The organism is Campylobacter sp. 10_1_50 (assembly GCF_000238755.1).
GTDB classification, from domain to species: Bacteria; Campylobacterota; Campylobacteria; order Campylobacterales; family Campylobacteraceae; genus Campylobacter_A; species Campylobacter_A concisus_R.
In genome coordinates this window covers 533,617-590,027 of record NZ_JH414887.1, presented here as the reverse complement: position 1 = coordinate 590,027, position 56,411 = coordinate 533,617, and the positions used below count along the sequence as shown (strand labels likewise).

Below are 56,411 nucleotides of genomic sequence, written 5' to 3'. Positions count from 1 at the left end.
CCCCTTATCTCACGCCAGAACCAAATCGTGGCAAGAGAAATGAGCCGGCGTTTACGACATTTGTTGCTAAAAAGATAGCTGAAATTTTAAACCTTGAATTTGAAGTAGTTTGTAAAACGACTTCAAATAATGCCAAAAGGTTATTTAAGTGCTTTGCCTAAATTTTGGGCATTGTGCTTGCTTAAGATGCTAGCATCATTAAGCTTTGACACGAAAAAGGATAGAAATGAAAGCAATGCTTAAGATATTTTTATTATTTGCATGTAGCACCTTGCTACTAGCAAACGCCCCTGAGAAGAGCTCATACGACACTCAGGTTAAAATTTTAAAAGAGCTAGACATCGATGCTAGCTTTATGAAAACTTCTCACTATGCAAAGATGAGACAAGGCATACAAAACTCACAGGTAAGAACATTTACAGATGCCTTGAAAAATGGCTATATGTATATACCAATGATTAAAGAGCAGATCAAAAAGTCAGGTGTGCCTGAGTCATTTTTCTATCTAGCGATGATAGAGTCAGGCTTTTCTAATCACACTGTCTCAAACGCTAAAGCTACTGGTATGTGGCAGTTTATGGAGCAAACAGCAAAAATTCATGGCCTAAAAGTAGGGCAATACACCGACGAGAGAAAAGATCCGGTTGAATCAACTGTCGCAGCTACAAACTATCTAAGATCACTTAAAAATCAATTTGGCAAATGGTATCTTGCGGCATTAGCTTATAATTGTGGTGATGGAACGCTTAGAAGAGCAATACAAAAAGCTGGCACAGATGATTTGGTAACACTGATTGATTCAGAAAAGAAGTATCTTCCACCTGAAACTAGAAATTTTATCATTAAAATTTTAAGAGCGGCATATATAGCAAAAGATGCGGACTTTTTGATATCTAAAGAATCATCTTTGCTAAACATAAATGGTGGATTAAGACTTACGAAAGTAAAAGTGCCAGGCGGTACAAATTTAGCTCAGATAGGCGACAGCATCGGTCTTAGCACAAAAAAGATGAAAAGTAACAACCCACATTTAAAATTTGTATTTACTCCTCCAACTTTAAAAGATTATTACGTTTATATCCCTGAAAATAAAAAGCAACTTTTCTCGGATAATTTCAAACCATTTAATGGCAAAAATAACTTCTACGTATACACTGTAAAAAAAGGCGAGACCTTGCTCTCTATCTCTAAAAAAACAGGCGTTAGCCACAGAGCGATCAAGGACTACAACGAGCTTAGCACAAACGCAGTAAGCTATAATCAAAAACTAATAATCCCTTTTTCTACTCAAAACAAATCTCACAACTACGTAGTTCAAACAGGCGATACAATCGCATCTTTATCAAAGAAATTTAATGTAAGTGAAAAAGATATAAAAGAAGCAAATTCTTTGGCTAGTTCAAATTTAAATGTCGGAGCAAATATTGTCATACCGTAAGAGCCTAAATTTCTACTTAGGACTAAGTTTTACACTTCTAATCACTGGTTGTTCTTGGAGCGGGGCTCCATTTACTCCAAGTGGCCCAACTAATGTAAGAGGCAACAACTCTGCCTCAGTTCAAAAAGCAACAATGAGACCATACACCATAAATGGCAAAACCTACTATCCAACCGTCGTAAGTGTCGGTGATAAAGCCAGCGGAACGGCAAGCTGGTATGGTCCAAATTTTCACGGCAAAACGACCTCAAATGGCGAAGTTTATAATATGTACAATATGACTGCGGCGCATAAGACTTTGCCGATGAATACAATACTTAAAGTAACAAATTTAAGAAATCAAAAAAGTGTTATCGTGCGTGTAAATGACAGAGGGCCTTTTGTGGCTGATAGGGTGCTTGACCTTTCAAAAGCAGCTGCGATGAAGCTTGATGTTATCGGCACTGGTACAGCTCCAGTTAGTATGGAGGTTATCGGCTTTAATGAAGACATTAACGCTGTTACAACTGCTAGTGCGCAACCAACAAAACCAACAAGCACTGGCATAAAAGTGCCAAATCCAGTCTCTCCAACGGCCCCAGTTGGCGGCATCGTGATCTCATCAGAGCAACGCGTTGTGGGTGGAGATTTTATGGTACAAATTGGCTCGTTTAAAAACCTTGAAGGCGCAAACAGATACCAAAGAGAGCATAAAAGCATAGATGGTTATAGATCAGTCGTTAAGACATTTACGATAGATGGCTCAACCATTTATAGGGTATTTTTAAATGGCTTTAGAAGCGAGGACGAGGCTAGGGATTACGCAAGAAGCGGTAAATTCCAAGGCGCATTTATAGTAAGAGGTTAGGGCGTGAGAGAGGAAATTTTAGAACTAACTAGAAACACAAAAGAGACGCAAATTTCAATGAAGCTCAAAATTTACGGCTCTGGGGTTGCAAAGATAAGCACAGGCATTGGCTTTTTTGACCACATGCTTGAAGCTTTTACAAAGCACTCTTTGCTCGATCTTGAAATTTCATGTAAGGGCGACACGCATGTGGATTTTCACCACAGCGTCGAGGATGTAGGCATAGTTTTGGGACAGCTTTTAAAAGAGGCTTTATATCCATTAAGTGGTGTTGAGAGGTTTGGCGAGGCGAGCGTTGTTATGGATGAGTCGGCTGTTTTTTGCGCGCTAGATCTTAGCAACAGAGCTTACCTCGTATATGAAAATTTTAATGAAAATGCCAAAGTTGGTGAGTTTGACACTGAGCTTGTGGAGGAGTTTTTTAGAGCAGTTGCTATAAATTCAGCCATAACTCTTCATCTAAATCAAATTCGTGGCAAAAATACTCATCACATCATCGAAGCAACGTTTAAATCATTTGCCGTAGCACTCCGCAGAGCGCTTGCCAAAAACGCAAGGATCGGCACTCCAAGCACTAAGGGTGTTTTATGATAGAGATTATTTTTTTAGACGTTGATGGGTGTCTCACTGATGGCAAGATCATCTACAATGCAAATGGCGAAGAGCTTAAATTTTTTGACGTAAAAGATGGCTACGCGATAGAGAGCTGGCTAAAGCTTGGCAAAAAGGTGGCTATTATCACTGGCAGAAAGTCGGCTATCGTTGAGCGAAGGGCTGAGGATCTAAAGATAAATCACGTCTATCAAGGCGTTGGCGATAAATTTGAAGTGGCAAGCGAGATACTAAAATTTGAAGGGCTTAGCTTTAAAAATGCAGCGGCTATCGGCGATGATTATAATGACTATAAAATTTTAGACGCAGTTGCTTGGAGCTTTAAGCCAAAAGATGCCATTAAAGAGCTTGATGTAAAGACAAAGTTAAAGCACAAAGGCGGCAATGGCGCTGTTAGAGAGATGATCGAGATGATCATAAAATCAGAAAATTTATATGACGAGTGGTCTAAGCGTTGGTTGTAAAAATTTTCTACTTCGTCGTGGCTATTTTTAGTGCTGTGATGATATTTTTAGCGGTTCAAGACCCATACCTAGCAAACGTTCTAAAGGTTGATACCAAGATATCAAATATGCAGGTAAATGACGTGGTTGATTATGAGATAAACTCGACCAAGATAAGCGGAGTTTATGAGAGTGATGAGCTAAACAGATACAGTGATAGGGATGAGTTTTTAGACTTTAAAGCGAGAATTTTAAGGGGAAATTTAAGACATTTTCTAAGCTCAGACAAGGCTATCTCGAAAAATGATGAGATAATCTTTCAAAAAAATGCAAACTATGAGAACAACGATAGTTTGAAATTTAAAAGCGATGAAGTTATATATAACACAAAGACAAAAATAGTAAGATCAGAGGCAAATTTCACCATCACTAGAAATGGCGATAAAGTACTGGGAGATAGTGGAAGCTACGATCTTGGTAAAAAACAAACGCAGATAAAAAGGTTAAGGGCATGGGTAGAAGAAAATCAGCGATTTTAGCGATGATTTTGGGCTTTACATTTTTAAATGCAGAGCAAGTTGAGATCACATCAAATGATTTTTTCGCAGATGAAAACAAGCAGATCAGCGAGTTTGTAGGCAATGTAAATATCAAAAAAGGCTCATACGATGAGCTAAAAGCAAACAAAGTCGTTGTGCATTTTGACAAAAAGCGCCAGCCAGTAAAATATGTAGCCACTGGCAACGCTAGAGTTAAAATTTTTATGAAAGATAAGCACTATGACGGCAAGGGCGATACGCTCACATACGAGCCAGCAAAGCAGACATACACAGTAACTGGCAATGGCTATTTGCACGAGGTAGAGACTGATAAAAATGTCTACGGCGAAAAGATCGTGGTCAATCAAAAAGATGGCACATATAGCGTAAATAGCGACGAGAAAAAGCCGGTTAAATTTATCTTTCAGATTGAGGATAAAACCAAGTGATAAGAGCCTTGAGCGCTAAATTTATCACTTCAAGCCCAAGCATAAAAGAGGCTCCAAGCTTTGTGACAAGCGAGGTGGTCTTTTTGGGTAGGTCAAATGTGGGTAAAAGTAGCCTCATAAATGCACTTGTAAATCAAAAAAATTTAGCCAAAAGCTCATCAACTCCTGGCAAAACGCAGCTCATAAATTTCTTTGAGGCTGAGTTTTGTGAGGAAAAAGAAGAGAGTGAAAAAGAGAAATTTAAGCTCATCTTGGTTGATTTACCAGGTTTTGGCTACGCAAAAGTGGCAAAGTCAAAACACGACGAGTGGCGCAAAAATTTAGATGAGTTTTTGAAATTTAGAAGCGATATCAGACTTTTTATACATCTAATCGATGCTAGACATTTTGACCTAGACATCGACGTAAACGTGGATTCTTACCTAAAAAGTTTTTTAAGGGCTGATCAAAAAATCTTAAATTTATACACAAAAAGCGACAAGCTAAATCAAAGCCAAAAGAGTGCGATAATGAAATTTGACCCAAGTGGCATTTTGGTCTCGACACTCAACAAAAGCGGCATCGACAAGGCACGGGAAGCTATCATAAACCACGCTCTTGGTAGGTAAAATGCAAACCATAAGCAGCTTAGATATTAAAATTTTTAAAGGCTTTTGGTGGGCTATTTTTTTGCTCTCTTACGAGATCGCAACTACGCAGTTTGGCTTCTTGCCGCCACTTATTGGCATTTTTTTTACATATATGATTTTGGAGTATTCAAGAAAGCAAAAGCAGTATGATGAGTTTAAGCCATCATGGTATTTTTCGCTCGTTTTCTTAGTCTTTGCTGAGCAAATTCATGGCTTTTATCTCTTTTCAACGATCATTGCATTTTTGCTATTTTACAACTTCGTGCTAGACTGGCTCTATACGACGATGAAGTGGCGAAACTGCCTGCTTATCATCTTTGTCGCCTCTGGTTATGTGCTAACTTTTCTTGTAAATAACCTTTTTGCCTACGTTTTAAACGAGCCAAATTTGACTTTTAGCGCGGAGTATCTCTTTTTTATAGCGCTTGAAAGTGTGCTTGCTATTGTGCTATTTAGGGACAAAGTGCTATGAGGATGCGTATCGTTTTTGGTGTGATCGCTCTTTTTTGGATCATGCTTTTGGGGCGGATTTACCACCTAAGTGTCAATTCAAACACCTACTACAACGAGATCGCCGAGCAAAATGCGATAAAAACTATCTACATCCCGCCAGTTAGAGGCATCATCTTTGATGCGCACGACAAGCCTATGGCGGTTAATCGCCTTGGTTTTTCGATCTACGTAAAGCCGCACCTTAGCGCAAACAAAAAGGTGAAAATTTTAGACGATGAGCTAGCCTACATCGGCTCGCTATTTGGCGATCTAAATGTCACCAAGCTTAAAAACGAATATATCAAAAACGACTCAGCCTACAACCAAGACTTTATAAACGTGGTCGAATTTGTTGATTATGATAAATTTTTGCCATTTTTTGCACCCCTTTCTCTGCGTGAAAATTTAGAGATAAGACCCGCATCAAAACGCCACTATCCATACAATGACCTGGCTTCGCACATCATCGGCTATGTCGGCAGGGCAAACCAAAAAGATATGGAAAATGACCCATTGACAAAGCTTACAAACTATATCGGCAGAAGCGGCGTAGAGCGCTTTTACAACCCGATCTTGCAAGGAATTCAAGGCTTTAAAAAGATCAAGGTAAATGCACTAAATGAGGAGATCGAGCAGGTGAGCTATCAAGCGCCACAAAGTCAAAACATAAAGCTTGCCGTCGATCTTGAGCTTCAGCAGTTCGTCGCTGACGTCTTTGGTAAGGATGCAGGAAGCGTCATAGTTATGAGCCTAAAAGATGGCGCTATCATCGCAGCAGGAAGCTTTCCTGAGTATGATCTAAATCCATTTGTGCTTGGAATTTCTCAGGCTGAGTGGGAGGAACTTGTAAAAAACGTCGATCACCCATTTACAAATAAGCTGATAAACGGCCTTTACCCGCCAGGATCTGTCGTAAAAATGGGTATGGCTCTTGCCTTTTTAGACAATGGCATGAGCAAATATGATAGCTTTTTTTGCAGTGGATCGTATGAGCTTGGAGGGCGTAAATTTCGCTGCTGGAACTCGCATGGTCATGGCACGGTTAATATGAACACGGCAATTAGAGAGAGCTGCGATGACTATTTTTACAAGGGTAGCCAAAAGATCGGTATAGATGCCATTGTGCCGATACTTGAGCGTATGGGCTTTGGTAGAAAAACAGAGGTTGATTTGCCAAACGAGTTTGTGGGGACTTTGCCAAGTAGAGAGTGGAAGATGAGGAAGTATGGTAAGGCTTGGTTTCAAGGCGAGACGCTCATCACCTCTATCGGACAGGGAAATTTTCTAGTCACGCCTATGCAGGTAGCTAAATATACAGCGGGCCTTGCAACTGGGCTAAATGTGACGCCACATTTTTTAAAGAGCATCGATGGTAAGGATGTTGATTTTACGCCAACAGATGATGCTTTTACGCCGTTTGAGAAGTCGCAGCTACCTGCCATTAGACATGCGATGTATGAGGTGGCAAATCACCCAAGGGGTACGGCAAATAGGCACTTTGTGGGAAGTCTTGTAAAGGTTGCTGCAAAGACTGGAACAGCTCAGGTCGTTGGCATATCGCAAACTGAAAAGAAACGTATGAAAGAAGAAGATATGGCGTATCTGCAAAGATCTCACGCGTGGATGACAACCTATGCGCCTTTTGAGGATCCACAATACGTCATAACGATGGTTGTCGAGCACGGCGGCCACGGCGGTAGCGCTGCTGGACCAAAAATCTCTCAAATTTATAATAAGCTAGTTGAAATGGGATATATAAAGCTAGATAAAGTTGCTGAGAAAGAGAAGAAATAGAATTTTTAAGTATATATTTGAAGCTTATATGTAAATTTTAGAGCCAAAATAAATTCTAAATTTACGAGGAATTTGCTGAGTATATTCTTTTTTTGTATTTTGCTTTGCAAGCTACAAACAGAATATAATTCAAGTTTTTTGTTTTTTGCAAAAAAATATAAAGCTTACAAAATTTTAAACTTTCATTCATCTCTAAGAATTGACTACTAAAATTTGGCTTCACTTGTAGCTTAGGTTAAATTATAGAGCAAAAATACCATTTAAAATTTGCTCAAATTTAACCAAAAACGTATATAGAGTTTTTGCACAGTTGCATGTCATCTTGAACGCGCCAGGGAAGAAGGATTGTTAAGGGAAGAAGGGAGCTTTTTTGTTCCATGAGCTCGCAACTGCAAGTAGAGTGTAATTTAAGCCTTTTTTGTCCCTTTTTTGATAAATTTATATCGCAAGTCAAATTTTAAAATCGTGCTCACTCGCCTTAGCAACTTAGTAAATTTAGGGCTCATAGTCATTCGCCACTAAATTTAGAAGCGTGATATGCTCACTCATAAATTTTAAAATTTACCTGGCTTTCTTTGGTGTGATGCATGTGCTTATATTGTTTTAAATTATTAATTGTCTTTATACGTTATATGGCTTTTTTGGATTTGATGATCGTCAAAATTTATAAATTTTCTAGCCCTAAGTGAGATGTAGGGCTAGAGTAGGGATTATTTTTTAGCTACAAGAGCGTTTTTTAAGACGTCATCGATCGTATCAACGGCGATGATCTTCATGTCGCCTTTTACCTCGGCTGGGATATCGACAAGGTCGCGGTCATAGTTTTTACGAGGTATCAGAGCTGTTTTGATGCCAGCTTTGTGAGCGGCGATGAGCTTCTCTTTTAGTCCGCCGATAGGTAAAACTCTGCCAGTTAGCGTGATCTCACCTGTCATTGCGATGTCGTGTTTGACTTTTGTGTCAGTTAGTATCGATGCGATCGCAGTTGCCATCGTGATGCCAGCGCTTGGACCATCTTTTGGCACTGCACCTTCTGGCACGTGTAAGTGAAGATCGTAGCGTCTATAAACATCGCTGGCTTCGAGCTTGTGCTTGTCGTCGTCAAATTTTGGCACGATAGCCATAGGCACTTTTAGCTTTTTGTTGTCTATCAGCACTTTTACCACGCTAAATGCGATATGAGCGCTCTCTTTCATCACGTCGCCTAGCTGGCCGGTGATCTGCATATTGCCTTTGCCTTGGATCCTGATAGCCTCGATCCTTAGCACGTCGCCACCGACACTCGTCCACGCTAGGCCATTTACTAAGCCGATCTGGTCTTTTTTATCCGCTGGCTCGATCTCATAGACCTTTTTTTCTAAAAACTCTTTTAAATTTTTAGCCGTGACGCTGATCTTGCCTTCATTCTTTTTGGTGAGGATATTTTTGGCGACTTTTCTTAGTATATCAGCGATCCTGCGGCGTAAATTTCGCACGCCACTCTCTCTTGTGTAGTCGCTAATTATTAGCTCAAGCGCCTCTTTACTGATGCTCACATCGCTTGGTTTTAGGCCATGCTTTTTAAGCTCTTGAGGCAAGAGATATTTTTTAGCGATCTCAAATTTCTCTTGTGGGGTGTATGAGCTAAGCTCGATAAACTCCATCCTGTCGCGAAGCGCAGCTGGTATCATGCTCACGTCATTTGCTGTGGCGATGAAGATGATTTTGCTAAGATCGATGTTGAAATTTAGGTAGTAGTCTCTAAATTTATTATTTTGCTCTGGGTCTAAAATTTCAAGTAAAACCGCGGTCGGATCGCCTCTGTAGCTTCTGCCAACCTTGTCGATCTCGTCTAAAACAACCACTGGGTTCATCTGCTTGGCTTCTATGAGCCCTTGCACGATGCGACCTGGCATAGCGCCTATGTAGGTGCGGCGGTGGCCTCTTAGTTCGTTTACATCCTCAAGTCCGCCAAGAGCGATCCTGACTAGCTCGCGCTTTAGCGCCTTTGCGATCGAGTTTGCAAGGCTTGTTTTACCCACACCTGGAGGGCCTGCAAAACATAAAATGGCGCCGTTATTTACCTTTTCGCCAACTCCTCTAAGCTCCAAAAGCTCACGCAATGCAAAATACTCCTCTATGCGCTCTTTTGGCTTTTCTAAGCTGTAGTGGTCGGCATTTAGGTGCTTGCTCACTTCGGCGATAGATGACTTTTTCTTAGCTACATTCTCAAATGGAATTTCAAGTACCCAGTCGAGGTAGCTTTGCAAGGTATTTGCGTCTGCTGAGTCTGGGTGCATGCGAGAGAGTTTGTCTATTTGTTTTTTGATCTCTTTATAGGCGTCCTCAGCCATAAATTTCTTCTTCGCATCAAGCTTTTTGCGGTACTCTTCAAGCTCCTCTTCACGGCTCGTATCCGCTCCAAGCTCAGCTTGAATTTGCTTTAGCTGCTCTTTTAAAAAGTACTCTTTGTTCGTCTTGTCGATCTTTGAATGAACCTTATTTTTGATCTCTTTTTGAAGCTTGTTTGCCTCGATCTCTTCGATGACGTAGTCGATGAGCTTTAGTAGGCGCTGCTCTAAATTTTCTTCGACAAAAAAGCTATAAGCGATCTGTTTTTTTAGGCGAAGCGCGCTTGAAACTAGGTCGCAAACTCTGATCGCTTCAGCGCTCTCTTCGATCGTTTTTAAAAGATCAGGCGGGAAAAAGTGGCTAAACTGCGAAAGCTCTCTTACTTTTTCTCTTAAAACTACTATAAGAGCGTCAGTTTTGACCTGTGATGGGCGCTTTACGTGGAGCATATCGACGATGCCGCGGAGTGGGTTTATGCCTGATTGCTTTAAAATTTTACCTTTGTCGATGCCCTGAAATAGCACTTTTACACGTCCGTCAGGTAGAGGCACACGGCGCATTATCGTGCCGATAACGCCTGCGTCATAGATGCCGTCAAAGTCTCTAGCGCCGTCTTGCTGGGGCTTTGTAGGCACGACAAGGATCGGCGTTTCTCCTTGTATGGCAAGCTCAAGCGCTTTTAAATTTTCTTCGTCGCTTAAAAAAAGCGGTGTTATCATAAATGGATATAAAAATAGCTCGTCCTCAACTATGATAGGGATCTCAGTTGGGAAGCCTTTGTTTTCGTTTATTTGCAAAATTTCTCCTATTCAAACAGTTTTCTATACCATGCCACGTCAGGTTTGATAAGGTCTGAGTTTTTAAACGGTGACTCTTCAAGCTTTTGCTCGTAAATTTTAGCCGAAACGTCACGGCCAGTTCTCTTGTAAAGATCTGCTATTTGCATATCTAAGAAGTAAAGAGCGAGCTTAAATTTGATAAGCATGGTCTCGATAAGCGGCTTATACTCGGTATTTGGATACATATAAAGAAATTTTTCGATCTCAGTTACGCTATCCTCCATTAGCTTTTGGTTGCGGTTTGGCTGGGTAAATGAGTCAAAATTTGCTTTTATCTTTAGATATTGAGCAAATTCTGTTTTTGGGCCGTTATCGCCGTATCTTTTGATGTATTCATCAAGATAGTGATTTGCCATGAGATACTCTTCATCATTTGCGTGAGCTTGGGCAAGGATGAGTAAAATTTGCTCCAAAAGCGGGCTTGCAACGTGCTCGCTAGCCATTGAAACGTAGTGTTTATCAGCTGACTCCAGATCGCCATCTTTTATGTCAGCGATGACCTGAGCGTACCACTCATCTGGTGTTAGATTGTAAAGTTCGGTGTATTTTTCAGCACAACCACTAAAAAGCCCTAAAAGAGCTACGACTGCTAGAAATTTAGAAAATCTTTTCATGCTTTTCCTTAAAAATTTTAAATTCGCTTATTTTACATTTTTTGGCATTATTTTTGTATAAATTTTTTAAAACTATGCTAAAATAAGGCAATTTTACAAAACAGGAGTTAGTATGATTTTTAGTGTTAAAAGCCCTATTTTAGGCTTTGAGCATATCAAGACGATGGAACTGATTGAGCTCGATAAATTTTTTGTTAAGTTAGCAAGTAAAGATGACGAAACATCTTTTACAATGATAAATCCTTTCGCGTTAAGAAGTTATGAATTTGACATCCCAAGCTACTATGAAGAGCTTATGGACATTAAAGAGAGTTCGCAACTTAGAATTTACAACATCATCGTAGTTGCCCTCCCTCTTGAGAAATCAACCGTAAATTTCGTGGCTCCTATCGTTTGCAATATGGACAATATGACTTTATCTCAAGTAGTGCTTGACGTTACAAAATATCCACAATACGGACAAGCCGAGATGATAGAAAATTTTATACAGAAAGCAACAAGCAAGGACATTTAGAAATTTTGAGTCTAATTACATTGAAGTTATTGTAATTTGAAATTTTTTGTTTTATTTTTTTTATCTTGTATTTATATCTTTGGTGATGAAGTATATCCAATAGATTATTTATTTATACCACATAGTGATGTATGCTCTTTTGCTGATGTTTGTAATGCTGGTTATGAATGCTCGATAGACAAAGATGGTTATAAGCATTGCATAAAAAAGGATACTTCTACTACTGAATCTATGTATTATGTTGCTAATGACGATTATGGCAATCCAGTAAGAGCACGTATATATAGATATAATGATGATAGTGAAAGTATTGTACTGAAAAAGAGAGAAGAAGCTAGTTTTAAAAGAATTATAGGCGATATGGATGTCATTGGGGCTAGTGTAATTATACCAAAGATAGATGGTTATAATTTTTTGCCTCAAAAAAACATAGGCGGCAAAAATAAATTCTCGCAAACTTCTCAAATTGTAGAGAAAAGATTTGTTAATGAAGAACCTAGTTTGGGAACAACTAAATTCCCAAACTCATCTAGTGCAAAATTTAAATTTGAAGAAAAAAGTCAATATGAAAAGGAACACATAGATGGGAGCAAAATAAAATATGCGAGATTATATTGGGGAGGTAGCTTATATAAAGAATGGAATATAAAAACAAACTATGCTGCAACTATCTTTGAAGACACATATGGTTATTCAAGAGTAAATTTTAAGACCCCAAAAGGAACATTTGTAGTACAAGCAGATAAAGATGATGTCAAATGGATTGGGTCTTTTTCTCAAGGTGATCCAACTATAATGACGCATGATAGCTGGACAAAAGATGTAAGTCCTAATATAAGTGGAAGAGGCGGATATTACTATATTTATCAAGCAAGTGCCGACGTAACAAAAGAGGTGAGGGATAGCCTTGGTACTTCAAGCCAAAATAGAACATTTAGTGTTGGTAGTATAGCGGCTAGTATTATAAAGTTAGAAAAAGAAACAAATAAATCCATAACATTTCCTGTTTTTACTACACCTATTGAAATGGTAACTAAAAAATTTAACTCACCTTATGGTGCTATACTTTACGGAGATGGCAAATGGAATTCGTCTTTTAGTGCTTCTCAGTTTGGTGGTTGGAGTTTAGTTATAGTTTATGATATGGGTGAAGATGGTGAAGCAAAAGGAGTCGAGCCAAGAGCAGTAAATATATATGATGGTATGGCAAATATCTATCCTGGCGGTATTGGAGTTAGCCAAGTAAATTTAAAATTTGATGGTTTTTACACTCCACCAAGCGGAGATATTAGATCAACCTTGGCTCTTTTTAGCTTTGGAGGTAGACAAGAAGTGAAAGGTGATGATATAGCAATAAAGCAGGATGGTACTTTTAAAAGTGTTTGGTCTCCGCTAAATTTACAAAACACAAAAGATAATCAGTTTAACTCTTCTATTGCCAGATTTAATAATCCAGCAGATAGTAGTAAAATTTATAATGGACAGATGGATCTTGATTTATTTGACATTTCAGACAATATGTCGCATAGACAAAAAGATGTAGAGGTGCAGTTTCAAGTTACCAGTGAACGTGATCAGGATGGTAACTTCCAGGGAGAGAGACAAAACATTGGTATGGTTGCCTTTTCTACCTTGCTCTATAATCCTAAAGTGTGCTACACAGAAAAGCTTGAGGTTAGTAGAGATAAAGGTGCTAGCTGGATACCTGTAAAGTTAAAGGGCAGTTCTGGAGAAGCAACTATCGTAAAAAAAGGCTCCTTGGTAAGGACTACCTTAACAGTTGAAAATGGAGGTAGCGAGGATGCTTATGGCTCTATCTTAAGAGTAAATTTAAAACCTGAATTTATGAGCTATAAGGATACTTCTACTAATTTAAGAACTAGTAAGGTGATAATATCTGATGCGAGATCAAATTCAGAAAACTGGACCACGCTTACTAGCGATACTAATGAAAATCTAAACAGAATTGATAGTCATACTTTAGAATATAAAATAGGAAAAAACGCAAGCCATGCAGTAGGCGGAGAGCTAACGCATGGTTGTCAAAACTATGCAAGAGTTCAGTTCATAGGCGTGATAGAAAAAGAGTATAAAAAGACAAGATATGAGGCTAAATTTCAAAATAGTGACGCAGGCTTAAAGTTTGATGATAGGATAAGCGAATGCACTCCAACATCGCCTAATCTAAAGATCGTAGAGGAAGAAGAAAATGACTTCTATCCACGAAGTAAAAAAGATGATAATTCAAATGGGGACTATAAAAACAGGCTTTTTACAAAGATAGCAAAAAAACCTTTTAGTATATACATCACAAATTATAGTAAGATAGATGGAAAGGCAAAAGCACCCGACTCGCCTACTGATGTAGATCTTAAACTTGTAGAGAACTGTAGTAGTGAAAATTCTGTATTAGGGCATCCTGTAACACTTCATTTTGCAAGTAAAGACACTGAAGAAGTAAAAGTAACTGTGCCAAGACCTTACAGAAAACTTCATGTTAAGCTAAAGTATCATAGCAAACCAAAAAATCAAGATGTGGTAAAGTGTGAAGTCTTTGATGCATTTGCTGTAAGACCAGCTATGTTTCAGCTCTATGATAAGTCAGGCAGTGGTGGTGTATATAATGGTAGTAGCGTACTTGTGGGAGGTAAAGACTATAAGGACATAACTTTAGCTGCTTATAATATAGATAAGACAACTCTTGCAAATGGATATACAAATACCTTAATCGCAGGTAGCTCCGTAACTGGAGTAAATCGTTATACAGAAAATAATGTATCAATCTTGCCTGTGGATAAGGCAGGGTGCATAATCACCGAAGATACAAAAAAGAGACTAAGTGAAGACAATAAACTAAAGATAGCCTTTGATAATCCAGCAAAAGCAGTAGGCACTATAACTAACTTAAAAACAAATAAAGAGGGATTTTCTTTCTCTGATATCGGAAATGCTAAATTTTATGTGGTGGATAAAAGCTATACAAGTATAGATAAAAAAACTCCACCACAAGATAGTGACTGTGTGCTTGACAAGAGTGATAATAATGAAAATACCGATGGCAAGGTTGGTTGCGATATAGAATTTGGTGAGAAAAAATTTGGTTTTGAGCCAAATGATCTTGAAGTAAGCGAGTTTAAAATTTTGCCAAGAGGCATTAGCTACGTCGCAAATGAAAGCAATGCAAGCTTTACTCCTATCTTGAGTTTTAAAGTAAAAGCTAGACTTTTTGATGATAATCCTGCACTTTTATATAAAGACGGTTGTTACTCAAACAATACACGCTTTAAGATAAAAGTAGGAGAAATGATAAATGGCTATACTGATAATAATGGCACTTTACTAAAAAACGACATAGATGGGCTAGCTAAGCTAAATAGTGAAATTTTATTTTTTGGCAATCTTGATGCTAGTAAAGTCGAAAAAGTAGATCCAACTTCTTTACACGAAGGGCTCTTTGAAGTCAAAAAAGAAGCGTTTAAAGGCGGCTATGCTGATGTAAATTTAAAATTTAATTTCAAACGCGAGAAAAATATGGCTAAAAACCCTTTCGAGGTAACAAGTGATACTTTCACGTTTGAAAGTTTAGTCGATGCAAATAAAACAAAAAATAATGGCAACTACAAAAAGCCAACCACAAAAACATCGGCAAAATTTTACTACGCTAGGACATACGCGCCTTACTATGAGGGGCCAAACACTGGCTTTAAGGCAAAAATTTACTACGGAGTGTATTGCAATGGTTGCGACGAGAGTAAATTTATGTTGCAAAAGCCTGGATCAAGCGCTCGCTGGGAGGAGTTCGCGGGTACGCACTCATGGTATGTAAATCCTCTGCACGATGCTAGTTATGGCAATGTAGATAGTTACAGCTTTTCAAATCACACTACGCGAGATATAGCCAAAGAGACAGCACTTAGTGACGGCATCAGCTACATTTATGTAAAAAATAACCGAGCAGTTACGGATATAGCTAAGATGAATACAGAAAACTGGCTCATATATAATGAATTTGATAAAGATGCAACGACAAATGATTTTACAGTGAGATTTCTCGTGCCAAATGGTGACTGGGCTGGCAAGACCCTAAAAAGTGGCTCTAGTAAAGGTGACGTGGGAAATGTTATAGGCGGCGAAAATAACTTTAATGATCTAAGCGATAAGACAAATAGGAGAATTTCTTGGTAAAAAGAGGCTTTTCTCTTATAGAGCTTATCCTCTCGATAGTCGTTGTAGCGATCATCAGCACGTCGATACCGCTTGTGCTAAAGACCACATCTGAGCTAAATCAAAAGGCAGTTACACAAGAGAGCTTGATGAATGCTAAGACCTACATGGGGCTTATCTTGAAAGCTCCTTTTAGCGACAAGGTCATCAAGGTCTCGACAAACATTGGCGGCAGTAGCGCTGAGACGGCTTACTTTTTTCCTATCATCTTAAAGCCAGGTGATAAAAGAAACGAATTTTATAAGATAAATAAAATAACAGGCGATGGGCATAGAGTTTTTGCCTATACAAACTCATCAGATCTAGCACCTGATACGGCAGTGAGATCTGTGGATTACTATGGCAGAATATTGGATAAAAATTTAAACACAACAAATCAAAATAGAGACTATATAGTTGGCTCAGACTATGAGGTAAGTGTTGGCGAGGATAAGGGCTGGTTTAAGCCAAATTTAGGGCTAGATAATAGCGACGTAAAAGAGATAATTGTAACTGCTACCTCATATAAAAATGACACAAAACAAGAGACGACATCGGTGCTAAGAGCTTACGCTTTTAACCTAGGTGAGGGCGGCTCGCTAAATACGAAAGCGTGGAAATGAAAAGAGCCTTTACTCTTCTTGAGCTTGTAGTCGTCATCGTCGTACTTGGTATCATCGCTATGATGAGCTTTAATGCCATAATGAACATCTACTCAAACTACTTTCAAACAAGGACAGTAAATGAGCTCGAGACGCAAACGGAGATCGCCCTGGAGCAAATTTCAAAGAGGCTAGAGCACCGCATAAAGCCAAGCGTGATCGCTAGAAAACCTAGTGGAGAGTTTTTGGCACTAAATGATAGTGGGGTAAATTTAGATGCTAAGTATGAAATTTTAGAATTTATCCCTTATGCGTATGAAATTTTTAATGACGTTATATCTCTTGATGCTAATGACCATGTCATAGAGCAGGGCGGAAAGGCAGGCAGATATAGTGGCTATGCGGATCTTGCTAAGAGCTCACCAGTAACTGGCATGATAAGTCCTGGAAGTAATTTCACTACTGGAGTGGTCGAGACCATAAAAGATCTAACTTGCAAAGATGATGCAAGAAATAGTAAATGCGTGGATTTTGAAAATAAAGATGGCGGCGTTGTAGCGATATTTTCTGATGTTTATTACAATGTGCAAAGCTCTTTTGGCTATAGCAACGGAAGTGTGCCTGTCAGTCTAGACATAGCAAAAGTTGGTGTAAAGGATGGTCAAAGAGGTATAAACGGCAACACGCTAGAAATTTCAGGATTTGATGGCAAACAAATTTCAGAGCAATATCATCTAGCCTACACAGCAAATGCCATAGTGCCAGAGCAAAGCGCTGATCCAAAAGATATAGCAAACGGCGTCTTTGATCTAAATTTATACTACGACTATCGTCCATGGATGGGAGAAAAATATAAACCAAATGGCGAAAAAGCAACCCTTGCCAAAAACGTTACGAGGTTTGTCTTTACTGAAAAAAATGGCGTCATCGTGCTAAAGCTTTGCATGAGGGCAAAAAACTCAGAGATAACCATCTGTAAGTCAAAGGCGGTTTATTGATGAGGCGAGGATTTACACTCATTGCAGCGATATTTTTTGTGGTGATCGCAAGCTCTATTTGTATGCTAGCTCTTTCGATCGCTAGCACTTCAGTTAAGCAAAATAGTGAAATTTATCTAAGAGAGCAAAGCGAGCTGGTAGCCCGTGCAGCGACAGAATACGCCATGCTAGCTATCATAAGCAATGACTTTTATAAAACTGGAGCAGTTTGCCTTGGCGACGAGCACAATCCGATAGCTGGCGAATTTGGCGATCTTTTTACCTTTAAAGTATTTGTAAAATACTTTGGCGATATGGGCATTTGTTCTGGTGACGCAGTGGCTGCTACTGGAGCAAATCAAGGCACGATAATGCTCGATGTCTTTGTCAGCTCAAAGCCAGGAAAAGCCTCAAATCCTATAAATTTTCACAAACGAACTCTTCAGAAACTTTAAAATTTTATAAAGATTTTACTTTAATTTGCTTTTAGTTTCGTCGTGTTATAATGATCTTACTTTCTATAAAGGAGATTGCGATGAACATAAGCATTGTAGGAAAACAATTTGAGCTAACAGAGCCCATCAAAAACTACATCCAAGACGCTTTTGACACTCTTGGCAAGTACAACCTTGACATCATCTCAGCAAGATGCGTAGTAGGAGCAGACGAAAAGCAAGGTAAAAAGGGTTTTAATGCAGAATTTTCTCTAAATATGGCACATAAAGACACGATAGTCGTTCGCCAAAAAGATAAAGATCTCTATGCGGCGATCGATCTTGCTATCGAAAAGGCTTCAAAAGTTTTAAGAAGAGAGCACGATAAGAAATTTACAGTAAAAGGCAAGGCTGATGATAAAGAATTTCGCTCTAGAATAGGCGAAGAAAAGATCGAAGGTGTCGAAGAGATCGTGCCTATGGAGCTTGAAATTTACAAACCTCTTGAGGTAGAAGAAGCGCTTGATAAACTAAAATCAAGCGATAAACAATTTTACGTATTTAACGATGTCGATGCCAAAATGCGCGTCATTTACAAAAGAACAGACGGAACTTTTGGTCTATACTAAAACTAGGGGCGCTTTGCCCCTAAATTTATTATCCACTTTTAACTCTTGTTTTAAATTTCAAATTTTATTTTGTGTTCTCTAGTGTTCTGTGTCGTTTGGTAGTATTTTTATGGGCAAAATAGCTCTAAATTTAACCATTAAACAAATATAAAACTGAATAGCTAAATTTAAAGCCTTCGTGGAATATTTTGTTATTGTAAAAATGGTGCATAAATTTAAGAATTTATCGAGTGAAATTTATAAAAGACTTTCAAAAACTTGATGAAATTTAATATGTAAATTTAAAAAATAGACAACATCTAGAGAAATCTGGCTACTTTGGCGACTTTAAAATGCTTATAAAATTTAAAAATTGGCTAGTAAATTTATAAAAAAGTTTTCAAAAAGCGTGAAAAATTTAAGAGGCAAATTTAAAAATTAGACAGTATTTAGATAAATTTGGCTAGCTTAGTATTTTTAAAAAGCTTATAAATTTAAGAATTTGATGTGGAATTTTGTAGAAGATTGGAAATAGTAAAAATTAAGAGATAAATTTAAAAAATTTTAGCCCCAAAACAGGGCTAAAATTTATGGATTATAGACCTTCAAAAGGGTTTGAAACTACGTCTTTGCGATCAACTATATAAGGTATGATAGCTGCGTGGCGAGCTCTCTTGATCGCTTTTTCTACCATCTCTTGGTATCTTTTTGATGTGCCAGTTAGGCGTCTTGGCATGATTTTAAATCTCTCTGACAAGCAATACTTCAAAAGTGAAGTGTCTTTGTAGTCTATAAAATCAATTTTTGCTTCTGTAAATTTGCAATATTTGCGTGAATATTTTCTTTTTTCTGCCATTTTTTATCCTTTAAAATTAAAACGGTATTTCTTCGTTGTTGAAGCTATCAGCATCAACGTCTATATCAGGAACTTCTGAATAACTCTCTTGCTTTCTTTGCGGTGCAGCTTGTGGCCTAATTTCTTGTTGGCGGTTATATTGGTTATTTTGATATCCGCCTTGTTGTCCGTAGCTACCGCTATTTTGGCTATTCATAGAGTATCCGCCTTGTTGCGTTTGGTTATTTGAGCCAAGCATCTCCATGCTCTCAACGGCGATAGAGTGTTTTGAACGATTTTGTCCGTTATTGTCGGTCCACTGATCAAATTTAAGTCTTCCTTCGATAAGCAGCTTTGATCCCTTGTTGAGATATTGGTTTGCTATCTCTGCACTCTTGCCAAAAAATGATATATCAATAAAGCAAGTCTCATCTCTTCTTTCCCCATTTGAGGTGATTTTGCGTGTCACAGCTATACTAGAATTTCCTATGGCAACGCCGCTAGTAGTATATCTAAGCTCTATATCTCTGGTTAAATTTCCAACTAATACTACTTTATTGAACATTTTTTATCCTTGATTATTCTTCTGTAAATGTTTGCTCGTCTACTTTTTCAGCTCTTGGCTCGCGTGGTGCTCTTGGCTCGCGAGGTTCTTTTTTTATAGTTTGCTTGATACCTTTGCAAAGTCTTTCCCAAGCTGCGATTTCGCGTTTGTTTTCATATTTAACGCTTAAAAATCTTATGATATCTTCTGTAATCCTTACGTTTCTTGTAAGCTCTGCAAGAAGTGCTGGTGGAGCTTTGTAATAGATAACAAAATATGTTCCACGCTCATATTTTTTGATGGTATAAGCTAGCTTTCTAGTGCCCATCTCAACGACAGTAGCGATCTCGCCGCCGTTTTTTGTTATGACTTCTTTTACGAAATCAACCTTAGCTTTAACTTCCTCTTCCGTCAATGTCGGCTTAAGAATAAATAAAAGCTCGTAATGTTTCATTTTTTCTCCTTATGGATATTTAGCTCACTTTGTGAGCAAGGATTTTGCATTAAGCAAGGGTGGATTTTAGCTTAAATTTACTTAATATTTGCTGTTGATATGAGGTGCTGGAGGTTTAAAATGGTCGATAATACGAAAATTTCTTTATCCATTTTCGTATTTATTTTTAGCTCTAGCTCGGCTAAATTTAGCGCTTTAAATATCTCCAAATAGGCATTTAAACTTAGCTTTAAGCTATTTGCTTTTAGTAAATTTGCCACATTTACTGGTGGCTGATAGCCGATCGCTTCGTCTAAATTTAAGCGGCCATTTATCTTGATGTAAGAGTAAATTTTAAACAGCCTAAAAAAAGCTTTGTAAAGTGAGTTTAGAAGTAAAATTTCATTAAAATTTGGATCTTCCAAGTAGGTAAAAAAGTCGTTTTTTATATCTTTTAGAGCCATAAATTTATTGAAAAAGTCATCAAAATTTATCCCGCCAAGTCCAAAAACAAGCCTTTTTACATCGTCTTGTTCGATGTGTGTGTTTAGGCTCTTTAGTTTTGTAAGCTCACTTGCTGCAAGGTATAAATTTTCATTATGCGTAAAATAAAGCTCATAAAGTGCGTTTTTGGTTATGTTTAAGCCTATTTTAGCTGAGCTTTTGGCTAGTAAATTTATCGCTTCATCTGGGTTTGAGGGCTTGAAAAATCTAGCAAAATTTGCCCCAAAAGCCTTTTGCGTATCAAAAACTAGCTTCATATCGGCCTCATAAAGCTCAAATAAAAAGTAGTTGTCCTGGCTCTTTGAACAAAGTGAGATGAGCTCTTTTAGCTCTTTTGCCGGGATCTTTTTGTCGCTTTTTACATAGAGGATATTTTTGCCGCCAAAAAGCGACTGCTCGCTTAGGTGAGAGCTTGCTTGCGCGTAGTTGTACTCGTCAAAATAAAGGCTTAATAAATTTGCATCTTCGCTTGAGTAAAAGCTCAAAATTTCCTTGCCAAAAAGCTCGATCTGAAACTCGTCCGCGCCAAAAAGCAAGAAGTAGTTGCTTAAATTTGCATTTGCTAAATTTAGCTCCAAATCTTTTCTATACATCGATCTTTCTTACCACTTTTGCAAAAATTTTAGCACTCGCGATGTCGGCCTCTGTGATCTTTACGACAAGCTTTTGAAGTAAATTTGCGCTGTATCCAGTGATGAAAATCCTAGCTCCAACAAAATGATCATCAAGCTTAGCGACCAAGACATTTTGGTTTTCGCTCACGTAGCAGCGCACCTCTTTGCCGATATTTGCGGCTGCCCAGCGCGCAAATTTCCTATCCATAAAGTCGTAGGCTACCTTGTCGGCCTCTCTTTCAAGCTCGCTTAATGTTGCACATGTACTTTGGATGTTTAAAAGTAAGAAGTTGTAAAGCTTCTCATCTTTTGAAATTTTGGCCTTTAAAAGTCTGTGTAAAATAAGGTCAGAATAGCGTCTAATAGGGCTTGTAAAGTGCGTGTATCTATCAAATCCAAGCCCAAAGTGGCCTAAATTTTCACTTGAGTACTCAGCTTTTTTTTGAGACTTGATGATGAGCTTGTCTATCTCCTCGCGGTTGCCTAGTTCATCGGCCTTTGCTTGGATCTTTCTTATCAAATTTGCAAGGTCGCTCTCGTAGGTAAAGTCAAGTCCCAAAAGCTGCAGGTCCTCAAGTAAGGTATCTATCTTTTTAAAATCAGGCGAAGCGTGGTTTCTAAAAACGCCCTTTGTGATGAGCTTAGCAGCAGCCTTGTTTGCTAAAAGCATGCAGTCCTCGACTAGTCTATGCGAGTCGGAGTCACTTTCAAACCTAGTTTGTGAAATTTGACCCTCTTCGTCAAGGCTCATTCTAAGCTCTTTTGTCCTAAAGTCAAACGCGTGCAAAAGCCTTTTTTTGCGAAGCTTCGTGGTGAGTTTAAAAAGTGGCTTGATCCATGAAATTTCACACTCTCTTTTACCTTCTAAAATTTCATCGATCTCATCGTAGTTAAAGCGCCTTTTTGAAAGGATGATCGCCTCAAAAAGCTCCTCTTTTTTTACCTCGTTGTTTGCATCAAGTGAAATTTTAAAACAAAATGCAAGGCGCGGCACGTCTGACTTTAGCGAGCAGATATTTTCACTAAGCGCGCGCGGCAACATCGGCACTGAAATGTGCGGAAAGTAGATAGAAAAGCCTCTTTTTTTAGCCTCGCTATCAATGGCGCTATACGCGGTCACATACTCGCTTACATCGGCGATTGCTACGTAAATTTCGCGCTTTTTCTCATCAAAATATATGGCATCGTCAAAGTCTTTGGCATCGACTGGATCGATCGTGCAAAACTCTAAATTTCTTAGATCAACCCTGTTTGGATACATGCTAGCATCGACTTCGTCGCCAAATGCCTTTGCTTCAAGCTCGCAAGCCTCGCTAAATTTATCATTTTTATTATAAATAGCAAGCGAAATTTTCTCATCGCTTAACGGATCTTCTAAATTTCCTAAAACCTCGACTATTTCGTTATTTAGGTTGTTTATCTTTAGTAGCGTCCCAAGTGGGAGCATCTTTAGGCTTTTTTGCGTTGCCTTTAAGGTTGTGCTTAGCCCAGTTTTTAAATTTACCCCTAAAATGGCCGCCCCAAAGCGTTTTGTATAGACCACGCTTGTCTCATTTGCAAGCTTTAGGCTCATCACTATCTTAGCGCTTTGGCGTTTTTTCTTAAGTGGCAAAAGCTTTGCTAGCACGATATCGCCAAGGTGAGAGTTGTTTAAATTTTTATTTTCGACGATGATATCTTGTTTGAAGCGCTTGTCAAATGGCATGATAAAGCCAGTTGCGTTTTGGCTGATGTCTAGCTTGCCGCAGACATAGCCGTTGTTTAAGTAAAATTTATCTTTATGGGAGCTTACGGCACTAAGGTTTAGGAGATTACGTAAGATCTCTTTATCTTCGTTTGATATCTCTTTTTCTTTGATGCCAACTAGAAGTGATGTTAAAAATTCTTTCACAAATTGTCTTTGACTTTGCTAACAGCCATTAAAAATGTATCTCTATCAAAGCCATATTCGTTTATAAGAAGTGTTGCATTATTTATGCTTACATCGTCAAGCTGGTTAAAGATATTAACCGCTGTTTTTACTACTTTTAACGCTCTTGCGTACTCTTTTATGTGATCAGGTGCCTCTTCAGGATTATTTGAATAAAGTATTGAATTAATAAGTTCTGTCTCAAGGTTCCATTGTTCAAAAATTTTAGCAGTAACCTCTTCATTTGTCATATCAAAAATCTCTGTTTCTAATAAAGCTAGATCAACAGAGCCTGTTATTTTTTTTATTTTTTCTTTAAATTCTATATCCTGGTTGTTTTCAACTAATTCATGAGCAAGCACTATCTTTCCAACTTCTAGCATAAATGAGGCTGGAGAGAGGACTTCTAGTTTTTTAGGATTAATTTTGGAATACCAATGATACATTAATGTATTTTGCATTATAGATATATTTAAGAAGTCTTGTCCTGTGATACTATAAGGTTCTAAATTAATAGAAAAACTTTTTCTGATAGCACTTGATAATGCAAAGCCGCGGATAGTAGCCATACCAAAAAGTGAAATGGCTCTCGCGATAGTCGTGATCTCTTGAGAGAAACCGTAAAGCGGTGAGTTTGCAGAACGTAAGATGTTTGCTGTTAACATCGGATCCTTTTCGACCACTTTTGTAAGGTCGTTTATCGAGCTGTTTTCGTCAGCGTGTATACGTTGAATTTGTATAACAGTGTCATCTAGCGGAGGTAATGCCTTGATTTTTTTTAGAATAGATTCATTCATTGAGTCGTCTCTTTTGGTTAAATTTCTGTGTATTTTAGCAAAATAAATTATCATAAAACTTAAAATTAGTTTCTGCCTGTTTCAGCCGAATTTTTGCTGGCTAGAGTTATAATTTTGCCAAATTTTAACAACAGGAGAAACAATGGCTATAAATGTTTATTATGATAAAGACTGCGATTTAAGCCTTATTCAGAGTAGAAAAGTAGCAATCATTGGCTTTGGCTCACAAGGTCACGCACACGCTGAAAATTTAAGAGACAATGGCGTAAGTGTCGTAATCGGTCTTGCAAAAGGTGGCAGAAGCTGGGCAAAAGCTGAGGCTAAGGGCTTTGAAGTAAAAACTGTAAGCGAAGCTACAAAAGGCGCTGATGTAGTTATGATCCTAACACCAGATGAGCTTCAAGCTGAAATTTATAAAAATGAGATCGAGCCAAATTTAAAAGATCACGCTGCTATCGCATTTGGACATGGTTTTAATGTTCATTTTGGACAGATCAAAGCTCCTGCAAACATAGACGTCATCATGATCGCTCCAAAAGCCCCAGGACACACAGTTAGAAGCGAATTTTTAAGAGGTGGTGGCATACCTGATCTTATCGCTGTTGAGCAAAATGCAAGTGGAAAGGCTAAAGAAATCGCTCTAAGCTATGCTTGCGGTATAGGTGGCGGTAGAACCGGCATCATTGAGACAACATTTAAAGATGAAACTGAAACAGATTTATTTGGCGAGCAAGCTGTGCTTTGCGGTGGTCTTTGCGCACTTGTAAATGCTGGATTTGATACGCTTGTAGAGGCTGGATATGAGCCTGAGATGGCGTATTTTGAGTGCTTACATGAGCTAAAACTAATCGTTGATCTAATGTATCAAGGTGGCATGGCTGATATGCGCTACTCTATCTCAAACACAGCTGAATATGGCGATTACGTAAGTGGCGTAAGAGTAGTTGGCGAAGAGAGCAGAAAAGCTATGAAAGAAGTTTTAAGAGAAATTCAAAATGGTAAATTTGCAAAAGACTTCATCCTAGAGAGAAAAGCAGGATATGTTAGAATGAATGCTGAGCGCGGTATAGCCGAGAGAAGCTTGCTAAATAAAACTGGCAAAAAACTTCGCGCAATGATGCCTTGGATAACTAACGGCAAACTTATAGATCAAAGCAAAAACTAAGCCTTGAGCGAAAAAAAGACTACAAAGAAGCGTCCTGCAAAAAAGAGTGCGGGTCGCTCTCATAATAAAATTTTCCTTGGTATCGGCGTCATTGCTGCCATTTTGATAGTGGCACTTATCGCAGCTCTTAGCATCAAAAACAAAGATGTTGAGCAGATAAGCAAAGTAAATGAGCCAAAGAGCGAGAAGCAAATTTCAAAAAAAGCTGAGCAAAAAGTTGCTAGCAAAGATAAAAAACAAGAGTACGAGAAGAGAAAATACCCTCTAAAATTTGATGAAGATGAAAATTTAAGTAAAATTTTTACCGATCCTAAACATAAAAGCGAGCTTGCTCTAAAGCCAAAAACTGAGCCAAAAGAGCAAAAAAAGATAACTCCTGAGATAAAAACTGAAGTAAGAGTAGAAACTAAAAAAGAAGAGCCAAAAAAAGAGCAAAACGATACGAAAAATCTACTTGCAAATTTATATAAAAATATGCAAAGCAGCGTAGATGCAAGCCATGAAGCAAAGAGTGAAGAAAAGCCAGAATCAAAGGTCGAGCAAGTAATCGAGCCATTTTATGCAGGCAAAAATGAGACAAAAACAGAGACAAAGATAGAGCAAAACAAAAGCGTTGAAGCAAATTTAAGCATAAAAGAAAATTTAAAGCATAGTGAAATTTTAAAACCAGAACCAGCTAAAAAAAGTGAGGTTGAGCCTAGCAACAAAGCCAAGAAGCAAATTTACAGCGAAAAACCGCAAAAAGAGAGCACGAAAAAAGATGACTTTGCAGTTGTGCCATTTACTCCAAATAGCAGCGTAAAAGGGCGTGCAAAGCTGGTGCTAATAATCGATGATGTGGCGACATTTGAGCACGCTAGCATGGTAAAGTCAATCGGTCTAAAGATAACGCCGTCCATTTTCCCAGCGACAAAAACTCATCCAGATACGCCAAACATCGCTAGAACGTTTGAGTTTTACATGATACATCTGCCGATGCAAGCAAAGCACTTTGATAGCCCAGAGATAGGCACTCTAACGATCAATGAGAGCTTTGAGAGCATGCTTGAAAAGATAAAAAAGATACGCAAAGACTTCCCGCGCGCAAAATATACAAACAACCACACAGGATCGCGATTTACCAGTGATTATGATGCGATGGACAAGGCTTATAGAGCGCTGATAGAGCAAGGCTTTATCTTTGTTGATAGTAAGACGATCGCTCAAACAGCCGTGGCAAGGGCTGCTAAAAAGTATAATCAGCCTTACATTTCAAGAGATATATTTTTAGATGATGATCCATCGGCTAGTGCAGTTAGGCGAGAGCTTGTGGCTGCTGTAAATTTAGCCAAAAAAAGGGGCTACGCGATCGCCATTGGGCATCCAAAGAAAAACACGATCGCAGTGATAAAAGCTAGCAAAAACAACATCTTAAAAGATGTAGAAGTTGTTTATCTAAAAGATATTTTATGAAGCTTGAAATCATCCCAGAAGCGCTAAATAGGCTAAAAAATCCCCCAAAAGAGCTAAATTTCATAGGCGACACCTCACTTCTTAGCATGCCAAAAGTAGCAGTCGTTGGCTCAAGAAAGGCAAGTGTCTATACAAAAGAGTGTGTCACGGCACTTTGCGCAGCACTAAAAAGCGCAAATGTCTGCGTGGTAAGTGGTGGAGCTATCGGCGTGGATATCACAGCGCACAAGGCTGCCATGCCACGAACTATCGGTGTTTTTGCAAATGGACTTGACATCATCTATCCAGCTCAAAATAAAGTAGCGATAAGAGAAATTTATGAAAACGGCTTGGCTCTAAGTGAGTATGGTGAGGGCGAGCCGCCGATCGCGTATAGATTTTTAGAGCGAAACCGCATAGTTGTGGGGCTTGCGCAAGCTCTTGTGGTCGCACAGGCTGATCTAAGAAGTGGCTCGATGCAAAGTGCAAGGCTTGCAAATGAGCTTAAAATCCCTCTCTTTGTCCTGCCTCAGCGCATAAATGAGAGCAATGGGACAAATGCCTTGCTGGCTAGCAAAAAAGCCGAGCTTATCGATGATTACGTTAAATTTGCTTCGCTTTTTGGCGAGGTAAAAGAGCAAGAAAAAACAAACGATGAGATCTTGAAATTTTGCAAAAATGGCGTTAGCCTTGATGAAGCATTGGCTAAATTTGGCGAGATCATCTATGAGTACGAGCTTGACGGGCTAGTTGAAATTTCAAATTTAAGAGTAAAAAGCGCACTATGAGAGAGAAATTTATGGCGATCGATGTTGGACTAAAGCGCATAGGGCTTGCTTTTGGCTTTGGAGATGTCGTGACGCCCCTTGAGCCAGTTCTTAGAAAAAATAGAAATCAAGCCGCAAGAGATGTAAGCCAAAAAGTAAATGAATACGCTCCAAACACGCTAGTAGTTGGCGTGCCAATCGGTGGCAGTAGTGAGGACGAGATGAGAAGGCGCATAGAGCACTTTGTATCGCTTCTTGACGTGCAGGCTAATATCGTCTATCAAGATGAAGCCTTTAGCAGCAGTGAGGCAAGTGAAATTTACACAAACACAAAGCGAGATGGCAGGCTTGATAGCGTCTCAGCCACCATCATCTTAAAGAGATATCTAAAAATTTTATAAATTTCTAGCTACTATCCCCAAAGTTTCGTGCAAACTATCGCTAGTAAATGGCTGCCTAAGTGTAATCATCTTCTCGCTTTTGATGCTTTTGGCTTCATCCTTGCTGATGATGACGATGTAGAAATTCTTAAGCTTTTGATAAGTTAGCATCTCGTCAAGCCTTGCTTTGTCGCTTAGATACTCCTTTTGCACAAAGATGATGTCTGGCTTGAAAATGGCATCTTTTATATGTAAATTTAAACTCTCAAAGCTCTTTTGCTTATTGAGCTTTAGTCCATGAAAGCTTAGTTCATGGCTTATAATTGAAAATATATCTTTATCTTCACAAGCTATTATTGCATTTTTACCAGACAAGTTAGATATTTTTGAATTGCGTTTTTTGAAAGTGCCACTTTTTGGCAATGGAATATTTATATTTATACAAAAGCCATCGACTATTTGATTTATATGAGCGTTTAGTTCACTTAATAAAACATCTGCTTCATTTATGAGTTTTTTATTTTGTTTTAATGGCACTGTTGTGCATTTTATATATATGTCAAAATGCACTGAAGTTAAACTATAATTAACTATATTAAAAATTATTGAAAGTTTTGAGTTGGTGACTTCTTTTAAATAATATCTGCTTAAATTTTTGATCGCGCCTATTAGCTTATGCGCTTCAAAGCTTAGGTAGCGTGGGTAGTTTGGGTTGTAGTTAAAGACGATGGCGTTGTTTCTAGCTGTTGCGTCCTTAAAAAGTGCCTCTAAAAAAAGCTCCATTTGTGCGACAAAATCAACGTTTTTCATATCACAAGCATCCCATCGCCATAAGAGTAAAATCTATACTTTTCGCTAACTGCCGTTTCGTAAATCCTCATCGTCTCTTCAAGCCCTATGAAGCTAGTAACTAGCATTATAAGCGTTGATTTTGGCAGATGAAAATTTGTTAAAAGGTAGTTTTGTCTGATAGGTTTATTATTTAAGTTTAAAAATAGCTTGCAAAAGCCACTTGGCTGCTTGCTTCTAGCAAACTCTTCAACGCATCTAGTAACTGTCGTACCAACGCCAAGGATGGGTTTGTTTGAGCTTATGATCTCTTGAGCTTTTTTGCTTAGCTCGTAGAATTCTGAGTGCATTTTGTGGTCATTTATGTTTTGGCACTCCACGCCCTTAAATGTCCCAGCACCCACGTGAAGCGTTATGTAGGCGACCTCGTGCTTTGCCTTTATTCTCTCTAACATCTGCTCGCTAAAGTGCAGACTGGCTGTCGGAGCCGCAACTGCGCCGCTATTTTTAGCAAATATGCTTTGATACCAGCTCTCATCGTCCTTTGTATCAGCTCTTTTTATATATGGCGGAAGTGGGACATGACCGATCTTTTCTAGCTCGCTAAAAAGTCGCGCCGTATCTAAAATGACGCCATCTTTGGTGAAATTTACCACCCTTGAGCCATCATCATTTAGCTCAAGCACATTTACCTTTATGCTATCAGCGAAATTTAAAACGCTACCAACACTTACTCTGCCCCTTATATAGACGCTAAATTTATTATCATTAAGCGGTTGATTTAGCATCACTTCGCAAGCTCCGCCACTTTGTTTGTGTCCTAAAATGCGGGCCTTAACTACCTTTGTATTGTTAAAAATGACCGCCGCATCATCTGGGATGAGACTGGCTAGATCTTTAAATTTATAGTGCTTTATCTCTTTTGTCTTTTTAAGATAAACAAGCAGTCTTGCCTCTTCTTTGGGCAAAACTGGCTCTTTTGCGATGAGCTCACTAGGCAGAAAATAATCATAACTTGAGATATCGTTTATGTCACTCATCGTCTGCGTCGCTGTTAGTGTCGCTATCTTCTTCATCGTCATCGCTTTTGCCAGCTCTTTTGGCAACAACTATTGAAATTCCATAAAGTCCGATGAGCGGTACTGCCATTAAAATTTGGCTTATCACATCAGGAGGTGTCACTATGGCTGCAAAAATAAAGATGACGACTACCGCATATCTAAAGTACTCTTTTAACATCTTGTCGTCGACTAGGCCGATCTTTGCTAGAAAAAATGTAATGACTGGAAGCTCAAATGAAATTCCAAAGCCAATCAGCAGCTTTGTAAAAAAACCCACATACTCGCCGATGCTTGGTAGTGCTGTAAATAGCTGGCCACCAAAATTTACCAAAAATGTAAAGCCAAGTGGGATGACAACATAGTAGCAAAATGCCGCTCCACACGCAAACATAAATGAAGCTGAAACAACAAATGGAATCACATATTTTTTTTCATTATCATAAAGTCCTGGTGCGACAAATAGCCAAAATTGCCAAAATATGATAGGTAAAGCGACGATAAGGCCAGCAAAAAATGCAACCTTCATCGCAGTAAAAAATGGCTCTTGGATTTGAGTAAAGATGATGTTTGAGCCAGCAGGAAGCACTTGTTTTAGTGGTTCGCTCATCCAGGCAAGTATTGGGTTCCAAAAAGTAAAGCAGATGCCAAAGCAGATAAAAACACTCACTATACTTACAAAAAGTCTTTTTCTAAGCTCGATTAAATGGGGTCTTAACTCTTCAAACATTATGCCTCTTTTTTATCGTTTAAGATTGTATCTTTAACTAAATTTGTTGGATTTTTTATATTTTCTACCGTTTTTTTGGTGTCATTTACGACATTTTGTATATCATTTGTGATATCAGTAGCGCTTTTTTTGATCTCGTCAAGCTCTTCAAAAGTGAGTTTTTTACGCACACTTTGAGCGCTTTGAGTTATGCTCTCTTTGTATTTTTGAGCGTCCTCTTTTAGCTCGGCTATCTTCATCTCTTGATCAAATGTTGATTTTGCGTCGTTTATGCCTTTTTTAAACATCTTTAGAAATTTGGCGATCTGCACCATAGCGCTTGGCAGCTTGTCAGGGCCCAAAACTAGCACGGCGATCACGGCGATGACCAAGATCTCAGAAAAACTCATTCCAAACATTTTTGCCTCTGTTAAATTTTATTTAAGCTTTGTATTTTATCTTGACTTTGCTCAAATTTTTATAAATTTAGCCCTCGATAAAGAGTGCGATCTCGTCGCTGAGTAAGAAATTTGGGTTGTAAAATTTGCCATTTTTAAAGAGCAGTTTTTCATTTTCTACAAGTAAATTTGCTCTTTTTTTCTGAGCTTCATTTAAGCGCCCAGCCTCCACACCCACGATGCTTCTAAGCCCTAAAAATATGTGCTCTCTTGCTAGCTCGCTTGGGCTTAAAATTTCTCTTTCTCTATGCGTTGGCTGCGTGATGTAGGCGTCTATGCTATTTTTGGCGTAGTATCTGGTGTCATCCACAAAGCCCACACTAAAAGCCCCCACGCCAAGGTAGTTTTTGCCCTGCCAGTAGCCAAGATTGTGCCTACAAATTTCTCCAAAATTTGAAATTTCATACTGCTTAAAGCCAGCACTCTGGGTCTGCTCTATCATAAATTTAGCCAAAGTGTCGCTATCCTTTTTATAGCTTTTTTTGCCAGCAAACGGAGTGTTTTCTTCAAGTGTGAGCGAGTAGGCGCTTAGATGCGTGATAGCAAGACTTTTTAGATTTTCAACCTCAGCTAAAAGGCGCTTTTTGGTATCAAATTTAGTGTCATAGATGAGGTCTAAATTTATGCTCTTAAAGCCAGCTGTATGGGCATTTTCAACTGCTTTAAAAATTTGCTCACTGCTGTGGATGCGTCCTAGAAATTTAAGCTTATCTTCAAAAAAGCTTTGAGCGCCAAAGCTTATGCGGTTTGCGCCTAAATTTTTTACATGCTTTAGCCAGGCTAAATTTGCAGAATTTGGATTTGCTTCAAATGTGATCTCGGTTTTAGGCGTGCAAAGTGGAGCTAAAATGCTAAAAATTTCATCATAAAACTTAGCATTTACCGCGCTTGGTGTGCCGCCGCCAAAAAATATGGTTGAAATTTCTTTTACATTTTGGCTTTTTAGCTGAAAATCTAGATCAAGGCAAAGTGCCTTAAAGTAGGCGCTAACCTTCTTAAATTCGTCATCGCTTGAGCCAAAGGCGCAGTAAGGACACTTGCTCTCGCAAAATGGCACGTGGATATAAACTTGCAAATTTCTCTCTTTTTTAAATTTTGGCGATTATAAGAAATTTGGCATTTAGAGCAGTTTAAAAGTAGCTTTCATTTATCTATCTCTTAACTCTTTTTCGTTATCATCTCAAATAAAATTTTTTTGGAAAAAACATGCAAAAAAAATATAGACCAAATGTAGCAGCTGTCATTTTGTCTAGCTCTTACCCTTTTAAATGCGAAATTTTAGTCGCAAAAAGGGTTGATATGGACGATATCTGGCAGTTTCCTCAAGGTGGCATAGATGAAGGCGAAAGTCCAAAACAAGCGCTAAAAAGGGAGCTTAAAGAGGAGATCGGAACTGATAAATTTGACTTCTTAGAAGAGTATCCTGAGTGGCTTAGCTATGACTTTCCAGCAAATGCATCAAAGAGGTTTTATCCATTTGATGGGCAGACGCAAAAGTACTTTTTAGTTAGGCTTAAAAATGGTGCGAGCATAAATTTAAAGACCGAGCATCCAGAGTTTAGCGAGTATAAATTTGTAGATATCAACAAGGCTTTAGAGGGGATAAATCACTTCAAAAAGCCTATTTATGACAAAGTTTTGAGTTATTTTAAAGAGAAAGGATATTTTTGATGTTAATCGTTCAAAAATTTGGCGGAACTAGCGTAGGCACGCTTGAGCGCATCGAAGCTGTGGCAAACAGGGTCATCGAGACTAAAAATAGCGGCGCTGACGTGGTTGTGGTTGTTTCTGCGATGAGTGGAGTTACAAATCAATTGGTTGAATATAGTGAGTATTTCTCAAAGCATCCAGACGGCGTTGCTACTGATATGCTTTTAAGCTCTGGAGAGCAAGTAACCACCGCACTTTTGACGATTGCACTTAATGCAAAAGGCTATGCGTGCGTAGGACTAACTGGCGCAATGGCTGGGATAATAACAGATGAAATTCACACAAAAGCTAGGATAGAAAAGATAGGTACCACTAGGCTAAAAGCTGAGCTAAAAGCTGGCAGGATTGTCGTCGTAGCAGGCTTTCAAGGCATAGATGACAAAGGCGATATCACGACACTTGGTAGAGGCGGAAGCGACCTTAGTGCGGTTGCATTAGCAGGTGCGCTTGAAGCTGATCTGTGTGAAATTTTTACCGATGTTGATGGCGTTTATACGACTGATCCAAGGATAGAAAAAAAGGCAAAAAAGCTAGAAAAGATAAGCTATGACGAGATGCTTGAGCTTGCCTCTGCTGGGGCAAAAGTGCTTCAAAATCGCTCAGTCGAGCTAGCAAAAAAACTAAATGTCAAACTAATCACAAGAAGCAGTTTTAACCACAATGAAGGTACATTAATAGCAAAGGAAGATAATATGGAAGCGGTTTTAGTAAGCGGTATAGCACTAGATAAAAATCAAGCAAGAGTAACTTTAAGAGGCGTAGTCGATAAGCCTGGCATCGCAGCTGAAATTTTCACAGCTCTAGCTCATCAAAATATAAATGTAGATATGATCATCCAAAACGTAGGACACGATGGCACGACAAATTTAGGCTTTACAGTGCCACAAAACGAGCTTGACCTAGCAAAAGAGACTATGCAAAAGCTCTCAGCTGCAAAACATGTCGAGTATGACGATGCGATCGTGAAAGTCTCAGTCATCGGCGTAGGCATGAAGAGCCACAGCGGCGTAGCATGTCTAGCATTTGAGACGCTTGCAAAAGAGGGGATAAATATCCAGATGATCTCAACAAGCGAGATAAAAATTTCAATGATCGTCGATCAAAAATATGGCGAGCTCGCAGTTCGCGTGCTTCATGATGCGTATAAGTTAGATAAATAATGCAAGATTTTATCCAATGGACGCTTGAGACTATAAGAAGCGAAAGATATATGAGCTGGATGGAGGAAAAGCGCGTCGAATGGACGCCTTTACTTGCATCTAGGCTTAAATTTTTGCTTGATAGCAAGGCTTTTATAGTCATCTGCGACGATGAGCGAGAGTGGTTTGAAAACTATCTTTTAAGAAATATTAACCGCACAAAAAGCGAGCGTCCGTTTTTGCCATTTTTTAGCCTAAGATCGCTCTATCCAGCCTTTGACAGTATCGAGACAAACGAGCAAAAACAGCTTTTAAAAGATATGCTAAGTCTTGCCTTTCCAAATGGCTACATATTTTTTTACATCGGCAAGAGCATAGATAAGCGCGCAAATTTAGCCAAGACTGACGAAAACAGCTATATGTGGCTCTTTGACGAGCAGGCGCAAAACAGCTTCACGCTAAGCTCTAGCGATGAAAACTTAGACATCAAACTTCTAAATTTATATAAACTTTTTGACAAGAGCATAGACGCCGTGCTCTTTGCAAAGGTGATGCTCTAAATGCTTAATAAAATCGTCATAACAAGCGATTTTGAAAATTTAAAAGCCAAGCTTGAAGCCGAGTTTGGCGTAAATAATCTAAGATTTTTTATAAGCGATGATTTTTTGTTAGAAAATGCAAAAGAGGTCATCGCCGAAGCCTACATCGCTGAAAAAGATGAGAAAATTTTAGTTATAGAAGCAAAGTCTTTTCGCACCGAGGCTCAAAACGCACTTTTAAAGATCATCGAGGAGCCACCAAGAAACATCAAATTTATAATAGTAACGCAGAGCAAAAATTTGCTTCTACCAACGATCAGATCGAGGATGCTCATAGAAAATAAACTCACAAAAAAGCCAAAAATGAGTGTTGAGCTAAATTTAAAATCGCTCAGCCTAAAAGAGCTAACAAGCTTTATCGATCAAAAGATAGCCGAGGAGCAGGCGCAAAAATTTGGCAAAAACGAGCTAAAAGAGCTTGTCGGAGCCATCGTGACAAAGGCGGTTGATAGCGGGTATAAATTTAGCGGCGAGGAGATGGAGTATTTTTTCTCACTCATAAAGCTTGCCGATCTAAACGCCAAGTCTCACGCCGTTTTGACGCCACTCTTGCTTACTATCTTTGAGAAAGGACGACGTTGAAATTTTATAAGATAAATAACAAAAGCGACTTTAATGAAATTTGCCAGGCCGTCTCGCCAAGCCCTGCTGGCGCGAAGCTCATGCACGAAAAGAGCGAGATAAATTTTATCTTCATTGACGAGATAAAGACCCCAGCGGCAAATATCCTAAAACAAGACGCCCTAAGTGTCGGCGCCGAGCTTGTGACGCATAATGATACGATTTTAGGCAAAGAGAGTCTAAACAAAGCCTTGTTAATGGCGACAAATGCACAGCTTAAACAACTAGCTAAAAAAGAGAAGCTGCAAGACTTTGGGCTTAAAAAGCTTGCCGTCTTTTTAGAGACTAAATTTACAAAGCCCACAAAGCCTCTTATAATGGGCGTGGCAAATATAAATTCGGATAGTTTTAACGAGCAAAGCCGCATAAATACGCAAAATGGCATAGCAAAAATAGAAGCGATGATCGAAGCAGGTGCTGACTACATCGACCTTGGCGGCGTTAGCTCAAGGCCAGGGAGCGAGTATTGCGGCCGCGAGGAGGAGTTTAGGCGTATAAAAGATATCATTGAAGAAATTTATAGGTTAAATTTATACGAAAAGGCGAAATTTAGCCTTGATAGCTTTGATGAGTATTGCTTAGAATTTGCTCTAAACCACGGCTTTAAGATGATAAATGACATCACGGCAAATGCAAATTTAGCCTCGCTTGCTGCAAGATATGACGCGCAGTTTTGCATGATGCACATGCAAGGCGATCCTGCTACCATGCAGATCGCGCCAAAGTATAACGACTTAATCGGCGAAATTTCAGACTTTTTTGAGCAAAAGATTGTCCTTGCTAGGGAGCTTGGCGCTAAAAAGATAGTGCTTGATGTTGGCATCGGTTTTGGCAAGACGGCTGAGCAAAATTTACTGCTTATTAAGCATTTGGAGCATTTTTTGAAATTTGACTGCCCGCTGCTAGTCGGCGCTAGCCGCAAATCAGTCATAAATCACTACTATAAAAGCGAGGTCAAAGATCGCTTGCCAGGCTCACTTTATCTGCACTTAAAAGCCTTCGAAAATGGCGCGCAGATCATAAGGACGCACGATGTGGCCGAGCACAGACAGCTTTTTAATATGCACGAGGCGATGAGCCAAGCCACGCTTTGGTAGGACGCTTGGTTAAAAAGAGGCTAGATGAGAAATTTATTGCCACCACCTTGGATCAAATTTCCACAGATTGCTCCCTTTTCTATCGGCTGGAGGATGGGTTACGGCGAGGATTATAAGTTTAAATTTAATGAGTGGCTAAAAACGCTAAGCCAAGATGAAAAACGTCAATACGAGCAGCTCTTTGCCGAGCCTGCGACGTGGCGTGGATACTGGGACGAGAGGCTAGGCAAGGATGAGAGCGCGCTTTTTGTAAATGGTGACTTTGTCATAGATCTTTGGGAGCGCGAGCCTAGATATGAGTTAAAATGGCTTAAAAAGCGCTACAACGCTGGCAAGTCGGATAAATTTCTTCTATTTTGGGGTTATCAAAAGAGCGTAAATTTAAGTGCAAGCTGCCTTAGTCAGTGGTACGCTTCTAGTTTTTGGCAAGACGAGGTTCATTATGTTTGTGCTGAGCAATATATGATGGCGAAAAAGGCTCAGTGTTTTGGCGATAAAGAGGCTTTGAAACAAATTTTATCCGCCAAAGATCCAGCGCAGATGAAGGCGCTTGGCAGGCAGGTGCGAGGCTTTGATGCTAGGGTCTGGGACGAGGTCAAATTTGGCGTCGTGCTAAATGCGAGCTATCTAAAATTTAGCCAAAATGCTCCTTTGCGTGACTTTTTGCTACAAACTGGGAGCAAAATTTTAGTCGAGGCAAGCCCAGTAGATAAAATTTGGGGCATAGGTATGAGTGCAAGCGATGAAAATGCGCAAAATCCTATGAAGTGGCGAGGGCAAAATTTACTTGGCTTTGCGCTGATGAGAGTCAGAGACGAGATAGCAAAGGTCTATAAAAATATCCACCTTTGTGACGCGAGAGAGCTAAATTTGGATCATTTATAAAGTATGTTTAAGATAAAATGCGGTGTAAATTTGGAGCAAAAATGACAAAACAAGAGTACGAAAAAGCGGTAGATACGCTAAATGCGTGGGCAAAGGCCTACTACGACGAGGACGAGCCACTTGCAAGCGACGAGGAGTATGACGCGCTATATCACGCGGTGCTTGAATATGAGAGGGCAAATCCCAGTGAAATTTCGCTATTTTCGCCGACTAAGCGAGTGGGTGGGGGCGTAAAAGAGGGCTTTAGCAAGGCAAGCCACATAAAGCGCATGTGGAGCATGGAGGATATCTTTAGCCTTGGCGAGCTTGATGCGTGGCTAAAGCGTGGTGAGAAGGAGAATTTGACCTTTGTCGCTGAGCCAAAATTTGACGGAGCGAGCCTAAATTTACTCTACGAAAATGGCGTTTTAGTTAGGGCGATAACCAGAGGCGACGGCGTTACCGGCGAAGATGTGACGCAAAATGCAAAGACGATAAATTCTGTTTTAAAGAGTATTAGCTACAAAGGGCTCATTGAAATCCGTGGCGAAGTCGTCATAAGAAAAGATGACTTTGAGCTACTAAACGCAGAGCGCGCAAAAGAGGGTGAGGCGCCACTTTCAAACCCTAGAAATGCAGCCGCTGGAAGCCTTAGACAGCTTGATAGCGCGGTAACTGCAAAAAGAAAGCTACTTTTCATACCTTGGGGCGTGGGCGAGCAGAGCCTTGGGCTAAAAGATCACAGCGAGGTGATGAAATTTGTGCGAGATCTTGGCTTTGAGAGGGATGAATTTTTTAAAATTTTAAAAAAAGATGAGCTTGAGGCTGCCTATAACGAGCTACTAGCGAGCCGTGAGGCAAAGAGCGTGATGATGGATGGCATGGTGATACGAGTAAATGACCTTGCACGCTGTGAAGAGCTGGGCTACACGGTCAAATTTCCAAAATTTATGGTGGCGTTTAAATTTCCAGCCATTGAAAAGGTGACTAGGCTAAGAGATGTCGCACTTCAAGTTGGCAGAAGCGGCGTAGTAACGCCTGTTGGCGTGCTTGATGAGGTAAATATAGACGGAGCCAATGTAAAATCCGCCACCCTTCATAACTTTGACGAGATCGAGCGCCTTGGCGTTATGAAAAACGACTACATCGGCATCATCCGCTCAGGAGATGTGATACCAAAGATCACAAAGGTCTTTAAGGATAGGCGAAATGGCAGCGAGCAAGCGATTGAGAGGCCTAAATTTTGCCCAGTTTGCGGCTCGCACCTGCTTGATGAAGGGGTCTTTGTAAAGTGCCAAAATTTAAGCTGCAGGGCAAGAGTGGTGGGCTCAATAATTCACTACGCGTCAAAAAAATGCCTAAATATAGACGGCCTTGGCGATGCGATCGTAAATTTGCTATTTGACAAGGGGCTAATTGCTTGCATAAAAGACATTTACGGCCTTAAATTTGATGATCTCATGGCGCTTGAGGGCTTTAAAGAGAAAAAGGTAAATAACCTTTTAAATGCCATTGAGGCTAGCAAAGGTGCGGAGCTATCGCGCTTTATCACCGGTCTTGGCTGCGAGCACATCGGCGAAGTGGCGGCTAAAAAGCTAGCAAGTAGCTTTGGACTAGGCTGGCTTGATGCTAGTTTTGCTGAGCTAACCTCGCTTGAGGGTTTTGGCGCAGAGATGGCAAATAGTTTAATCGACTTTGCCGAGGTAAATAGAGATGAAATTTTAGCACTAAGCCAGATCGTGCAGCCAAGCGTGACGCAGGTGCAGAGCATCTCAAACGCGCTAAGTGGCAAGACGGTCGTTATAACTGGCACGCTAAGTCGCCCAAGAGATGAGATAAAAGCCGAGCTTGAGAGTTTTGGCGCAAAGGTTTCTGGCTCAGTTTCTAAAAAAACGGACTTTGTCTTAGCTGGCGAGGAGGCTGGTAGTAAGCTAGAAAAAGCAAATGAGCTAGGCGTGCTGGTGATTGACGAGAGCGAATATGAGAGGCTAAAACTTGAGGTTTGATAATTACGTCGCAAGCGTTTTAAATATAAGTAGAAACAAGGCGAGCGAGCTAATAAAATCAGGCAAGGTGCTAACAAACGGCGAAATTTGCACCAAGGTTTCAAGCGAGGTTAGCGAGGCTAAAATTTCACTGCTTGATGAAATTTACGTTGGGCGAGGTGCTTTGAAACTAAAGAGTTTTTTGGAGTCGATGAAATTTGACCTAGCTGGCAAAAATGCACTTGATATCGGCAGCTCAACTGGCGGCTTTATGCAAATTTTGCTTGAGCGTGGCGTAAAGAGTATGACTGGCGTCGATGTGGGCACTGATCAGCTAGACGCCAGCCTAAGAAGCGACGAGCGAGTAAAAATTTATGAAAAAACTGACGTCAGGGGGTTTGCCAAAACGCACAAAAATGAATTTAACCTCATAACCTGCGACGTGAGCTTTATCTCTTTGGCTGAAATCTTGCCAGCCATTTGTGAGCTTGCAAGTGAGAATTCGCTCATTATCACGCTTTTTAAACCGCAGTTTGAGGTGGGCGTTGGCGTAAAACGCAACAAAAAAGGCGTTGTCACTGACGCTAAGGCTGTAAATTTAGCGATGAAGCGCTTTGAAGTACTAGCAAGTAGCTTGAAATTTGAACTGATAGCTTGCAAAGAGTGCGAGGTCAAGGGAAAGGAAGGAAATGCCGAATTTTTCTACGCTTTTAACAAAAGATAATATCACTGCCGTTGCGATCGGGCACTTTGACGGCGTGCATAGGGGGCACAAGCAGCTTTTAAAACAGCTTGGCGAGTTTGGCGGACTTGTCGTCATCGACAAAAACAAAGCCAACATCACGCCAAAGCTAAAGCGAGCCGAGTACTCAAACTATCCTTGCTTCTTGTATGATTTTGAGAGTATAAAAGGGCTTAGCGGTGAGGAATTTATCGCACTTTTAAAGAGGGATTTTAAAAATTTAAAAAAGATCGTTGTCGGATTTGATTTTAGATTTGGCAGAAATAGAGCGTGGGACAAGCACGATCTGAAAAGGATTTTTGATGGCGAGGTAGTCGTCGTTGATGAGGTTTGTTATGACGGCATGGGTGTGCATAGCTCATCCATCAGAGAGCTGATACGCCAAGGCAACATCGATGAGGCAAACAGGCTAATAGGCAGGGAGTACTCGATCGAGGGCAACGTGATAAAAGGGCAGGGCATCGGCGCAAAAGAGCTGGTTGCTACGCTAAATTTAGATATAAAAAGCTATCTTTTGCCGCGCGAAGGCGTCTATGCGACAAGAACGAGGATGGGCTCATACACCTATGGCTCGGTCACTTTTATAGGCAACAGGCTTAGTACGGATGGAAATTTTAGCGTCGAGACGCACATCTTAGACGAGGTCGCGCCAAAAGTGACAAAGCACGTCGCCGTTTGCTTTATAAAACGTTTGCGCGATAATAAAAAATTTAATAATCTTAGCGAGCTAAAAAAGCAGATAAAACGCGATATAAACGAGGCTAGACAGTGCGTGGGCGTGTGCGATCTCTTTTTTGGAGAGACGATGAGATACTTTGACGGATATGGAGCTGGTATATGAGAGATGAAATTTTTAAAGAGCCTATAAGCAAGCAGTTTGAATTTGATGACTTTGTGGCGAGCGTTTTTGATGATATGATCTCGCGCTCGGTGCCATTTTACGACGTTAGCTCAAATTTAAATGCAAAGTTGCTTGCTAAAATTTTGCCAAAATCAGCAAAAGTGTGCGACCTTGGCTGCTCTACGGCAAATAGCCTGCTTTTGATAAATAACCTTAGAAACGACCTCGTGCTAAGTGGTGTGGATAACTCTGAGGCGATGCTAGCAAATGCAAAAAACAAGGCAAAAGCTTATGGGGCTGATATAGAGTTTATTTTGGGTGACATCTTAGAGTGCGAGCTAGAGGGCTTTGACGCTGTTTTGGCAAACTACACTTTGCAGTTTATAAGACCGCCAAAAAGGGCTGATCTGGTGCAAAAAATTTATAACGGACTAAATGAAAATGGCGTCTTTTTGTTTAGTGAAAAGATCATCTTTGAAGATAAAAAGCTTACTAAAAGCGTCATAGAAATTTACGAGGACTACAAGCAAGCGCAAGGCTACTCACGCTACGAGATTGCCCAAAAAAGAGAGGCGCTTGAAAATGTGCTGGTGCCATACACTGAAGAAGAAAATAGAAACTTAGCCTTAAATGCTGGCTTTAAGCGTGTCGAGAGCACATTTAAATGGGGAAATTTCATGAGCTTTTTGGCGTTTAAGTAAATTTAAAAATATTTGCCTTTGTATTTAAATATAAAATTTAATCATAAACATTGAATTTAAAATTTAGATTTTGCTTTGCAATGTCAGCATTTTTGGATAATGAAATTTAATAGTAAAGAAATTTAGCGGGAGTTACCCGCTAAATTTACTCATTTATCGCTGCGTTTCCGTGGTGGTGGAAGTCATCGTAGATGATCTTTGAAGTTTGGAATTTCTCGCGTTTTAGCTCGCGAACTCGTAAAAATTCCTCTTCATCAATCTTTTTGATCTGGATAGCTGCTTTAAATGTCGGAGTCTTACTGATGTAGTCCCAACCGCTGCTTGTTAGCTCGTTGCAAGAGCTCTCCCAGTAGTGGAAAGTCATCTGGATGATGCCATCAGGCACGATGTCAGTTACTTCAGCTTTTACGACGATGTAGCCGTATCTGCTCCACGCTTTGATAAAGTCGCCTTGTTTTAGTCCGTATCTTTCTGCAAGCGCTGGGTTCATCTCAGCGATAGGTCCGATGCTATCTCCGCCCTCTTCGATGGCGCGTGAGCGTCTTGTCATGGTGCCAACTGTGTATTGATAAACCTTTCTTGTAGTTAAAAGCTGTATCGGATACTCAGCGTCAGTCTTCTCATCAACTGAACCAGCCATGATAGGATACTCAGGTGACATATTCATCTTCTTAGCAAACTCAAGTTTTGCGCTCTCGATCTCATCAGCCTTATCCACAAATAAGCAAGGCACAAAGCGACCTTTGCCATCAGGAGTAAAGAATTTCTTATCAAGATAGAGGCTTTGACCGCCCATATCATCTTCAGTTGGGCATGGCCAGTGAAGTCCGTGATATTTTTTAAGTCTATAATAGCTCATACCGCCGTAGCGTCTAGGGTCGCATTTTCTAACTTCTTCCCAAATCTCTTCTGGTGAATTAAAGTTAAATCCCTCAGTTGCGCCCAAACGACGTGCGATCTCGCAAACGATCCACCAATCTTGTCTAGCATCACCTGGAGGTGTGATGACTGCTTCGTTGTGCTGGACACGGCGCTCTGCGTTTGTGTAAAGACCCTCTTTTTCGCTACTTGCAACGCCAGGGAGTACCACGTCAGCTTTTAGTGAAGTCTCAGTTAAAAATAGATCTTGAACCACGTAGAAATCGACATTTGCGATGCCTTTTAAGAAGTGGTTTGTATTTGGCTCAGAGATGACTGGGTTTTCGCCGATAGTCCAGAAGAAATGCACTCTGCCATCAAGGATCGCATCAGGTACTTCAGTTTTATGGATACCTATCTTTGAGTTTAAAAATCCAGGTTCTAGGTGCCACATTTTCTCAAACCAAGCTCTTTGCTCTGGGTCGGTGACTGAGCCAAGATTTGGGAATATATTTGGCAAAACGCCCATATCGCAGCAGCCTTGAACATTCTCTTGACCTCTAAGCGGCAAGTCGCCTGTGCCAAGCTCGCAGATATTGCCAGTGATCAAGAATAAATTTGATACATCACAAACTCCGCCAACGCCGTGGTTGAAGTGAGTTACGCCCATGCCGTGAGTGATGACGGCTGGTTTTGTTGTAGCATACATTCTAGCAGCTGCTCTGATATCCTCTGGATTTAGCCTTGTGTATTTAGCTACAACCTCTGGGGCATAGTCTTTTACAGCTTCTTTAACGTACTCGATGCCTATTGTGTGATCTCTTACAAATTCCTCATTTACAAGGCCTTCTTCTATGATAGTGTAAAGAAGTGCGTTGATAACTGGGATGTTGTGCTCAGGCTCTAGCTGCAAGTGGATGTCGGCTCTACTTGCAAACTCAGTCTTGATAGGGTCAATAACGATCAGTTTTGCACCGCGGTTTAGCGCTCTTTGGATGTGCATAGCTGCGATTGGGTGACCATTTTCTGGGTTTGAGCCTATCATTAATATACAGTTACTATAAGTGCCAATCTCTGTAAAGCTATTTGTGGCAGCTCCGTTTCCGATTGTTTTAGCAAGTCCTGCTACTGTCGGAGCGTGTCAAATTCTAGCGCAGTGATCGACGTTATTTGTACCAATTACAGCGCGCATTAGCTTTTGAGCGACGTAGTTGTCTTCAAGTGTACAGCGTGCTGAGAAGTTTCCTGCTAGTGAGTCAGGGCCGTATTTCTCTTTTGCCTCTTTCATTTTTTCTACGACAAGATCAAGCGCCTCGTCCCAGCTGGCCTCTTCAAATTCACCATCCTTTGAAAAGACCCCGTTTTTCTTTCTAATAAGCGGCTTTGTAAGTCTGTCTGGACTTGCAACGTAGTCCCAGCCATAGAAGCCCTTTAAACATAAATTTCCTTGATTGACTGGATTGTCCTCAACGCCAGTAGCGGCACGAACGACGTTGTTTTCCACGTGCAAGGTTACTTGACAGCCTGTCCCGCAATAAGGACAGATGACTTTGCCTTCTTTCATCACTTTCTCCTTCTAATTATGCATTTTCTGCATATTTATTTTGAGTAATATTACTAGCGCAAAACTTAATCTTTTATGAAAATTTCTTTATTAAAAAATAAATTTTTATTTTTAAGATAAATTTAAACTAAATTTTTAAAAAGCGTATATATCGGAATTAAAAAAATATGCCAAATTTGCATAAATTTCTAAAATTTATCAAATGAAAAGTAAATTGTGTAAATTTGACACAGAAGCTAAAATTATTAAATTAATTTTACATATTTACGAAAAAGTGAAATTTAAATGAAAGGAAGTTGTAAATTTAAAGTAGTGGAAAATTTAAATGGAGAGCAGGTCGCTCTCCGTGGGATTATTTATCTCTTAAGCCAAGCTCAGAGATTAGTTTTGAATATGTAGTGTAGTCTTTGTTTTTAAGATACTTTAAAAGTCTTTTTCTTTGACCAACTAGTTTCAAAAGACCTAAACGTGATGAAAAGTCTTTTTTGAAAATTTTAAGGTGTTCTGTAAGTTCAGTTATTCTAGCTGTTAAAAGAGCTATTTGAACTTCTGGAGAGCCTGTATCTCCCTCTTTTCTAGCGAATTTCGCAACTATTTGAGCTTTTTTAGCCGAATCCAAAGCCATGATGACCTCCTGATTGGTGAATTTTGGAAGAGCGATTATAGCATTTAAAACATAAAGTTAGATAAAATTACGCTTTTTAAAAATTAATGAAAAATGCAGTAAAAATTTAATAAAATTAGGGCTATTTAAAGAGTTAAGGAAGATAAATGCTTTTTACAAAGGCAAGCGAATACGCTCTACTTTCGCTTATTTTAATATCTCAAAAATCATCTCCAGTCGATGTTGATACGATCTCAAATGAGCTTAAAATTTCAAAAAGCTTTCTGGCAAAAATTTTACAAAATTTAGCAAAAGATGGGGTTTTGAAGTCATTTAAAGGAGCAAATGGCGGTTTTGCACTAAACGGCGAACCTGAAAATTTAAGTATAAAAAAGATAATCGAATGCGCCGAAAAGCGCGAACTAAGCGTCTTTGAGTGCTCATCTTCAGCTCTTGGTTGCCCGTCAAACAAAGCCTCAAGCTGTCAAATTTGGTCGATGTTTAGCGGCCTTCAAGGCAAGATCGACGAGATGCTTGACGCGATAAAACTAAGTGACATCGTTAAGAAGTAAAGTTGGCAAAGCAAAAAAATAATATCTTGACTCTTGTCGCACCGTTTCTTGCGCCAATTGTCAAATTTAAAAGTCTTAGCATCGTTGGCATCATCGTTGCCATCCTTGCTATCATCATCGTGCCGCTTCCAAGTGCGGTGCTTGACTTTTTCTTGGCGCTTTCGATCTCGATTTCTGTGCTTATTATTTTGATATCTATTTACGTGCCAAAGCCGACTGACCTTAGCACGTTTCCAACGCTCATTCTCATCATCACGCTTTTTCGCCTCTCGCTAAACATCGCAACCACGCGTATGATCTTAAGTGAGGGTCACAACGGCCCAGAAGCGGTCAGTGAGATCATCTCAAGCTTTGGAAATTTCGTAGTTGGTGGCAACTTCGTCATCGGCACTATCGTATTTTGTATCTTGGTGCTCATAAATTTCATGGTCGTAACAAAGGGTTCAACCCGCGTGAGCGAGGTGCAAGCACGTTTTACACTTGATGCGATGCCTGGTAAGCAAATGGCGATAGATGCGGATCTAAACGCAGGTCTAATCGACGAAAAAACGGCGCGCGAAAGACGTCAAGCCATCATCGGCGAGGCAAATTTCTACGGCGCGATGGATGGTTCGTCTAAATTTATAAAAGGTGACGCCGTAGCTGGCATCATCATCACTATAATTAACATCATTGGCGGCTTTGCCATCGGCTCGTTTCAACACGGCCTTGATATGGCGACATCGGCTCAGTACTACACGATCTTAACTATCGGCGATGGCCTTGTGAGCCAGATCCCAGGACTTATCACTTCAACAGCGACTGCTATCATCATCACAAGGGCTAGCAAAGACGACGAGGACTTTGCAGAGGGCACGCTAAATCAACTATTAGGCGACTATAAAACTTTGCTGATAGTGGGCTTCATACTATTTATGTTTGCCCTTGTGCCAGGACTTCCAACCCTATCTCTTGGCTTTATAGCGCTACTATTTTTGGGGCTTGGCTACATCATCAAGCAGACCAAAGATGGTGGGCTAAATTTAAGCCTTGCGCCAAAAGAGAAAACTGCTTCTAAAAAGGCTGGAGCCGCTGCGCCAAGTGGGGCAGGGGCGGCAGCTGCGAGTGGTGGGGCTACTAAGGCGCCAAAGAAGAGCGACGAAGAGATCGCAAGAGAAGAAGAGACTAAGATAAATGACATCTTAAAGCTTGAAATTTTAGAGCTTGATCTAGGATATGGCCTACTAAAGCTAGCTGACGTGGATCTCATTGAGAGAATTCGTGCTATGAGGCGAAATATCGCTTCAAGTCTTGGCTTTTTGATGCCAAAGATAAGGATACGCGACAACCTCCAACTACCACCAAACGAGTACCGCTTTAAGCTAAAAGGCATCGTGATCGGTCAGGGCGAAATTTACGCGGATAAATTTCTAGCGATGGATAGTGGCCTAGTGAGCGAGGATATAGAAGGAATTCCGACAAAGGAGCCAGCTTTTGGGCTAGATGCTCTTTGGATCGATGCTAGCGTCAAAGAGGACGCCATACTTAGCGGATATACGATAGTTGATCCTGCAAGCGTCATCTCAACGCACATGAGCGAGCTTATCAAGCAAAATGCAGCCGAGCTTCTAACTCGCCAAGAGACGCAAAATTTACTAGACAAACTAAAGATCGACTACCCAGTCGTGGTCGAGGATACGCTAAGGATCGCACCTATAAATTTGATCCAAAAGGTCTTAAAAACGCTGCTTAAAGACAATATCCCGATCAAAGACCTACTTAGCATACTTGAAGCCATCAGCGACATCGCCGAGGTTAGTAAAAATTTAGATATGATCATCGAGCACGTGCGTGCAGCGCTTTCACGCGTCATCACCTCGCTTTATGTAGATGAAAAGGGTCAGCTAAATTTCTACATCCTAGACACCGCCGCGCAGCAAAAGCTCATGGATGCGGTGCAGTATAAAGACGGCGCATATCACTTGATGATAAATGTGGCGCAGACATCATCTATCGTGCAAGCACTTAGGCGTGAAAAAGAGAAACGGCCAATGAGCCAGCACGGAGAGATGGTGCTTTGCGTGGAGCCAAGCTTGCGCAAATTTATAGCAAATATCTGCGCAAATTTCGCCATCGACATAGTGGTACTAAGCTTTGCTGAGATCTCGGCAAATACGCCATTTGAAACAGTTGGCGTCATAGAAATAGAAAATTTATAAAGGAAAAAGATGAAAATTTATCACCTCTCACACACCGATCTTGACGGATACGGCGCGCAATACATAACAAATTTTTACTTCAAAGATGTGAAATTTCTAAACTCAAACTACGGCAGAGAGATAGATGATAAATTTGCTCAAATTCTATCTGAGATAGATGCCTCAAACGATGATAAAAACGTCATTTTGATCACTGATCTAAATTTAACTCCGGCTCAGTGTGAGAGCTTTGAGGAGATGATAGAGGGCAAAAATATAAAGCTATTTTTGCTAGATCATCACCAAAGCGGCGCTGAGTGTGCGAGCGCTTACTCATGGTATTTTTTGGATAGTTCAAGGTGCGCTACAAAGATCACTTACGACTTTTTTGCGGGCATTTTTGGTCAAAACAAGGAGCTTGAAATTTTTAGTGACGTCGTAAATGCAGTGGATATATGGCTAAAAGATGATAAAAATTTCGAGATGGGTAAGGTCTGCTTGGGGCTTGTGGCAAATGCTAAAGAGATAAATAAGGTGATGTTTGAAGCTGAAAACAACCTTTATATGGATCATCTCTTAAAAGAAGCGAGTAAATTTTTTAACGAGAAAAACGACTATATCGGCCTTGACATGCAGGTGCATGCCATTAAAAAGTCATTTTTCAAAGAGGATAAAGACGATACGCTAAGCAACCTGATCTCAAACTACGTCGTAAAAAAACTTAGTGAAAATAAAGAGAAATTTAGCATAAGCTATAAAGATCATAAAGGAATTTTAACCTACAATGTCGGCAATGTTTCTGTTATCGGCAACGATTTTTTAGTGGCAAATCCTGAATTTGACTTTTTTATCGACGTGACAAATAAAAAAACGCTAAGCTTTCGTGCAAATGGCAAGTTAGACGTTAGCGCCATGGCAAAACACTTAGTTGGTGGTGGCGGACACGTGAGTGCTAGCGGTGGCTTGTTTGCAAATTTCAAAGATGGCTTTAGCTATGAGCCGATCAAGGCGCAGATAGTTGATCTAATAACTAAAAAAACACAGGAGGAGATATGAAAGAAGAAGGGGTAAGCGTAGAGGAGCTTAGCTACGAGCTTAGCATGGTGCTTGAAGCGATGTTTTACTATGCTGGCGTGAAAAAAGATAAGCTTGAAGAGGCGGCAAATCTCTATGTCGAGTGCATCGACGATGCGCTAGAAAACTCTGATGCTAGCGGTAGCGACGAGGTCATAGAGATAGTTGAATATATGAAAAAACACCATCCAAAGTTATTTAAATAAGGAGAAAATATGAAGAAAATTTTAGTTTTAGCGGCGGCGCTTTTTGCGTTAAATGCTATGGCAAATGAAAATTTAGACAAGGCAAATGAGCTTTATGCAAAGAAAAATTTTAACGAGGCCTATCTTGCTTTTAATAAAGCTTGCGGCGAGGGCGAGAAAAAGGCCTGCACGATGAATGCGATCATGCTATTTAACGGCGACGGCGTGGCAAAAGATAGAGCTCAGGCTGAGAAAATTTTTACAAAAATGTGCAACGAAAATGAGGGCATGGCGTGCGAAAAACTAGGCGAAATGACAGCTTATGGCCTCATAAAAGACAAAGATGATAATGAAGCAAAAAGTGAAGAGAAGGCAAAAGCTTTGTTTAAAAAAGCTTGCGACAACGGCTACAAGCCAGCTTGTGACTTTGTAACAAAATAGATCAAAAAGGGCTTAAAATGGGCTACAAACATAAAGATTTGATAGGAACTAGAGAGCTTAGCAAGGAAGAAATTTTATATTTTCTAGAGGCGGCAAAAGAGTTTAAGGAGCTAAATTTAAGCCAAGTGAAAAAAAATGACTACCTTCGCGGAAAGACCACGATCAACGCATTTTATGAAAACTCTACAAGAACTAGAACATCCTTTGAGATCGCAGCAAAGAGGCTTGGAGCTGATACGATAAATTTCAGCTCGTCAAGCTCTAGTGTGACAAAGGGCGAGAGCCTAAATGACACGATGAATAACATGGCTGCTATGAGAACTGATATCATCGTGCTTCGTCACCCAAGCTCTGGAGCGGCGAAATTTGCAGCTGATAGAACAGAAGCTAGCGTCGTAAATGCAGGGGACGGCACAAATGAGCACCCAAGCCAAGCTCTGCTTGATCTTTTCACACTAAGAGAGCATGGCAAAATTTTGGACAAAAATTTAAACGTGGCTATCATCGGTGACATCGCTAGAAGCCGCGTGGCAAGGTCTGACATCTGGGCGATGAAGAAATTTGGCATAAATTTAAAGCTATTTGCGCCAAGGATGATGATGCCAAAAGACGCTGAGGTCTTTGAGTCTCAAATTTGCAAAAATATGGAGGAGGCTTGCGAGGGTAGCGACGTCATCATCATGCTTCGCATCCAACTAGAGCGTGGCGGTGCGGACGTGGCATTTCCAAGCTCGAGAGAGTACTCGAAATTCTTTGGACTAAATAAAAATAGGATAAAGCTAGCAAAGCCTGACGCGATCGTGCTGCACCCAGGACCGATAAATAGGGGCGTGGAGTTAAATTCAGACGTGGCTGATGGCACGCACTCAGTCATACTAAATCAAGTTGAAAACGGCGTTGCTATAAGAATGGCGATACTAAATACGCTTGCAAAAAATAGGGACTAACGATGAAAATAGCAATAATTAACGGCACTATCGTAAATAGCGACGAGAAATTTAAGGCAAATATCCTAATAGAAAACGGCAAAATAGCCAAAATCGGAGGTGAGAAATTTGAGGCTGATAAGGTCATAGACGCTACAAATAAGCTCGTCATGCCAGGACTTATCGACATGCACGTGCATTTTCGCGATCCTGGTCAAGAGTATAAAGACGACATCATCTCAGGCTCGCAGGCGGCCGTGGCTGGAGGAGTGACCACCTGCCTTTGCATGGCAAATACAAACCCAGTAAATGACAATGCCTCGATCACAAGAGCGATGATAGAAAAGGCTAAAAACTGCGGACTGATCGATCTTTTACCAATCGCAGCCATTAGCAAAGGGCTTGGTGGCAATGAGATCGTTGAAATGGGCGATCTTATAGAAGCTGGAGCAGTTGCATTTAGTGATGACGGCCTACCAGTGACTAGCTCAAGCGTGATGAGAGCGGCACTTGAGTACTCAAGCATGTTTGGTAGCTTTTGTATAAGCCACTCAGAGGACTGCTCGCTTTGCAGGCAGGGCGTCATGCACGAGGGCAAGGTCTCAGCCATACTTGGACTTCGCGGCATGGCGAGAGAGAAAGAGGAGATCGCAGTGAGCCGTGACATGCTGCTTGCAAAGCTTACCAAAGCGCACATCCACATCGCTCACGTAAGCTCGGAGTACTCGCTAAAGATCATCGAAATGGGCAAAAAAGAGGGCATAAACATCACTTGCGAAGCCACACCTCACCACTTTAGCTTTAGCGACAATGAAATTTTGAAAAATGCCTACGATACAAATTTCAAAATGTCGCCGCCACTTCGTGAGATAAGCGACGTAAAAGCGGTAAGAGAGGCGCTAAAAAGCGGTCTTATAGACGTTATCGCCACCGATCATGCACCACACCACACAGATGAAAAGATAGTGGAATTTGACAAGGCGCCATTTGGCATCATCGGGCTTCAAACCCTTGTGCCACTCACTCTTAAGCTCGTAAATGAGGGCGTTATAAGCTTAGAGCGCATGGTAGAGCTAACTTCTACAAATGCAGCTAAGATGCTAAATTTAAAAGATAAGGGCAGACTTGCTGAGGGCATGCTAGCTGACATCGCGGTAATAGACCCTGAGATCGAGTATGTTTATGATGAAAAGATAAACCGCTCAAAATCGGTAAATTCTCCACTTTTTGGCAAAAAGCTAAAAGGCGCAGCGACTACCACGATAAAAAGTGGCAAGATCGTTTATGAGTTTGGAAAATAATCTAAATTTGCTCGTGCTTGCGGGCAAATTTGCTTTAGATGCTTTGAGATATAAAATTTGCTAGAAATTTCTAGCAAATTTTACTTTTTATGAGTTATACTTTTTAACTATACCGCGAACGACTTTTTCTATAAAAAGTGCAGAAGCTACTTCGCAGTGCTCTCTTGTAGAGTGAGGTGAGTAGATGTTTGGTCCAATAGAACATGCACTAAGACCCGCCTTTTTCTCTAAAAGCACTCCACACTCAAGGCCGGCATGCACAGCTGTTATCCTTGCATTTGGCTTATAAATTTTAAGCTCTTCTAAGATATCGTTTGCAAATTTATCATTTACTGGTTTCCAAGCTGGGTTTCTATCTTTTGAAATGACATTAAAACCAACCGCTTTTGCAAGCTCTGAAATTTCAAATTCCATTCTATTTAGGCCGTCTTTACTCATTGACCTTGCAAAAAACTCCACTTCAAGCGTGCCGTCGTCTTTAATCTTTGCAAGTGAGAGATTGACGCTATCTTGTGGTATGCCTAGCTCGCAGTTATAGGCTCTTACGCCTTGTGAAAATGAGTTAATAAGTGCTAAAATTTTATCGCCGTTTTCTAAAATTTCATCTCCCTTGCCAAGCTTTTTCACGCTTAAATTTTCACACTCGCTCTTTAGCTCTTTATCGCTTAACACAAGCGCAGTTGCGCTACTTGGAATAGAGTTGCTTCGCTCACCACCTTCAAATTTAACAAGCTTGCAACCATTTTTAGTCACAAATGCCGCCAAAACCTTGATCGCATTTGGAATATTTTTATGTATCTCGTTGCCAGAGTGTCCGCCAGGTAGGCCACTCACTTTTACCTCATAAAGCGTGCTCTCTTTTGTTTTTTTGCTATTAAGCGAGATAGTAGCAAATAAATTTACACCGCCAGCGCAGCCGATAGTTACGCGGTCGTCCTCTTCGCTGTCTAAATTTAAAAGCTTATCAGCTTTTAGATCGCCGCTAAAGCCAGCAGCTCCGACCATGCCGACCTCTTCGTTGTTTGTAAAGAGGCACTCAATGTCGTCAAATTCGCTTATCATCTGCATCATGATAGCCACGCCTATGCCGTTATCCGCGCCTAAAGATGAGTTTTTAGCCCTCATGTAGCCATCATCGCCATAAACTATCTCGATCTTTGGCGCATCGCCCATGCAGACCATATCATAGTGGCTTTGCAAGCAAATTTTTGGCTTGCCTTTAAAGGCATGAACGTTGCCAAAACTATCGACCACGACCTTACAGCCCTTATCTTTTGCATAGCTAGCCAGAAAATCACGCATCTTATCAGTCTCATAACTGCAGTGTGGTATCGACGCAAGTGTCTCAAATTTCGCTAAAACTTCGCTCTTTGACATATTTGCCTCCTTTAAATTTATTTTATCTCGCCCTTATAGCCAGTCGCATCGACCGCCTTTAAAAGCTCTTTTTCATCGACCTTGTCATCTGCTATAACGACAGCTTTTCGCTCTTTTAGCGATACATCTGCCTTTTTTACGCCCTCAACGCTAAGTGCAGCCTTTCGCACTATCGCCGTGCAAAGCGGACAGTGCATGCTAGGCACTGAAATTTCTATCTTTTTATCAGCGTAGCTTGCAGCCACCAAAAGGGCTAAAACTAAAATTTTACGCATAAATTTCTCCTAAAAGCTCTGGATATGTGAGGAGTAAAAGCAAAATCACTCCAAAAAGTATATATATAAGTATCCATTTTTTCTTTTTATAGCTTAGGTTGCAACTTTTTGGCTTGTAAAATAGAGCCACACCTGAGATCACAAAGCAAATGACGGCCACGACGCTCAAAGGGACGCGGTACTCGTATAAATTTTGTGTCCAAGATAGAAAAGAAAAAGATGTGCCAAAAAGCAAGAAAAGAAGTGCCGGTAAGCAGCACAAGGTAGCGCCGATAGCACTACCTATGGATGTTAGTATCAGCCAAAAGGCTCTCATTTTAGCTCTGTTGAGACGTAGTCGTAGCTAAATTCTTTTGGCGAATAATAGTTTTGTGTGTTGCCATCAACTTCAGCGTATGGATAGCCAAAGTTGTTTAGCGGAGTTTGCTCTGGGGTTGGCTTTAAGATAAAGTCGCGTCCGTAGTTAAAGCCTATCCAGCACATCTCCCAGTTGCCAAAGCAATAATCCCTAACAGCTTTGATCTTAGCGTCATCGTTTGTTAATTTCTCGCCCAGTCTTACCTTCGTAACGTCAGCTGGATCAACCGGTATCCAACCATAGCCTTTTAGGTAAAACTCAGCCCTGCAGTGCTGTCCGCCTGAAATTTTAGCCACGCCGTCTTTTGCGCTACCCATCTGATCTGAAAATCTAGACTGACCAACCCTGATACCAAAAATTTCTCTTGCAGGGATGCCAACTGATCTGCAAAGTCCCACAAAAACTGAGTTTATGTCAGTGCATTTGCCAACTAGTTTGCCACTTTCTAGGATCGCTTTAACATCGCCTGTGCCACATCCAAGGATGCTGTTATCACGCTGCATAGTGTTTGCAACCCACGTATAGATCGCTTTTGCGCGCTCCAAATCGCCTTTAGTATTGCCGATAATCTCTAGCGCTTTTGCTCTTACGACGCCGTCAGTTGGGATGTGTGAAGTTGGTTTTAAAAACTCCAAAACAGCTGGATCGACCTTCTCATTTGGATCATAATTTACCTTGCTAAAGTCGGTATTGCGCTCTGTTGTTTGAATTTTAAACTGGATATTTAAAATAGGTCTTTGCTCGTTCTCTTCAAAATCGCTATACATTGTTGGTATTAGCGTGTCTGAGATATAGACGTTTTTGGCGGTTGTGTTTATGACGTAGTCTTGGGTTAGTTGCTGATAAGTGGTGCTTAGCGGAAGGGGCAGCCAAATTCTCGAGCTTTTGCCCTTTTCAAGAAGCTGGTGTTTAAAATTTACGTCGAAATTTCTAACTACTGGGTTTGCTGGCTCGTCGCTAGCTAGAGTGACACTTGGAAGCAGACTTGCTGCACCTAAAAAACTACTAAATTTAAAAAAATCTCTTCTTTGCATAAAATGCCTTTTTGCTTAATCTTAGCCAAACTTGGCTCTAAAACTGCCTGCTATTCTAGCATAAAATTTTTATTTATGATAAAATCCGCCACATGAAAAAGATTATATTTTTAGGCTTTATAGCGCTATTTTGCAATGGTTGTCTTTATATGAACGAGCGCGGAGTCTCGACGCAATATTATAATGATTGTAAAGAGTATTATGACGCGACTGGCACCTACCAAAAAGAGTGTCCGCACAACATCGTCGACTGGAAATAGCGTGGATCTTAGTAAATTTAACGAGCAGCAAAAGCAAATTTATAATAGGATAGAAAATTTAGCAAATTTTGATTGCGAATTTAGCCTTAGTGAGAGCGTAAATGTAAAATTTAAAGAGCTGAGCGCTGCGAGCAAAGATGAAATTTATGATCTCGCCCTTAGCCTAAAGCCTTGGCGAAAAGGGCCATTTTTACTTGATGATATATATATAGATAGCGAATGGCAAAGTTTTATTAAATTTAATATCCTTGCCCCACACCTAAATTTAGCTGGTAAGTGCGTGGCTGACGTGGGGTGTAATAATGGATATTATATGTTTAAGATGCTTGAGTACGGTCCAAAAAGCATAACTGGCTTTGATCCTAGCGTGCATACATATTTGCAGTTTGCTTTTTTAAATAAATTTATCCGCTCAAATATCGCTTACGAGCTTCTTGGAGTAGAGAGCTTGCCAGAGTTTGGAGCGAAATTTGACACCATTTTTTGTCTTGGCGTGATATATCACAGAAGTGATCCTATAAAGATGCTAAAAGAGCTAAAAACCGCGCTAAATCCTGGCGGCGAGCTATTTTTAGACACGATGTATATAGATATGGATGGCGACTTTGCGCTAAGCCCAAAGGATAGATACTCAAAAATCCCAAATATCTACTTTGTGCCAACGCTTAGCGCACTTGAAAACTGGTGCGAGAGGGCTAAATTTAAGGACTTTAGCTTGCTTGATACAAAGGCTACTGATCTAAATGAGCAGCGAAAAACGCAGTGGATAGATGGCGAAAGTCTTGGAAATTTCTTAGACCCAGACGATAATACAAAGACCATCGAGGGCTACCCAGCTCCAAAAAGAGCCTATGTGAGAGTTAAAATTTAAGGATAAATATGGCAGATGAAAATATTTTTGAAGCAAAAGACGAATCGCAAATAATCCTCCCAGAGGACGAAAACCCGCTAAGAAACGAGATAAAAACAGCACCTTTAACAAAGCTAAATTTTAGTGGAACGGCATTTTTGCTTGAGAAAAATCACGCAAAAACTAGATTTTTTACCACGGCTGATATGGTAAGCGACGCAGAAGGGCTCATACATAGCGGTTTTGTCTTCATGGGAGCAAACTACGCAGCGCTTTTAGCTATAAATGAAGAATTTTGCGTTAGCATCGGTGCTAGGATAAATTTCTTCGGACCGCTCAAGCTTGGCGATGTGATCGAATTTGACGCACAAGCAAGGTTTGAGGAGAGCAGAAAAAGAGAGGTAAAAGTGATAGGCTACGTAAAAGAGATCAAGATATTTGAGGGCGTCTTTCAGTTAGTCACACTTGAAGAGCATATCTTTGTCACTCAGCAAAAAAATATCCAAAAAGAAGCCGCTATAAGACAAAAGAAAGAGCGCGAAGAGGCACAGGCCAACAAATAAGGCAAACGTGATATAATAGACCACCAAACCAAAAAGGAATGATATGCCAAAATTAGACGAAGTAAAAGAGAGATTAGGATTGTTAAAGTTTTGGCTAGGTATTTTTGTTGCAACTTTTATAGCTATTGGCGGATGGTGTGCTACTAATTATAAAATTTTCCAAGATACAATTCCTCTTTTTATTTTGGCTGCATTCGCTGAGATAATTTTATTACTGCTTATAAAATACACAAATAGTAAAATTAAATTGATATTGAAAGAAATTAGAGATTTAAAGAAATAGGAGTTTTTATGTTAGGTTATATTCTTGTTGCAATATTCGTTTTTGGTCTTATTTTTATAGGTTACTCCGCCTTAAATTCTATAAATATAAATGAAAACTAAAAGCTCAAGTAATTTTACTATTCAAAAAATACATAAATTTTTAATTTTTTAAAGACAAATCTTATCTCATTATCTTATTTTGGTAAATGATCGGTAACAATTTTTTTAAATTTTAGTGAAATTTAAGCTATAAAATTAATTTTCTATGATAATATCCTTTCAAAACATTTTTATCAAAAGTAGATTTAGATGAAACTTACAAAAGTTAGCTTAGCTGCTTTGGTTGCTTTAGGTGCATTTTCAAGCGTTGCAAGTGCAACTCCACTTGAAGAAGCTATAAAAAACGTAGATCTTTCAGGATTTGCAAGATATCGTTATACAAATGATAATCGTAAATCAACTCCAGATGCAAAAAACAAAACAAACGATGTAGCAAATCATGCTTTCAGAATGATTACTTCATTCAAATCTGCTATCGACGATAACTTCTTTGGAGTTTTAACACTAAGATATGCTCCAACAGCAGCAGATGGCTCTGGAGATAATGCATTTGATGCTAAGAAGAATACAGATGGCACAGATAAAACAGATACAACTAGTTCATTCTCAGT

At 39.9% G+C, this 56,411-nt stretch carries 61 protein-coding genes (2 of these 61 only partly in view); 42 read left to right on the top strand and 19 right to left on the bottom strand.

The window, feature by feature from the left end:
• The 10 genes from HMPREF1019_RS02965 to mrdA form a co-directional block, all read left to right on the top strand.
• Positions 1–161: the final stretch of a TatD family hydrolase gene (locus HMPREF1019_RS02965; RefSeq protein ID WP_009294187.1), read on the top strand. The gene continues 625 nt to the left of window position 1, outside the view; the window shows 161 of its 786 coding nt (coding positions 626–786); its start codon lies beyond the left edge, outside the window; the stop codon is at positions 159–161.
• A 65-nt stretch (positions 162–226) separates the two neighbouring features.
• Complete coding sequence (locus HMPREF1019_RS02960; RefSeq protein WP_009294186.1) at positions 227–1,438, top strand: lytic transglycosylase domain-containing protein; 1,212 nt, start codon at positions 227–229, stop codon at positions 1,436–1,438.
• Positions 1,425–2,285 carry a septal ring lytic transglycosylase RlpA family protein gene (locus HMPREF1019_RS02955; RefSeq protein ID WP_009294185.1) on the top strand — a complete coding sequence of 287 codons (861 nt, stop codon included), beginning with the start codon at positions 1,425–1,427 and terminating at the stop codon, positions 2,283–2,285. The genes HMPREF1019_RS02960 and HMPREF1019_RS02955 overlap by 14 nt, the downstream gene beginning before the upstream one ends.
• A 15-nt stretch (positions 2,286–2,300) precedes the next feature.
• Positions 2,301–2,876 (top strand): imidazoleglycerol-phosphate dehydratase HisB, encoded by a 576-nt coding sequence (hisB, locus tag HMPREF1019_RS02950; protein ID WP_034901231.1) that lies wholly within the window; start codon positions 2,301–2,303, stop codon positions 2,874–2,876.
• The gene (locus HMPREF1019_RS02945) at positions 2,873–3,361 is read left to right on the top strand and encodes a KdsC family phosphatase (protein WP_004317467.1); all 489 of its coding nucleotides are present in this window, start codon (positions 2,873–2,875) and stop codon (positions 3,359–3,361) included. Before hisB ends, HMPREF1019_RS02945 begins: the two co-directional genes overlap by 4 nt.
• Positions 3,352–3,879 carry an LPS export ABC transporter periplasmic protein LptC gene (gene lptC, locus HMPREF1019_RS02940; protein ID WP_009294183.1) on the top strand — a complete coding sequence of 176 codons (528 nt, stop codon included), beginning with the start codon at positions 3,352–3,354 and terminating at the stop codon, positions 3,877–3,879. The genes HMPREF1019_RS02945 and lptC overlap by 10 nt, the downstream gene beginning before the upstream one ends.
• Entirely contained in the window at positions 3,852–4,328 is a 477-nt protein-coding gene (gene lptA / locus HMPREF1019_RS02935; RefSeq protein WP_009294182.1) for a lipopolysaccharide transport periplasmic protein LptA, read from the top strand. Before lptC ends, lptA begins: the two co-directional genes overlap by 28 nt.
• Entirely contained in the window at positions 4,325–4,936 is a 612-nt protein-coding gene (gene yihA, locus HMPREF1019_RS02930; RefSeq protein WP_009294181.1) for a ribosome biogenesis GTP-binding protein YihA/YsxC, read from the top strand. Before lptA ends, yihA begins: the two co-directional genes overlap by 4 nt.
• Position 4,937: 1 nt before the next feature.
• Positions 4,938–5,429, top strand: coding sequence for a hypothetical protein (locus tag HMPREF1019_RS02925; protein ID WP_009294180.1), 492 nt, complete (start codon positions 4,938–4,940; stop codon positions 5,427–5,429).
• Positions 5,426–7,243: a penicillin-binding protein 2 gene (gene mrdA / locus HMPREF1019_RS02920; RefSeq protein WP_009294179.1), complete on the top strand. Its 1,818-nt coding sequence runs from the start codon at positions 5,426–5,428 to the stop codon at positions 7,241–7,243. Before HMPREF1019_RS02925 ends, mrdA begins: the two co-directional genes overlap by 4 nt.
• A gap of 710 nt (positions 7,244–7,953) precedes the next feature.
• Here the strand turns inward: mrdA and lon are convergent.
• On the bottom strand, positions 7,954–10,371 hold the full coding sequence (gene lon, locus HMPREF1019_RS02915; RefSeq protein WP_009294178.1) for an endopeptidase La: 2,418 nt from the start codon (positions 10,369–10,371) through the stop codon (positions 7,954–7,956).
• An 8-nt stretch (positions 10,372–10,379) separates the two neighbouring features.
• Positions 10,380–11,027, bottom strand: coding sequence for an outer membrane protein assembly factor BamD (locus HMPREF1019_RS02910; RefSeq protein WP_009294177.1), 648 nt, complete (start codon positions 11,025–11,027; stop codon positions 10,380–10,382).
• Positions 11,028–11,139: 112 nt separating this feature from the next.
• Between HMPREF1019_RS02910 and fliW the strand changes: the two genes are divergently transcribed.
• The 6 genes from fliW to hpf all read left to right on the top strand — a co-directional run bounded on the left by fliW (position 11,140) and on the right by hpf (position 18,386).
• Positions 11,140–11,541, top strand: a complete 402-nt coding sequence (gene fliW, locus HMPREF1019_RS02905) for a flagellar assembly protein FliW (protein WP_002939483.1) — start codon at positions 11,140–11,142, stop codon at positions 11,539–11,541.
• A gap of 360 nt (positions 11,542–11,901) precedes the next feature.
• Positions 11,902–15,726, top strand: coding sequence for a hypothetical protein (locus tag HMPREF1019_RS02900; RefSeq protein ID WP_232210157.1), 3,825 nt, complete (start codon positions 11,902–11,904; stop codon positions 15,724–15,726).
• Positions 15,720–16,367: a type II secretion system protein gene (locus tag HMPREF1019_RS02895; protein WP_009294175.1), complete on the top strand. Its 648-nt coding sequence runs from the start codon at positions 15,720–15,722 to the stop codon at positions 16,365–16,367. Before HMPREF1019_RS02900 ends, HMPREF1019_RS02895 begins: the two co-directional genes overlap by 7 nt.
• Entirely contained in the window at positions 16,364–17,344 is a 981-nt protein-coding gene (locus tag HMPREF1019_RS02890) for a prepilin-type N-terminal cleavage/methylation domain-containing protein (protein ID WP_009294174.1), read from the top strand. The genes HMPREF1019_RS02895 and HMPREF1019_RS02890 overlap by 4 nt, the downstream gene beginning before the upstream one ends.
• Entirely contained in the window at positions 17,344–17,778 is a 435-nt protein-coding gene (locus tag HMPREF1019_RS02885; protein ID WP_009294173.1) for a hypothetical protein, read from the top strand. The genes HMPREF1019_RS02890 and HMPREF1019_RS02885 overlap by 1 nt, the downstream gene beginning before the upstream one ends.
• A gap of 80 nt (positions 17,779–17,858) precedes the next feature.
• Entirely contained in the window at positions 17,859–18,386 is a 528-nt protein-coding gene (gene hpf, locus HMPREF1019_RS02880) for a ribosome hibernation-promoting factor, HPF/YfiA family (RefSeq protein ID WP_004317788.1), read from the top strand.
• Positions 18,387–18,960: 574 nt separating this feature from the next.
• Here hpf and rpsR read toward each other — a convergent pair.
• The 6 genes from rpsR to HMPREF1019_RS02850 form a co-directional block, all read right to left on the bottom strand.
• Positions 18,961–19,221, bottom strand: coding sequence for a 30S ribosomal protein S18 (rpsR, locus tag HMPREF1019_RS02875; protein ID WP_004317775.1), 261 nt, complete (start codon positions 19,219–19,221; stop codon positions 18,961–18,963).
• Between the two features lie 16 nt (positions 19,222–19,237).
• A complete protein-coding gene (locus HMPREF1019_RS02870) occupies positions 19,238–19,765 on the bottom strand; it encodes a single-stranded DNA-binding protein (RefSeq protein WP_009294172.1) in 528 nt (175 codons plus the stop codon).
• Between the two features lie 13 nt (positions 19,766–19,778).
• Complete coding sequence (rpsF, locus tag HMPREF1019_RS02865) at positions 19,779–20,198, bottom strand: 30S ribosomal protein S6 (RefSeq protein ID WP_004317779.1); 420 nt, start codon at positions 20,196–20,198, stop codon at positions 19,779–19,781.
• A 77-nt stretch (positions 20,199–20,275) separates the two neighbouring features.
• Complete coding sequence (holA, locus tag HMPREF1019_RS02860; RefSeq protein WP_009294171.1) at positions 20,276–21,274, bottom strand: DNA polymerase III subunit delta; 999 nt, start codon at positions 21,272–21,274, stop codon at positions 20,276–20,278.
• Positions 21,267–23,186 carry an RNB domain-containing ribonuclease gene (locus tag HMPREF1019_RS02855; RefSeq protein ID WP_009294170.1) on the bottom strand — a complete coding sequence of 640 codons (1,920 nt, stop codon included), beginning with the start codon at positions 23,184–23,186 and terminating at the stop codon, positions 21,267–21,269. Before HMPREF1019_RS02855 ends, holA begins: the two co-directional genes overlap by 8 nt.
• Entirely contained in the window at positions 23,183–24,001 is an 819-nt protein-coding gene (locus HMPREF1019_RS02850; RefSeq protein ID WP_002939488.1) for an HDOD domain-containing protein, read from the bottom strand. Before HMPREF1019_RS02850 ends, HMPREF1019_RS02855 begins: the two co-directional genes overlap by 4 nt.
• Positions 24,002–24,143: 142 nt before the next feature.
• Here HMPREF1019_RS02850 and ilvC point away from each other — a divergent pair, with 142 nt between their 5' ends.
• The 4 genes from ilvC to ruvX are packed head-to-tail and all read left to right on the top strand — an operon-like array spanning position 24,144 to position 27,765.
• Positions 24,144–25,166 carry a ketol-acid reductoisomerase gene (gene ilvC / locus HMPREF1019_RS02845; RefSeq protein ID WP_009294169.1) on the top strand — a complete coding sequence of 341 codons (1,023 nt, stop codon included), beginning with the start codon at positions 24,144–24,146 and terminating at the stop codon, positions 25,164–25,166.
• Positions 25,167–25,169: 3 nt separating this feature from the next.
• Positions 25,170–26,618, top strand: a complete 1,449-nt coding sequence (locus HMPREF1019_RS02840) for a divergent polysaccharide deacetylase family protein (RefSeq protein WP_009294168.1) — start codon at positions 25,170–25,172, stop codon at positions 26,616–26,618.
• Positions 26,615–27,385: a DNA-processing protein DprA gene (locus tag HMPREF1019_RS02835; protein ID WP_009294167.1), complete on the top strand. Its 771-nt coding sequence runs from the start codon at positions 26,615–26,617 to the stop codon at positions 27,383–27,385. Before HMPREF1019_RS02840 ends, HMPREF1019_RS02835 begins: the two co-directional genes overlap by 4 nt.
• Positions 27,382–27,765, top strand: a complete 384-nt coding sequence (gene ruvX / locus HMPREF1019_RS02830) for a Holliday junction resolvase RuvX (protein WP_034901073.1) — start codon at positions 27,382–27,384, stop codon at positions 27,763–27,765. The genes HMPREF1019_RS02835 and ruvX overlap by 4 nt, the downstream gene beginning before the upstream one ends.
• Here ruvX and HMPREF1019_RS02825 read toward each other — a convergent pair.
• From HMPREF1019_RS02825 to hemW, 5 genes are all read right to left on the bottom strand, one after another.
• Positions 27,760–28,554 carry a hypothetical protein gene (locus HMPREF1019_RS02825; RefSeq protein WP_009294165.1) on the bottom strand — a complete coding sequence of 265 codons (795 nt, stop codon included), beginning with the start codon at positions 28,552–28,554 and terminating at the stop codon, positions 27,760–27,762. The two genes, ruvX and HMPREF1019_RS02825, sit on opposite strands and share 6 nt — an antisense overlap.
• Positions 28,551–29,573: a tRNA preQ1(34) S-adenosylmethionine ribosyltransferase-isomerase QueA gene (queA, locus tag HMPREF1019_RS02820; protein ID WP_034901228.1), complete on the bottom strand. Its 1,023-nt coding sequence runs from the start codon at positions 29,571–29,573 to the stop codon at positions 28,551–28,553. Before queA ends, HMPREF1019_RS02825 begins: the two co-directional genes overlap by 4 nt.
• Positions 29,566–30,321: a twin-arginine translocase subunit TatC gene (gene tatC / locus HMPREF1019_RS02815; RefSeq protein ID WP_009294163.1), complete on the bottom strand. Its 756-nt coding sequence runs from the start codon at positions 30,319–30,321 to the stop codon at positions 29,566–29,568. The genes queA and tatC overlap by 8 nt, the downstream gene beginning before the upstream one ends.
• Positions 30,321–30,719 (bottom strand): Sec-independent protein translocase protein TatB, encoded by a 399-nt coding sequence (gene tatB / locus HMPREF1019_RS02810; RefSeq protein ID WP_009294162.1) that lies wholly within the window; start codon positions 30,717–30,719, stop codon positions 30,321–30,323. Before tatB ends, tatC begins: the two co-directional genes overlap by 1 nt.
• A gap of 67 nt (positions 30,720–30,786) precedes the next feature.
• Entirely contained in the window at positions 30,787–31,833 is a 1,047-nt protein-coding gene (hemW, locus tag HMPREF1019_RS02805) for a radical SAM family heme chaperone HemW (RefSeq protein ID WP_009294161.1), read from the bottom strand.
• Positions 31,834–31,964: 131 nt separating this feature from the next.
• Here hemW and HMPREF1019_RS02800 point away from each other — a divergent pair, with 131 nt between their 5' ends.
• The 10 genes from HMPREF1019_RS02800 to cmoA are packed head-to-tail and all read left to right on the top strand — an operon-like array spanning position 31,965 to position 41,057.
• Positions 31,965–32,429 carry an RNA pyrophosphohydrolase gene (locus HMPREF1019_RS02800; RefSeq protein WP_009294160.1) on the top strand — a complete coding sequence of 155 codons (465 nt, stop codon included), beginning with the start codon at positions 31,965–31,967 and terminating at the stop codon, positions 32,427–32,429.
• Positions 32,429–33,628 (top strand): aspartate kinase, encoded by a 1,200-nt coding sequence (locus HMPREF1019_RS02795; RefSeq protein WP_009294159.1) that lies wholly within the window; start codon positions 32,429–32,431, stop codon positions 33,626–33,628. Before HMPREF1019_RS02800 ends, HMPREF1019_RS02795 begins: the two co-directional genes overlap by 1 nt.
• Positions 33,628–34,167 carry a HobA family DNA replication regulator gene (locus HMPREF1019_RS02790; protein ID WP_009294158.1) on the top strand — a complete coding sequence of 180 codons (540 nt, stop codon included), beginning with the start codon at positions 33,628–33,630 and terminating at the stop codon, positions 34,165–34,167. Before HMPREF1019_RS02795 ends, HMPREF1019_RS02790 begins: the two co-directional genes overlap by 1 nt.
• Entirely contained in the window at positions 34,168–34,788 is a 621-nt protein-coding gene (locus HMPREF1019_RS02785; RefSeq protein WP_009294157.1) for a DNA polymerase III subunit delta', read from the top strand.
• Complete coding sequence (gene folP, locus HMPREF1019_RS02780; RefSeq protein WP_009294156.1) at positions 34,785–35,924, top strand: dihydropteroate synthase; 1,140 nt, start codon at positions 34,785–34,787, stop codon at positions 35,922–35,924. Before HMPREF1019_RS02785 ends, folP begins: the two co-directional genes overlap by 4 nt.
• A 24-nt stretch (positions 35,925–35,948) precedes the next feature.
• Complete coding sequence (locus tag HMPREF1019_RS02775; protein WP_009294155.1) at positions 35,949–36,809, top strand: NADAR family protein; 861 nt, start codon at positions 35,949–35,951, stop codon at positions 36,807–36,809.
• 41 nt (positions 36,810–36,850) lie between these two features.
• Complete coding sequence (gene ligA / locus HMPREF1019_RS02770; protein WP_009294154.1) at positions 36,851–38,794, top strand: NAD-dependent DNA ligase LigA; 1,944 nt, start codon at positions 36,851–36,853, stop codon at positions 38,792–38,794.
• Complete coding sequence (tlyA, locus tag HMPREF1019_RS02765; RefSeq protein ID WP_009294153.1) at positions 38,784–39,497, top strand: 23S rRNA (cytidine-2'-O)-methyltransferase TlyA; 714 nt, start codon at positions 38,784–38,786, stop codon at positions 39,495–39,497. The genes ligA and tlyA overlap by 11 nt, the downstream gene beginning before the upstream one ends.
• The gene (locus HMPREF1019_RS02760; protein WP_009294152.1) at positions 39,463–40,356 is read left to right on the top strand and encodes a bifunctional riboflavin kinase/FAD synthetase; all 894 of its coding nucleotides are present in this window, start codon (positions 39,463–39,465) and stop codon (positions 40,354–40,356) included. Before tlyA ends, HMPREF1019_RS02760 begins: the two co-directional genes overlap by 35 nt.
• Positions 40,353–41,057 (top strand): carboxy-S-adenosyl-L-methionine synthase CmoA, encoded by a 705-nt coding sequence (gene cmoA, locus HMPREF1019_RS02755; RefSeq protein WP_009294151.1) that lies wholly within the window; start codon positions 40,353–40,355, stop codon positions 41,055–41,057. The genes HMPREF1019_RS02760 and cmoA overlap by 4 nt, the downstream gene beginning before the upstream one ends.
• Positions 41,058–41,202: 145 nt before the next feature.
• On the opposite strand, the gene fdhF is transcribed toward cmoA, so the two are convergent.
• Positions 41,203–43,479, bottom strand: coding sequence for a formate dehydrogenase subunit alpha (gene fdhF, locus HMPREF1019_RS10630; RefSeq protein ID WP_410369106.1), 2,277 nt, complete (start codon positions 43,477–43,479; stop codon positions 41,203–41,205).
• A 352-nt stretch (positions 43,480–43,831) separates the two neighbouring features.
• Positions 43,832–44,104 (bottom strand): 30S ribosomal protein S15, encoded by a 273-nt coding sequence (rpsO, locus tag HMPREF1019_RS02740; RefSeq protein ID WP_004317763.1) that lies wholly within the window; start codon positions 44,102–44,104, stop codon positions 43,832–43,834.
• A 146-nt stretch (positions 44,105–44,250) separates the two neighbouring features.
• Here rpsO and HMPREF1019_RS02735 point away from each other — a divergent pair, with 146 nt between their 5' ends.
• Genes HMPREF1019_RS02735 through HMPREF1019_RS02705 form a run of 7 tightly spaced genes read left to right on the top strand, consistent with a single transcriptional unit; the run spans position 44,251 to position 50,759 of the window.
• Positions 44,251–44,655, top strand: a complete 405-nt coding sequence (locus HMPREF1019_RS02735) for an Rrf2 family transcriptional regulator (RefSeq protein ID WP_004317794.1) — start codon at positions 44,251–44,253, stop codon at positions 44,653–44,655.
• Positions 44,656–44,657: 2 nt separating this feature from the next.
• Positions 44,658–46,853: a flagellar biosynthesis protein FlhA gene (gene flhA / locus HMPREF1019_RS02730; protein ID WP_009294148.1), complete on the top strand. Its 2,196-nt coding sequence runs from the start codon at positions 44,658–44,660 to the stop codon at positions 46,851–46,853.
• A 9-nt stretch (positions 46,854–46,862) separates the two neighbouring features.
• Positions 46,863–47,888: a DHH family phosphoesterase gene (locus tag HMPREF1019_RS02725; RefSeq protein ID WP_009294147.1), complete on the top strand. Its 1,026-nt coding sequence runs from the start codon at positions 46,863–46,865 to the stop codon at positions 47,886–47,888.
• Positions 47,885–48,112 (top strand): hypothetical protein, encoded by a 228-nt coding sequence (locus HMPREF1019_RS02720; RefSeq protein WP_009294146.1) that lies wholly within the window; start codon positions 47,885–47,887, stop codon positions 48,110–48,112. Before HMPREF1019_RS02725 ends, HMPREF1019_RS02720 begins: the two co-directional genes overlap by 4 nt.
• Before the next feature lie 9 nt (positions 48,113–48,121).
• A complete protein-coding gene (locus HMPREF1019_RS02715; RefSeq protein ID WP_009294145.1) occupies positions 48,122–48,532 on the top strand; it encodes a tetratricopeptide repeat protein in 411 nt (136 codons plus the stop codon).
• Positions 48,533–48,549: 17 nt separating this feature from the next.
• Positions 48,550–49,479 (top strand): aspartate carbamoyltransferase catalytic subunit, encoded by a 930-nt coding sequence (locus HMPREF1019_RS02710; RefSeq protein WP_009294144.1) that lies wholly within the window; start codon positions 48,550–48,552, stop codon positions 49,477–49,479.
• 2 nt (positions 49,480–49,481) lie between these two features.
• Positions 49,482–50,759 carry a dihydroorotase gene (locus tag HMPREF1019_RS02705; protein ID WP_009294143.1) on the top strand — a complete coding sequence of 426 codons (1,278 nt, stop codon included), beginning with the start codon at positions 49,482–49,484 and terminating at the stop codon, positions 50,757–50,759.
• An 87-nt stretch (positions 50,760–50,846) separates the two neighbouring features.
• Here the strand turns inward: HMPREF1019_RS02705 and HMPREF1019_RS02700 are convergent, their stop codons facing one another.
• From HMPREF1019_RS02700 to HMPREF1019_RS02685, 4 genes are read right to left on the bottom strand one after another with little or no spacing between them, the layout of a single operon-like run.
• Positions 50,847–52,136 (bottom strand): M28 family peptidase, encoded by a 1,290-nt coding sequence (locus tag HMPREF1019_RS02700; RefSeq protein ID WP_009294142.1) that lies wholly within the window; start codon positions 52,134–52,136, stop codon positions 50,847–50,849.
• Between the two features lie 17 nt (positions 52,137–52,153).
• Positions 52,154–52,411, bottom strand: coding sequence for a heavy-metal-associated domain-containing protein (locus HMPREF1019_RS02695; protein WP_009294141.1), 258 nt, complete (start codon positions 52,409–52,411; stop codon positions 52,154–52,156).
• On the bottom strand, positions 52,404–52,727 hold the full coding sequence (locus HMPREF1019_RS02690; protein WP_009294140.1) for a hypothetical protein: 324 nt from the start codon (positions 52,725–52,727) through the stop codon (positions 52,404–52,406). The genes HMPREF1019_RS02695 and HMPREF1019_RS02690 overlap by 8 nt, the downstream gene beginning before the upstream one ends.
• Positions 52,724–53,803: a transglutaminase-like domain-containing protein gene (locus tag HMPREF1019_RS02685; protein ID WP_009294139.1), complete on the bottom strand. Its 1,080-nt coding sequence runs from the start codon at positions 53,801–53,803 to the stop codon at positions 52,724–52,726. The genes HMPREF1019_RS02690 and HMPREF1019_RS02685 overlap by 4 nt, the downstream gene beginning before the upstream one ends.
• 92 nt (positions 53,804–53,895) lie before the next feature.
• Between HMPREF1019_RS02685 and HMPREF1019_RS10095 the strand changes: the two genes are divergently transcribed.
• The 5 genes from HMPREF1019_RS10095 to HMPREF1019_RS02665 form a co-directional block, all read left to right on the top strand.
• Positions 53,896–54,063, top strand: coding sequence for a hypothetical protein (locus tag HMPREF1019_RS10095; protein WP_002942642.1), 168 nt, complete (start codon positions 53,896–53,898; stop codon positions 54,061–54,063).
• Position 54,064: 1 nt separating this feature from the next.
• Positions 54,065–54,934: a tRNA 5-methoxyuridine(34)/uridine 5-oxyacetic acid(34) synthase CmoB gene (gene cmoB, locus HMPREF1019_RS02680; RefSeq protein WP_009294138.1), complete on the top strand. Its 870-nt coding sequence runs from the start codon at positions 54,065–54,067 to the stop codon at positions 54,932–54,934.
• 8 nt (positions 54,935–54,942) lie between these two features.
• Entirely contained in the window at positions 54,943–55,476 is a 534-nt protein-coding gene (locus HMPREF1019_RS02675) for a thioesterase (RefSeq protein WP_009294137.1), read from the top strand.
• Between the two features lie 43 nt (positions 55,477–55,519).
• On the top strand, positions 55,520–55,759 hold the full coding sequence (locus tag HMPREF1019_RS02670) for a hypothetical protein (RefSeq protein WP_009294136.1): 240 nt from the start codon (positions 55,520–55,522) through the stop codon (positions 55,757–55,759).
• A 290-nt stretch (positions 55,760–56,049) separates the two neighbouring features.
• Positions 56,050–56,411, top strand: the start of a protein-coding gene (locus HMPREF1019_RS02665) for a major outer membrane protein (protein ID WP_009294134.1). 937 nt of this gene lie beyond the right edge of the window; only the first 362 of its 1,299 coding nucleotides appear in the window; its start codon is at positions 56,050–56,052; its stop codon lies beyond the right edge, outside the window.

Bases quoted from the DNA above. Each gene is read 5' to 3' on its own strand.
- HMPREF1019_RS02885 (WP_009294173.1), top strand. From the start codon at position 17,344: ATGAGGCGAGGATTTACACTCATTGCAGCGATATTTTTTGTGGTGATC.
- HMPREF1019_RS02775 (WP_009294155.1), top strand. From the start codon at position 35,949: ATGAGAAATTTATTGCCACCACCTTGGATCAAATTTCCACAGATTGCT.
- HMPREF1019_RS02910 (WP_009294177.1), bottom strand. From the start codon at position 11,027: ATGAAAAGATTTTCTAAATTTCTAGCAGTCGTAGCTCTTTTAGGGCTT.
- HMPREF1019_RS02760 (WP_009294152.1), top strand. From the start codon at position 39,463: ATGCCGAATTTTTCTACGCTTTTAACAAAAGATAATATCACTGCCGTT.
- HMPREF1019_RS02890 (WP_009294174.1), top strand. From the start codon at position 16,364: ATGAAAAGAGCCTTTACTCTTCTTGAGCTTGTAGTCGTCATCGTCGTA.
- cmoA (WP_009294151.1), top strand. From the start codon at position 40,353: ATGAGAGATGAAATTTTTAAAGAGCCTATAAGCAAGCAGTTTGAATTT.
- HMPREF1019_RS02720 (WP_009294146.1), top strand. From the start codon at position 47,885: ATGAAAGAAGAAGGGGTAAGCGTAGAGGAGCTTAGCTACGAGCTTAGC.
- rpsR (WP_004317775.1), bottom strand. From the start codon at position 19,221: ATGGCAGAAAAAAGAAAATATTCACGCAAATATTGCAAATTTACAGAA.
- HMPREF1019_RS10095 (WP_002942642.1), top strand. From the start codon at position 53,896: ATGAAAAAGATTATATTTTTAGGCTTTATAGCGCTATTTTGCAATGGT.
- holA (WP_009294171.1), bottom strand. From the start codon at position 21,274: ATGTATAGAAAAGATTTGGAGCTAAATTTAGCAAATGCAAATTTAAGC.
- HMPREF1019_RS02850 (WP_002939488.1), bottom strand. From the start codon at position 24,001: ATGAATGAATCTATTCTAAAAAAAATCAAGGCATTACCTCCGCTAGAT.
- HMPREF1019_RS02825 (WP_009294165.1), bottom strand. From the start codon at position 28,554: ATGAAAAACGTTGATTTTGTCGCACAAATGGAGCTTTTTTTAGAGGCA.
- HMPREF1019_RS02870 (WP_009294172.1), bottom strand. From the start codon at position 19,765: ATGTTCAATAAAGTAGTATTAGTTGGAAATTTAACCAGAGATATAGAG.
- HMPREF1019_RS02700 (WP_009294142.1), bottom strand. From the start codon at position 52,136: ATGTCAAAGAGCGAAGTTTTAGCGAAATTTGAGACACTTGCGTCGATA.
- ligA (WP_009294154.1), top strand. From the start codon at position 36,851: ATGACAAAACAAGAGTACGAAAAAGCGGTAGATACGCTAAATGCGTGG.
- HMPREF1019_RS02705 (WP_009294143.1), top strand. From the start codon at position 49,482: ATGAAAATAGCAATAATTAACGGCACTATCGTAAATAGCGACGAGAAA.
- HMPREF1019_RS02795 (WP_009294159.1), top strand. From the start codon at position 32,429: ATGTTAATCGTTCAAAAATTTGGCGGAACTAGCGTAGGCACGCTTGAG.
- HMPREF1019_RS02715 (WP_009294145.1), top strand. From the start codon at position 48,122: ATGAAGAAAATTTTAGTTTTAGCGGCGGCGCTTTTTGCGTTAAATGCT.
- tatB (WP_009294162.1), bottom strand. From the start codon at position 30,719: ATGTTTGGAATGAGTTTTTCTGAGATCTTGGTCATCGCCGTGATCGCC.
- HMPREF1019_RS02735 (WP_004317794.1), top strand. From the start codon at position 44,251: ATGCTTTTTACAAAGGCAAGCGAATACGCTCTACTTTCGCTTATTTTA.
- mrdA (WP_009294179.1), top strand. From the start codon at position 5,426: ATGAGGATGCGTATCGTTTTTGGTGTGATCGCTCTTTTTTGGATCATG.
- lptA (WP_009294182.1), top strand. From the start codon at position 3,852: ATGGGTAGAAGAAAATCAGCGATTTTAGCGATGATTTTGGGCTTTACA.
- HMPREF1019_RS02900 (WP_232210157.1), top strand. From the start codon at position 11,902: ATGGATGTCATTGGGGCTAGTGTAATTATACCAAAGATAGATGGTTAT.
- tatC (WP_009294163.1), bottom strand. From the start codon at position 30,321: ATGTTTGAAGAGTTAAGACCCCATTTAATCGAGCTTAGAAAAAGACTT.
- HMPREF1019_RS02685 (WP_009294139.1), bottom strand. From the start codon at position 53,803: ATGCAAAGAAGAGATTTTTTTAAATTTAGTAGTTTTTTAGGTGCAGCA.
- fliW (WP_002939483.1), top strand. From the start codon at position 11,140: ATGATTTTTAGTGTTAAAAGCCCTATTTTAGGCTTTGAGCATATCAAG.
- HMPREF1019_RS02785 (WP_009294157.1), top strand. From the start codon at position 34,168: ATGCTTAATAAAATCGTCATAACAAGCGATTTTGAAAATTTAAAAGCC.
- HMPREF1019_RS02695 (WP_009294141.1), bottom strand. From the start codon at position 52,411: ATGCGTAAAATTTTAGTTTTAGCCCTTTTGGTGGCTGCAAGCTACGCT.
- HMPREF1019_RS02925 (WP_009294180.1), top strand. From the start codon at position 4,938: ATGCAAACCATAAGCAGCTTAGATATTAAAATTTTTAAAGGCTTTTGG.
- HMPREF1019_RS02670 (WP_009294136.1), top strand. From the start codon at position 55,520: ATGCCAAAATTAGACGAAGTAAAAGAGAGATTAGGATTGTTAAAGTTT.
- queA (WP_034901228.1), bottom strand. From the start codon at position 29,573: ATGAGTGACATAAACGATATCTCAAGTTATGATTATTTTCTGCCTAGT.
- HMPREF1019_RS02945 (WP_004317467.1), top strand. From the start codon at position 2,873: ATGATAGAGATTATTTTTTTAGACGTTGATGGGTGTCTCACTGATGGC.
- ilvC (WP_009294169.1), top strand. From the start codon at position 24,144: ATGGCTATAAATGTTTATTATGATAAAGACTGCGATTTAAGCCTTATT.
- HMPREF1019_RS02690 (WP_009294140.1), bottom strand. From the start codon at position 52,727: ATGAGAGCCTTTTGGCTGATACTAACATCCATAGGTAGTGCTATCGGC.
- HMPREF1019_RS02710 (WP_009294144.1), top strand. From the start codon at position 48,550: ATGGGCTACAAACATAAAGATTTGATAGGAACTAGAGAGCTTAGCAAG.
- HMPREF1019_RS02960 (WP_009294186.1), top strand. From the start codon at position 227: ATGAAAGCAATGCTTAAGATATTTTTATTATTTGCATGTAGCACCTTG.
- HMPREF1019_RS02675 (WP_009294137.1), top strand. From the start codon at position 54,943: ATGGCAGATGAAAATATTTTTGAAGCAAAAGACGAATCGCAAATAATC.
- rpsF (WP_004317779.1), bottom strand. From the start codon at position 20,198: ATGAAACATTACGAGCTTTTATTTATTCTTAAGCCGACATTGACGGAA.
- hpf (WP_004317788.1), top strand. From the start codon at position 17,859: ATGAACATAAGCATTGTAGGAAAACAATTTGAGCTAACAGAGCCCATC.
- HMPREF1019_RS02790 (WP_009294158.1), top strand. From the start codon at position 33,628: ATGCAAGATTTTATCCAATGGACGCTTGAGACTATAAGAAGCGAAAGA.
- ruvX (WP_034901073.1), top strand. From the start codon at position 27,382: ATGAGAGAGAAATTTATGGCGATCGATGTTGGACTAAAGCGCATAGGG.
- HMPREF1019_RS02725 (WP_009294147.1), top strand. From the start codon at position 46,863: ATGAAAATTTATCACCTCTCACACACCGATCTTGACGGATACGGCGCG.
- HMPREF1019_RS02835 (WP_009294167.1), top strand. From the start codon at position 26,615: ATGAAGCTTGAAATCATCCCAGAAGCGCTAAATAGGCTAAAAAATCCC.
- HMPREF1019_RS02800 (WP_009294160.1), top strand. From the start codon at position 31,965: ATGCAAAAAAAATATAGACCAAATGTAGCAGCTGTCATTTTGTCTAGC.
- rpsO (WP_004317763.1), bottom strand. From the start codon at position 44,104: ATGGCTTTGGATTCGGCTAAAAAAGCTCAAATAGTTGCGAAATTCGCT.